General features: G+C 63.9%; 50 protein-coding genes (2 of these 50 cut by a window edge). 30 read left to right on the top strand and 20 right to left on the bottom strand.

The window, feature by feature from the left end; all coding sequences use genetic code 11:
- Together ACMAUO_RS09310 and ACMAUO_RS09305 are read left to right on the top strand one after the other, a co-directional pair.
- A protein-coding gene (locus ACMAUO_RS09310; RefSeq protein ID WP_420356634.1) for an RNA polymerase sigma factor crosses the window boundary here: on the top strand, positions 1–448 show its 3' portion. The gene continues 74 nt to the left of window position 1, outside the view; the window shows 448 of its 522 coding nt (coding positions 75–522); its start codon lies off the left edge, out of view; its stop codon occupies positions 446–448.
- A 118-nt stretch (positions 449–566) separates the two neighbouring features.
- On the top strand, positions 567–1,544 hold the full coding sequence (locus tag ACMAUO_RS09305) for a FecR family protein (protein ID WP_420356633.1): 978 nt from the start codon (positions 567–569) through the stop codon (positions 1,542–1,544).
- Positions 1,545–1,602: 58 nt separating this feature from the next.
- Here ACMAUO_RS09305 and ACMAUO_RS09300 read toward each other — a convergent pair whose 3' ends face one another.
- The 5 genes from ACMAUO_RS09300 to ACMAUO_RS09280 all read right to left on the bottom strand — a co-directional run bounded on the left by ACMAUO_RS09300 (position 1,603) and on the right by ACMAUO_RS09280 (position 9,131).
- Complete coding sequence (locus ACMAUO_RS09300) at positions 1,603–4,017, bottom strand: TonB-dependent siderophore receptor (RefSeq protein ID WP_420356632.1); 2,415 nt, start codon at positions 4,015–4,017, stop codon at positions 1,603–1,605.
- Between the two features lie 252 nt (positions 4,018–4,269).
- Positions 4,270–5,229 carry a FecR family protein gene (locus tag ACMAUO_RS09295; protein WP_420356631.1) on the bottom strand — a complete coding sequence of 320 codons (960 nt, stop codon included), beginning with the start codon at positions 5,227–5,229 and terminating at the stop codon, positions 4,270–4,272.
- A 139-nt stretch (positions 5,230–5,368) separates the two neighbouring features.
- On the bottom strand, positions 5,369–5,881 hold the full coding sequence (locus ACMAUO_RS09290; protein WP_420356630.1) for a sigma-70 family RNA polymerase sigma factor: 513 nt from the start codon (positions 5,879–5,881) through the stop codon (positions 5,369–5,371).
- 166 nt (positions 5,882–6,047) lie between these two features.
- Complete coding sequence (locus ACMAUO_RS09285) at positions 6,048–8,642, bottom strand: TonB-dependent siderophore receptor (RefSeq protein WP_420356629.1); 2,595 nt, start codon at positions 8,640–8,642, stop codon at positions 6,048–6,050.
- Positions 8,643–8,753: 111 nt separating this feature from the next.
- On the bottom strand, positions 8,754–9,131 hold the full coding sequence (locus tag ACMAUO_RS09280; protein ID WP_420356628.1) for a hypothetical protein: 378 nt from the start codon (positions 9,129–9,131) through the stop codon (positions 8,754–8,756).
- Between ACMAUO_RS09280 and ACMAUO_RS09275 the strand changes: the two genes are divergently transcribed.
- The 11 genes from ACMAUO_RS09275 (at position 9,093) to ACMAUO_RS09225 (ending at position 19,054) form a co-directional block, all read left to right on the top strand.
- Positions 9,093–10,319 carry a PepSY-associated TM helix domain-containing protein gene (locus tag ACMAUO_RS09275; protein WP_420356627.1) on the top strand — a complete coding sequence of 409 codons (1,227 nt, stop codon included), beginning with the start codon at positions 9,093–9,095 and terminating at the stop codon, positions 10,317–10,319. The genes ACMAUO_RS09280 and ACMAUO_RS09275 overlap by 39 nt on opposite strands.
- Complete coding sequence (locus ACMAUO_RS09270; protein ID WP_420356626.1) at positions 10,316–10,549, top strand: hypothetical protein; 234 nt, start codon at positions 10,316–10,318, stop codon at positions 10,547–10,549. The genes ACMAUO_RS09275 and ACMAUO_RS09270 overlap by 4 nt, the downstream gene beginning before the upstream one ends.
- The gene (exbB, locus tag ACMAUO_RS09265; protein WP_420356625.1) at positions 10,549–11,277 is read left to right on the top strand and encodes a tonB-system energizer ExbB; all 729 of its coding nucleotides are present in this window, start codon (positions 10,549–10,551) and stop codon (positions 11,275–11,277) included. Before ACMAUO_RS09270 ends, exbB begins: the two co-directional genes overlap by 1 nt.
- Positions 11,278–11,283: 6 nt before the next feature.
- Positions 11,284–11,778, top strand: a complete 495-nt coding sequence (gene exbD, locus ACMAUO_RS09260) for a TonB system transport protein ExbD (protein ID WP_182950372.1) — start codon at positions 11,284–11,286, stop codon at positions 11,776–11,778.
- A complete protein-coding gene (locus tag ACMAUO_RS09255; protein WP_420356624.1) occupies positions 11,775–12,647 on the top strand; it encodes a TonB family protein in 873 nt (290 codons plus the stop codon). Before exbD ends, ACMAUO_RS09255 begins: the two co-directional genes overlap by 4 nt.
- Before the next feature lie 37 nt (positions 12,648–12,684).
- Positions 12,685–13,206 (top strand): Fur family transcriptional regulator, encoded by a 522-nt coding sequence (locus ACMAUO_RS09250; RefSeq protein WP_420356623.1) that lies wholly within the window; start codon positions 12,685–12,687, stop codon positions 13,204–13,206.
- Between the two features lie 91 nt (positions 13,207–13,297).
- Entirely contained in the window at positions 13,298–13,483 is a 186-nt protein-coding gene (locus ACMAUO_RS09245; RefSeq protein ID WP_420356622.1) for a hypothetical protein, read from the top strand.
- A 349-nt stretch (positions 13,484–13,832) separates the two neighbouring features.
- The gene (locus tag ACMAUO_RS09240; RefSeq protein WP_420356621.1) at positions 13,833–14,336 is read left to right on the top strand and encodes an RNA polymerase sigma factor; all 504 of its coding nucleotides are present in this window, start codon (positions 13,833–13,835) and stop codon (positions 14,334–14,336) included.
- An 85-nt stretch (positions 14,337–14,421) separates the two neighbouring features.
- On the top strand, positions 14,422–15,393 hold the full coding sequence (locus ACMAUO_RS09235; RefSeq protein ID WP_420356620.1) for a FecR family protein: 972 nt from the start codon (positions 14,422–14,424) through the stop codon (positions 15,391–15,393).
- A 155-nt stretch (positions 15,394–15,548) separates the two neighbouring features.
- Positions 15,549–17,891, top strand: a complete 2,343-nt coding sequence (locus ACMAUO_RS09230; RefSeq protein ID WP_420356619.1) for a TonB-dependent siderophore receptor — start codon at positions 15,549–15,551, stop codon at positions 17,889–17,891.
- A 41-nt stretch (positions 17,892–17,932) separates the two neighbouring features.
- On the top strand, positions 17,933–19,054 hold the full coding sequence (locus ACMAUO_RS09225; RefSeq protein ID WP_420356618.1) for a PepSY-associated TM helix domain-containing protein: 1,122 nt from the start codon (positions 17,933–17,935) through the stop codon (positions 19,052–19,054).
- Between the two features lie 316 nt (positions 19,055–19,370).
- On the opposite strand, the gene ACMAUO_RS09220 is transcribed toward ACMAUO_RS09225, so the two are convergent.
- From ACMAUO_RS09220 to pdxA, 8 genes are all read right to left on the bottom strand, one after another.
- Positions 19,371–20,630 (bottom strand): tyrosine-type recombinase/integrase, encoded by a 1,260-nt coding sequence (locus ACMAUO_RS09220; protein ID WP_420356617.1) that lies wholly within the window; start codon positions 20,628–20,630, stop codon positions 19,371–19,373.
- 344 nt (positions 20,631–20,974) lie between these two features.
- The gene (locus ACMAUO_RS09215) at positions 20,975–21,175 is read right to left on the bottom strand and encodes a DUF2905 domain-containing protein (protein WP_420356616.1); all 201 of its coding nucleotides are present in this window, start codon (positions 21,173–21,175) and stop codon (positions 20,975–20,977) included.
- Between the two features lie 9 nt (positions 21,176–21,184).
- Positions 21,185–21,340, bottom strand: coding sequence for a hypothetical protein (locus tag ACMAUO_RS09210; RefSeq protein WP_420356615.1), 156 nt, complete (start codon positions 21,338–21,340; stop codon positions 21,185–21,187).
- Positions 21,341–21,350: 10 nt separating this feature from the next.
- The gene (locus tag ACMAUO_RS09205) at positions 21,351–21,590 is read right to left on the bottom strand and encodes a hypothetical protein (RefSeq protein ID WP_420356614.1); all 240 of its coding nucleotides are present in this window, start codon (positions 21,588–21,590) and stop codon (positions 21,351–21,353) included.
- A gap of 168 nt (positions 21,591–21,758) precedes the next feature.
- The gene (locus ACMAUO_RS09200) at positions 21,759–23,879 is read right to left on the bottom strand and encodes a prolyl oligopeptidase family serine peptidase (protein ID WP_420356613.1); all 2,121 of its coding nucleotides are present in this window, start codon (positions 23,877–23,879) and stop codon (positions 21,759–21,761) included.
- Positions 23,880–24,089: 210 nt separating this feature from the next.
- Positions 24,090–24,452: a cupin domain-containing protein gene (locus ACMAUO_RS09195; protein ID WP_420356612.1), complete on the bottom strand. Its 363-nt coding sequence runs from the start codon at positions 24,450–24,452 to the stop codon at positions 24,090–24,092.
- A gap of 14 nt (positions 24,453–24,466) precedes the next feature.
- Positions 24,467–25,147, bottom strand: a complete 681-nt coding sequence (locus ACMAUO_RS09190) for a 4-hydroxythreonine-4-phosphate dehydrogenase (RefSeq protein WP_420356611.1) — start codon at positions 25,145–25,147, stop codon at positions 24,467–24,469.
- Between the two features lie 172 nt (positions 25,148–25,319).
- Positions 25,320–26,315 carry a 4-hydroxythreonine-4-phosphate dehydrogenase PdxA gene (gene pdxA / locus ACMAUO_RS09185; RefSeq protein WP_420356610.1) on the bottom strand — a complete coding sequence of 332 codons (996 nt, stop codon included), beginning with the start codon at positions 26,313–26,315 and terminating at the stop codon, positions 25,320–25,322.
- A 75-nt stretch (positions 26,316–26,390) separates the two neighbouring features.
- On the opposite strand from pdxA, the gene ACMAUO_RS09180 reads away from it, so the two are divergent.
- Positions 26,391–27,275 (top strand): LysR family transcriptional regulator, encoded by an 885-nt coding sequence (locus ACMAUO_RS09180; RefSeq protein WP_420356609.1) that lies wholly within the window; start codon positions 26,391–26,393, stop codon positions 27,273–27,275.
- A gap of 10 nt (positions 27,276–27,285) precedes the next feature.
- Here the strand turns inward: ACMAUO_RS09180 and ACMAUO_RS09175 are convergent, their stop codons facing one another.
- Positions 27,286–28,584, bottom strand: a complete 1,299-nt coding sequence (locus ACMAUO_RS09175) for a DEAD/DEAH box helicase (RefSeq protein ID WP_420356608.1) — start codon at positions 28,582–28,584, stop codon at positions 27,286–27,288.
- Between the two features lie 232 nt (positions 28,585–28,816).
- Here ACMAUO_RS09175 and ACMAUO_RS09170 point away from each other — a divergent pair, with 232 nt between their 5' ends.
- Both ACMAUO_RS09170 and ACMAUO_RS09165 read left to right on the top strand, forming a co-directional pair.
- The gene (locus tag ACMAUO_RS09170) at positions 28,817–29,881 is read left to right on the top strand and encodes an alkene reductase (RefSeq protein WP_420356607.1); all 1,065 of its coding nucleotides are present in this window, start codon (positions 28,817–28,819) and stop codon (positions 29,879–29,881) included.
- A 102-nt stretch (positions 29,882–29,983) separates the two neighbouring features.
- Positions 29,984–32,500, top strand: a complete 2,517-nt coding sequence (locus ACMAUO_RS09165; protein ID WP_420356606.1) for an excinuclease ABC subunit UvrA — start codon at positions 29,984–29,986, stop codon at positions 32,498–32,500.
- A gap of 276 nt (positions 32,501–32,776) precedes the next feature.
- Here ACMAUO_RS09165 and gabT read toward each other — a convergent pair whose 3' ends face one another.
- Positions 32,777–34,048 (bottom strand): 4-aminobutyrate--2-oxoglutarate transaminase, encoded by a 1,272-nt coding sequence (gene gabT / locus ACMAUO_RS09160; RefSeq protein ID WP_420356605.1) that lies wholly within the window; start codon positions 34,046–34,048, stop codon positions 32,777–32,779.
- A gap of 261 nt (positions 34,049–34,309) precedes the next feature.
- Between gabT and ACMAUO_RS09155 the strand changes: the two genes are divergently transcribed.
- The gene (locus ACMAUO_RS09155; RefSeq protein ID WP_420356604.1) at positions 34,310–35,992 is read left to right on the top strand and encodes a Na+/H+ antiporter; all 1,683 of its coding nucleotides are present in this window, start codon (positions 34,310–34,312) and stop codon (positions 35,990–35,992) included.
- Positions 35,993–36,382: 390 nt separating this feature from the next.
- On the opposite strand, the gene ACMAUO_RS09150 is transcribed toward ACMAUO_RS09155, so the two are convergent.
- The 4 genes from ACMAUO_RS09150 to ACMAUO_RS09135 all read right to left on the bottom strand — a co-directional run bounded on the left by ACMAUO_RS09150 (position 36,383) and on the right by ACMAUO_RS09135 (position 39,666).
- Positions 36,383–36,667, bottom strand: a complete 285-nt coding sequence (locus tag ACMAUO_RS09150; RefSeq protein WP_420356603.1) for a hypothetical protein — start codon at positions 36,665–36,667, stop codon at positions 36,383–36,385.
- A 166-nt stretch (positions 36,668–36,833) separates the two neighbouring features.
- Positions 36,834–37,904, bottom strand: coding sequence for a histidinol-phosphate transaminase (gene hisC, locus ACMAUO_RS09145; protein ID WP_420356602.1), 1,071 nt, complete (start codon positions 37,902–37,904; stop codon positions 36,834–36,836).
- 106 nt (positions 37,905–38,010) lie between these two features.
- Positions 38,011–38,562: an ankyrin repeat domain-containing protein gene (locus ACMAUO_RS09140; protein ID WP_420357244.1), complete on the bottom strand. Its 552-nt coding sequence runs from the start codon at positions 38,560–38,562 to the stop codon at positions 38,011–38,013.
- A 33-nt stretch (positions 38,563–38,595) separates the two neighbouring features.
- Positions 38,596–39,666, bottom strand: a complete 1,071-nt coding sequence (locus tag ACMAUO_RS09135) for an MBL fold metallo-hydrolase (protein WP_420356601.1) — start codon at positions 39,664–39,666, stop codon at positions 38,596–38,598.
- Between the two features lie 400 nt (positions 39,667–40,066).
- Here ACMAUO_RS09135 and tkt point away from each other — a divergent pair, with 400 nt between their 5' ends.
- The 13 genes from tkt (at position 40,067) to ACMAUO_RS09070 (ending at position 55,222) form a co-directional block, all read left to right on the top strand.
- Entirely contained in the window at positions 40,067–42,175 is a 2,109-nt protein-coding gene (gene tkt / locus ACMAUO_RS09130; protein WP_420356600.1) for a transketolase, read from the top strand.
- Between the two features lie 115 nt (positions 42,176–42,290).
- Positions 42,291–45,158, top strand: coding sequence for a bifunctional transaldolase/phosoglucose isomerase (locus tag ACMAUO_RS09125; RefSeq protein WP_420356599.1), 2,868 nt, complete (start codon positions 42,291–42,293; stop codon positions 45,156–45,158).
- A gap of 107 nt (positions 45,159–45,265) precedes the next feature.
- Positions 45,266–46,261 (top strand): phosphogluconate dehydrogenase (NAD(+)-dependent, decarboxylating), encoded by a 996-nt coding sequence (gene gnd / locus ACMAUO_RS09120; protein WP_420356598.1) that lies wholly within the window; start codon positions 45,266–45,268, stop codon positions 46,259–46,261.
- A gap of 259 nt (positions 46,262–46,520) precedes the next feature.
- Complete coding sequence (zwf, locus tag ACMAUO_RS09115; protein WP_420356597.1) at positions 46,521–48,053, top strand: glucose-6-phosphate dehydrogenase; 1,533 nt, start codon at positions 46,521–46,523, stop codon at positions 48,051–48,053.
- Positions 48,050–48,892: an HAD family hydrolase gene (locus tag ACMAUO_RS09110; RefSeq protein WP_420356596.1), complete on the top strand. Its 843-nt coding sequence runs from the start codon at positions 48,050–48,052 to the stop codon at positions 48,890–48,892. Before zwf ends, ACMAUO_RS09110 begins: the two co-directional genes overlap by 4 nt.
- Before the next feature lie 116 nt (positions 48,893–49,008).
- On the top strand, positions 49,009–49,845 hold the full coding sequence (locus ACMAUO_RS09105) for a Cof-type HAD-IIB family hydrolase (RefSeq protein WP_420356595.1): 837 nt from the start codon (positions 49,009–49,011) through the stop codon (positions 49,843–49,845).
- Entirely contained in the window at positions 49,845–50,579 is a 735-nt protein-coding gene (gene pgl / locus ACMAUO_RS09100; protein ID WP_420356594.1) for a 6-phosphogluconolactonase, read from the top strand. The genes ACMAUO_RS09105 and pgl overlap by 1 nt, the downstream gene beginning before the upstream one ends.
- 65 nt (positions 50,580–50,644) lie before the next feature.
- Positions 50,645–51,349 (top strand): ribose-5-phosphate isomerase RpiA, encoded by a 705-nt coding sequence (gene rpiA / locus ACMAUO_RS09095; RefSeq protein WP_420356593.1) that lies wholly within the window; start codon positions 50,645–50,647, stop codon positions 51,347–51,349.
- On the top strand, positions 51,346–51,915 hold the full coding sequence (locus tag ACMAUO_RS09090; RefSeq protein WP_420356592.1) for a gluconokinase: 570 nt from the start codon (positions 51,346–51,348) through the stop codon (positions 51,913–51,915). The genes rpiA and ACMAUO_RS09090 overlap by 4 nt, the downstream gene beginning before the upstream one ends.
- Before the next feature lie 188 nt (positions 51,916–52,103).
- Positions 52,104–53,261, top strand: coding sequence for a retropepsin-like aspartic protease (locus tag ACMAUO_RS09085; RefSeq protein WP_420356591.1), 1,158 nt, complete (start codon positions 52,104–52,106; stop codon positions 53,259–53,261).
- A gap of 62 nt (positions 53,262–53,323) precedes the next feature.
- Positions 53,324–53,512 (top strand): hypothetical protein, encoded by a 189-nt coding sequence (locus ACMAUO_RS09080; RefSeq protein ID WP_420356590.1) that lies wholly within the window; start codon positions 53,324–53,326, stop codon positions 53,510–53,512.
- Between the two features lie 84 nt (positions 53,513–53,596).
- On the top strand, positions 53,597–54,229 hold the full coding sequence (locus ACMAUO_RS09075) for a YitT family protein (protein WP_420356589.1): 633 nt from the start codon (positions 53,597–53,599) through the stop codon (positions 54,227–54,229).
- A gap of 231 nt (positions 54,230–54,460) precedes the next feature.
- Complete coding sequence (locus ACMAUO_RS09070) at positions 54,461–55,222, top strand: hypothetical protein (protein ID WP_420356588.1); 762 nt, start codon at positions 54,461–54,463, stop codon at positions 55,220–55,222.
- Between the two features lie 257 nt (positions 55,223–55,479).
- Here the strand turns inward: ACMAUO_RS09070 and ACMAUO_RS09065 are convergent, their stop codons facing one another.
- Positions 55,480–57,671, bottom strand: the 3' portion of a protein-coding gene (locus tag ACMAUO_RS09065) for a TonB-dependent receptor (protein WP_420356587.1). 205 nt of this gene lie beyond the right edge of the window; only the last 2,192 of its 2,397 coding nucleotides appear in the window; its start codon lies beyond the right edge, outside the window — the gene reads right to left on this strand; its stop codon occupies positions 55,480–55,482.

Here is a 57,671-nt window from a genome sequence, read left to right as displayed (position 1 = left end):
CAACAGTCTGGTCAGCGACCGATCGGAGGCGGAGGACATTGTACAAGAGGCGTGGCTACGCTTCGCGCGGATCGTCACCGATGTCTGGCCAGCCGATCCTTTACGCTATCTCTATCGTATCGTGCGCAACCTTGCCATCGACTACCGTCGCCAGAAGGCACGTGAAGGCGTTGTTCTCGAGAGTAGCCTTCCTGAAACAGCGGCTTCGACCATAACAGATGGCGAGGCGCCGCTCGACCAGGCCATGCGCGACAGGGATGCCGTCGAAGCGGTGAGGGCGGTAGTGGCCGAGATGCCGGAGCAGATGCGGATCGCTTTCGAGATGCACCGTTTCGGCGGCAGCAAGCTGCGCGAGATCGCTGCGTTCCTCAATATCTCGGTATCAATGGCACATGTCCTGGTATCGGAGGCCGTCGAGCGGTGTCGCCGGCATGTCGATTGGCCATGAGAGAAAATTATCAGATCAGCCTGGAAAAAGCATCCCGATCTCCGTCAAAGATTTATAGGGGAATACGATGCGCCTTACGGCGAATGCCTGTTCCGTGTCGTGATCCTGAAGGACTGTAATGGCGACGCAACCCGATCCGATCCGCGAGCGTGCCCTGAAGGAAGCGACGGACTGGCTGATCCTGCTTCAGGAGGAGCCTGACGATCCGGCGACCTGGCACCGTTTCCAGGCCTGGCGTGTGACGTCCGATGCCAACGATGAAGCATGGCGGCGTACGGAAAAGACCACGGAGATTGTGGCACGACTTCCCGTCGGCAATACAGGGAACTGGCAGCGTCGGCCGCGCGCCGTCGGGCCGGCAGAGCCTGCGTTGCCTGCTACCCGCCATTGGCCGCGCCGTCGGTGGGTAATGGCCGGTGTGACGGGGCTGGCGGCCGGCATCGCCCTGATGCTGGGGGCTCCGGACATCGCGCTGCGCCTGCGCGCCGACCAGATCACGGGAACGGGCAGGATTGCCACCATCCATCTTCCCGATGGCGGGTCCATCACGCTTGGCCCGGCGAGTGCGTTGGCCTTCGATGGCGACAAGCGCCATGTTATCCTGCTGGCAGGCGAGGCGCTGTTCTCCGTTACGCATGATGAACGCCACCCGTTTCTCGTGACGGCCGGCGCCTACCAGACCGAGGATGTCGGCACCGTATTCGATGTCCGGCGTGATGGACAAAATGTCGCCGTCGCTGTCAAATCCGGTCGCGTTCACGTGCGTGGCGGTAGCCTGCCGGCGGCCGGGCAGGATCTGAGCGAGGGGCAGGCGCTCGGCGCCGGCGCGGCGACCTTCCGCACGTCTGTTCCCCCCGATCAGATCGGGGCCTGGGCTGATGGCCTACTGGTGGCGAATGATGAACCACTTGGGGAGGTCGTGGCGCGGCTGCGTCCCTGGCTGCGGGGAAAAATTGTCGTGTCGTCACAACTGGCGCAGCCGCCCGTCTCCGGCGTCTACAACATGGGCGATCCTGCTGCCGCACTGGATGCCATCGCCCATGCACGGCAGGCGCGCGTTCGGTGGATCGGGCCGTGGCTCGCCCTGGTCTTGTGAACCGGGGCGCCCGCCAGCACCGGAGCCTGCCCAAGCGCTTCGTTAATATGAATATGGGCTACCAGCGATAGCCGATCTGCCCGGTCACGCGCCGCAGTTGCCCCCACGCACAGCTATCGCTTGAGGTGCAGTTGACGACATATTCCTTGTTGAAGGCATTCACGAGGCTGAGGCGGACATTCAGTCCCTTGAGCACAGGACGGAGCGCACCGAAATCATAGGTCGCCCCGCCGTCGAAAAGCGTATAGGCAGGAACATGGAAGGAATTCGCCTGATCCCCCACGGTGAATCCCACATAGCGTAGCCCAGCATTGATCGAGAATCCGGGTGCAATCTCCCTGGGCAGCCTGTAATCGACCATCAGGCTGACCGTATTGCGCGGAATCTGCGTTGGAGACTTTCCTTTCAAAGAAACAATGTTACCGTTTATGTCCGTGTCCGTCAGGTTGGTTCGGCTGTTTTCGGGGTCCATATAGGTATAGCTCGCGCTGAGATCGAGGCCCTGGGCAAGATTTGCGTTCGCAGCCAGTTCCACACCCCGGACCCGAACCTGACCGACCTGAAGACTGAAATTCTGATGATAGGGGTCAGTGACGAGAACATTGTTCTCCCGCAGGTCATAGGCCGCGGCCGAGAAGAACATCCTGCTATGCGGCGGCTGGTATTTCAGCCCCACTTCCCACTGCTTGCCCGACAAGGGTTGGGGCTGGGCGCCGCTGTAGATATTTCCAACCTGCGGATTGAACGATGTCGCGTAGCTGAAATACGGTGCCAATCCGAAATCGAATACGTAATTCACGCCGCCGCGCCAGGTGAAGGCCCGGGCGAACGTGCCACCATAATTGTTCCAATCCTCTCGTCCGCCAAGGGTCACGTTCAACCCTTTCCAGGCGAACTGATCCTGGAAATAGATCCCCTCCTGCTCGTAGTCGCTCACGTCACCGGAAAAGCTGTTTCCGATGTTTGATAAAAAGGTTTTCGTGGAATAGATATAATATTGTGGTTTAAGAAGGTTCAGCGACGGGGCGTTGAAATCCATTCCCCAGATATCGCTTTCCTGCTGAACGCGAAAATCGACGCCGACCAGAACCTTATGCTGCATGGGCCCGGTGGAGAAATCCATCTGCGCATGGCTGTCCATCAGGACCGCGTGTTCGTCGTCCCCGAGCATCATCGCATAGCGGCTCAGTTCCGAGGTCTTGGGATCGAGCCCGAGCGAGAAGAGGTCGCTGAACCAGCCATTATTATGCTCGTAGCGGAAATTCTGATAGAATTGGATAAATTTGTTGAAGCGATGATAGAATATATATTCGAAAAGATGTGATTCACCGTGGGAGTTGCTGAACGCTGGGTCCCCGGTGAACGTATGGGGCGAGTATCGGGGATAGGAACCTGGAAAGATCGCCGACATCGCCGGTCCGGCGGAATTCGCGCTCAGTTCCGGAATCGCGTTGTATTGTCCGATCAGTGTCAGATACGTATCGTCGTCTATGTTCCAGGTCAGCTCCGGCATGATCGCCAGCCGCTTGTAATGGCTGTATGCGGTCTGGTCCCCTTGCGTGTCGCCGATGGCCACGACACGGTAAAGAAGCGTCCGATCCTTCGTCAGGGGGCCGCTCATGTCCAGTTGTCCTTCGTAGCGCCCATAGCTGCCGAAGCCGACATTGAACTCGTGGCGCACCTTTTCCGTCGGCCGCTTGAGGGAGACGTTGATGGCGCCGCCTGGCAGTGCCTGTCCATACATCACCGATGGCGGACCGCTGAGCGCCTCGATCCTGTCCATGAAGAAAGGCTCGACCGTCGAAGGCGATGTGTCGGCGATCAGGCCGTCCATAAACGTGTCGGATTGGAAGCCACGTTGGTAGATATCATGCGAGTTGACCCACGGCAGTCCCCCGCCAGGCGGATTGGGGGCGGAAATCCCGGGCGTGTAGCGCAATGCCTCGATGATCGTCAGCGGCTGGAGATCGTCCATCTGCTGACGCGTGACGACATAGATCGATTGCGGCACCTTGATGATCGGCGTGTCGGTCTTGGTCGCGGTGTTCGTGCGGGTCGCGACGAAACCCTGGCCTGGGCCGTATGGTGCCTGCGGGTCGGATGCGGGATGCGTCTGGCCGCCCACGCGAACAGGACCCAGCGTGATGGTGGAAGACATTTTCGTCAGCACCACGGTTCTGCCGCCAGCCGGGAGAGCGGCCAGGCCGGTGCCCGCAAGCAGTTGTCCGAGCGCTTGCCTGGGCGTGAGGCGACCATGGACGCCAGACGTGTTCACCCCACGCAGAAGTGCCGAATCCGCCGTGACCTGTAGTCCGGCCTGCTGGACGAACCGCATCAGGGCGGCCGATAGTGGCTGCGCGGGGATATCGAAATTCCGGAGTGACAGTGTCGGGTCTTCCCGTTCCTGCGTGGTGGCGGCTCCAGCCGGTGTCACCTCGGTCGCCAGGGGATGAAGTGCGGCGAGAGCGGCCATGGCTGTTGTCACCTGAAGCAGGTGTGCCCTTTTTCTTCCGCCGTTTCGGTTGTTCTCTGTCCCTGGCGTCACCCGTTCGACTCCTCATGCGCGTTGCGGAGGGAGCGCCATGTGGATCTCGACCTTGTGGTTAAGAATTCCTTGCATTCGCATCTCCCTATCCGGAGACGTTCGGGCGAAAGCGTTTTCCAAAAAAAGTTCCGGAGAGAACGACGGAAAGGTTTTTCCCGGCGCGGTCCGGCAACCGGCGGATTAGCGGACCACGACGATCCAGGGCGAGAGATGGTGGATTTCGGCTCCATGCGCCTTGGCGACGGCGCGCAGGGCCTCCTCTGGGGCAGTCAGGTCGTAAACGCCGGTTACATGCCGCCCGGCCTGAGGCGAGGCCATCACCACGCGCGCTCCCAGCCAGGGGCGCAGGCGATCCACCACTTCGCCCATCGGCTCTTCGTCGGCCGCGAGCAGCCCCTGGCCCCAGGCGCCGATATGGTCTGGCGCAATGGCGGCGCGGCGGGCGGTCTCCGGCCCAATAGTCAGGATCTCGCCCGCGCCGAGTTCCACACCGCCTGCCCGCACCGTTCCGCCTTCGACGCGCACCAGGCCTTCGCGAACCGCGACTGCGACATCGTTTGCGCCGCGCCGGATATCGAACGCGGTGCCGATATCGGTGGTGCGCACTGCGCCTGCTGTCACGGTAAAGGGATGGGCAGGATCGTGCCGCACGGTGAAGAACGCCTCGCCGGCCAGCAGCCGGACATGGCGTTGACCGGCTACATAGTCGATCGCGATGGCGCTTTTCGGTGCCAGGCGGGCGGAATCACCATCGCCCAGGGCGATCTCACGCGTCTCGGCGGTGCCGGTGATGTCATCGGCCTGGAGTCGGAGGAGGGCGGTCGGGGCCAGAAGAAGCGCCACGCAGGCGGCCACGGCGAGGGCAGTGGCGGCACGGGCCGCCGGCCGTCGATACCAGCGCAGTGCCTGATAGCGCGGCACGTTGCGCCAGTTGCCGGTATTGGCCGGCGGCAGGCGGGCGATCAGGCCCGCAGTGTGCTGCATCGTGTCCCAGGCTTCTCTGTTCAGGCCAGAGGCGGATCGCCATGCCGTGAACCGCGCGAGCATGTCCGGATCATCCGGCTCTTCCTGCATGAGCACGAACCATGCCGTGGCCTCCTTCGAGGCACGCCGCTTTTCCGGATCTGAGTGTGTCGCCATGCCTACCCTTCGGCGCGAGACGCCACGTCGCTCCGCGCGGTTGATCCGTATAGCCGATCCCTCATCCATAAGACGACCTGGACCGGGTCTTTTCCAAAATAATCCTCCACGCTGGAAGACGCGGGCTGTGTGACGCCTGTCATGAACGGTTCAACCGCGCCTTGCAGTGCTCCAGGGCATCGGTGACGAGCAGGCCGGCGCCGGACACGGAAATGCCGAGGAAGGAAGCGATCTCGCGCAGTTTGCGGTCGCCGAAGCGGTGCATTTCGAAGGCGATGCGCGTGCGCTCGGGCAGTTCGGCGATTGCGGTGCGCAGCCGGTCCATTTCCTCATGATCCGCGAGCACCTGCTCGGCACCGGGCGGATCGGCGGCAACGGTGTCGGCGACGATATCGATCGGGTCGGGCGCGAGGTGCAGGCCCTCCCGCCGACCCCGGCGGCGCTCATCCAGGGCGAGATTGCGCACGATGCTGTAGAGATAGCTGCGTGGCGCGTGGAAGCTGCTCCGCCGGGATGCATCCACGAACCGCAGCCATGCTTCCTGCACGATATCCTCGGCGCGGAACAGGTCGCCGGTAAAACTGTTGGCGTAGTTCACGAGATCGCGGCGGTTTGCGAGGTACAGCGCCAGTAATGCACCCTCCTGCGTCACGCCCTGCCACCTTCCTCCGCGCCCGCGCATGGCGGCGGCATGATCTCATGCCGCCTCGTAGTGCGAATAAATCTTAACTTCGGTTAGGCGAACGCGCGCGGGAAAGCAAGAGCCAACGAGAATATCCGGCCTGCGTTCACGGCGCAGAGATCCAGGGGCTGCCCCGTTACCAGCTATAGGAGAGATTGCCGTAAACGCGGCGCCCCTGTCCGATATAGCAGGAATAGGTGCCGCCGCAGGACGCGATGTAATATTTGTTGGTCAGGTTGGAAATGGCAAGTTGCGCGCGCAGTCCTTTGAGCGTGTGGAGCGCCTGACCGAAATCATAATGCGCGCCGATATCGAACAGAACACGGGCGGGCACCTTGAAACTGTTGACCGCATCGGAATAGGTAAATCCGGTGTAGCGAACGCCCCCGTTGATTCCAAAACCCTTCAGGAACTGTACCGGCGGCGTATAGTCCAGAAATCCTGACACCATATTGCGCGGAATGCTTTCCACGAATTTCCCTTTTTCGGACACCACGTTGCCGGTGCTGCCATCGGGAAATTTCTGCGTGCTGGAAAGGTTGCTGTCGAGATAGGTCACGTCCTCATAGGTGTAGGACGCGTTGAAGCGCAGGTCTCGGGTGAAATTCGCATTGGCGGCAAGCTCGAACCCCTGCGAACGGGCCTTTCCGGCATCGCTCGAAAAGGAATCATGAAGCGGATCGTTGACCAGGAAATGATTTTCCTCGATGCGGAATGCCGCGGCTGACAGAAAGATATTGTGATCGGGGGATTCGTATTTCATCCCCGCTTCCAATTGCTTGCCGGTCAGGGGAGGAAACAGTTTTCCCTCCCAGTTTCTCTGGCCGAAGCTCTGCGGGACGAAGGAGGTCGAATAGCTGAAATAAGGGGCGAGGCCGAAATTGAATTTGTAGACCAGCCCTGCCCGCCATGTGAACGCGCTCTGCGGCCGCGGCAGGTTGTGGTTTTTCGTCAGGATGTAGGTACTGGTCGCATTTTCGTTCGATCCTGACTCGGTATATCCGTGATAATTGATCCAGTCCTGACGGCCGCCGAGAATCACGGAAAGCCCTTTATATTTGATCTGATCCTGAAAATAGACACCTTCCTGAAAATAGGAGGCGTTGCTTCCATAGACGTAATTGAGACAGGTCGATGAGTGAATGTTGATGCACGGAACATAGTTGCTGTGCGGATCATAGACGTTCACGAACGAGTAGCCATCTGATCCGGGATATCCGTTATATCCCGGCGTGTCGTCGGACGTGGTACCGTTCTTGTCATCATATTCACGGAAATCGGTGCCGACGATCCAATTGTTATGCACCGGACCAATGGAGAATTTCCCGCCGACTCTCGTGTCGAGGCCAACGGTCGAGGCCCGCCCTCCGCCTTCGTAGGCGCCGCGTCCGTAAAGGTCTGGAAGGATGATAACCCCACGCGTGAGTCTCTTTTCGAAGTCTTCGGATCGTTCCCATCGCAGGTTCTGGCTGAAATCGATCCAGCGATTAAAGCTATGCCGAAACTGGTATTCGATCAGCGCATCCTTCTGGCCGGACACGTTCCAGTTCGGGTCGCCGAGAAAGCGGCTGCGGGGGATGCGCCCATAGTGATTGACGTTCAGAAGGATGGCGGGCGGAAGCTGTGTCCAGTTCGTGCCGTCTCCCGGTGTGTACATATAGGAGCCGACCAGCGTGAGGCTGGTTTTCGGGTCGATATCCCAAGTGATGGACGGCAGCACGCCGACTCGGTGATAATCCACATGATCCGTCTGCGAGCCCTGTGTCACGCCGATTGCCGCGATGCGGTAACGCACGCTGCCGGAGCGGTTGACCTTGTCGCTGACATCGAAGGTCGCTTCGTATCGTCCCCAGTTGCCAAAACCGAGCGTGGCGTTATGGAGCGGCGTATCGGTCGGCTTTTTCAGGGTCATGTCGATGATGCCGCCGGGCGTGCTTTGGCCGTACAGCACCGAGGCCGGGCCGTTCATGACCTCGATCCGCTCCAGAAAGGAGGTTTCCCCGGCGCTGGCGGAATAGGAGCGCAGGCCATCGACGAATTGCGCGGTATTGAACCCGCGCTGCTGGATCGCGCCGGGATTCTGTCCGCTGGCCGGGCCGTTGCCGAAGGCACCGAACGCCTCGACGCTGACACCCGGCATGTAGCGCAGGGCCTCCATGACGTTCTGGGGTTGCTGATCGATCATCTGCTGCTTGGTGATGACGTGAATCGAATTCGGGATTTCGATGATCGGGGTATCGGTTTTTGAACCAGCCATGGTGCGGGTGGCGACATAACCCACCCCCGGGCCGCCTGGGTCCTGACGGGAGGACAGATTGCCCCCGATACGAACCGGGCCAAGGGTGATCGCCGCGGCCGAGGCCCTGGTCAGCACGATGGTTCCGCTTCCGGCGGGCGTGTATGTCAGGCCGGTGCCCGAGAGAAGCTGCCCCAGCGCCTGCCGGGACGTGAGGCGGCCATGGACGCCAAGTGTATTCACCCCGCGCAGAAGCTCTCCGCCCGCCGTCACCTGCAAGCCGGATTGCTTTCCGAAGCCCATCAGCGCGGAGGCGAGGGGCTGTGCGCCGATATCATAGGTGCGCGTCTCCTGGCTGGCTGCTGCGACCGTGCCGGTCATCTGGGCGAAGGCCGGCCCCGCAAGCGCCAGCGTGGCGGCCGCCGTGGTCGCCAGCAGCAATCGGTTGCGTGTCGTCTTCCGGTCATCCCGCCGGGTCTCGGTCGATCGCGTCACCCTTTACGCTCCTCATCTGCGCCTGCTCGCGCGTGTATTCCGGGTGCGCTTGCCACGTATTCCCACAGGTCATATTGAGAATACCTTTCATTCGCACCTTCCTATTAGGCATCACGATGGGGTGGAAGATTTTTCCAATGAAATTCGGTCGGAAGCGGGTTTTTTTCCGAACGTGGCGCGGTTGTGGCTTTCGAAGCGCGGCGTAAAACGGACGTATCTGCCTTCGCCGGACGATTTTTCTCCGTTAGCTGCTGGAAAACGCGCCCTCTCTATCGTCTTGGACAATAGAGGCCTGTTCTGGCGGATCCGGCGATCACTAGGACCGGCCTGGGTTAAAGGCCCAAGGGTCAACGCACCCGTGGAGGCAGGGATGGAAAGGTGGATTTTGGTGATGTGCGGATCGTTCAGTTGCGAACGAGACTTACCCACATCCGTCGGATGCGCGGCGCAATGACCACGGCCACGCTTCGCCGCTGGTTCGTCGTCCATAAATGGACGAGCCTGGCCTGCACGCTGTTCCTGCTGGTCGTCTGCGCGACGGGCTTGCCGATGCTGTTCTCCGAACAGATCTGGGACACCTTCGTCGGCGACGACGATCCACCTTACGCGGTGCTGCCGCCCGGTACGCCGAATGCCAGCCTCGATATCATCGTGGAAAACGCCCGGGCACTGTATCCCAGCCATATCGTCACCCAGGTTTCGCCGGACGACGATGAACCAGCGGTGCTGGTTTCCATGGCGCCAAGCTGGCAGGCCCTGAAGGACGACGAGAAATTTCCCAATCGCCATTCCGGCCACTGGATCAAGTTCGATGCCCGCACGGCAAAGGTGGTCGAACAGTCGCCCCCTGCCGACAAGCCCGCCCCCCGGACCTGGACAGGGATCATCCTGGGCACATGCACGCGCCTGCACATGAATCTGTTCGCGGGCCTGCCGGGTGCGCTGTTCATGGGGGCGATGGGGGGGCTGTTCGTGGCGTCCCTGGTTTCGGGCACGGTCCTTTACGGCCGCTTCATGAAGCGGCTGCCATTCGGCGCGGTGCGGCGGGACCGGGCGGCGCGCCTGACCTGGCTGGATCTGCACAATCTGCTGGGTGCCGCCACGCTGGTCTGGGCGCTGGTGGTCGGCTTCACCGGTTTCATCAACGAACTCCAGACCCCGCTTTTCGGCCTCTGGCGCGTCACCGATGTTCGCCAGATTCTCAAACCCTATGCAAACCTGCCGGTCGCCGCGCAGGACCACCTGTCCTCTGTCCAGGCAGCCTTTGACGTGGCGGCCAAGGCGTTCCCCGGCAACGAGGTGACGGGCCTGGCCTTTCCCGGCGCCCCCTTTGGCAGCCCTGTCCATTACGTGCTGTGGACGCGGGGGGCGACGCCGCTGCGGGCGCGACTGTTCACGCCAATCCTGGTCGATGCGCGTACGGGCGAACTGACGGGGGCCTATCCGATGCCCTGGTATCTGCGCTTTCTCGAAATTTCCCGGCCTCTGCATTTTGGTGACTATGGCGGAATGCCGCTCAAGATCCTCTGGGCGTGGCTGGATCTGGTGGTGATCGCCGTCCTGATCAGCGGCATCGTGCTTTGGGCGGCCAAGCGGAAGGTGGCGACCGACACCCGCCTTCGTGCCCTCGGGTTCGATCTGGACAGCGAAACGGTGGTCATGGAGGCGCTTCCATGAGCCTGCTTCCCCCTGAATCGCTTGCGCCTCAGCCCGCTCGCCGCGCCATTGCCGTCTGGCCATGGCCGATCATGCTGGGTGTGCTCACGCTCTTCGGCCTGCTGTCGGCGCTGCTCGGACAGCGCGGCATCTGGCTTCCCGTGTCCTGGGCGGCGCTGTCCATCCCTCTCATCGTGGCCTTCACGTGTCTTGCACGGGCCTTTCTCGCGCCGTCCTCTGGAGGTGGCTGATGACTCCGATTTCGTTTTCTCCGTGGGAGATGTTCCTCAATGCCGGGCCGGTGGTCCGGTGCGTGATGACCCTGCTGGCCGTGGCCTCGCTGCTGACCTGGACGATCCTGATCGCCAAGTCGGTCGAACTGCTCCGTATCCGGCTGCAACTGAACAAGGCGGAACGTGCTCTGGCGAATGCAGGCACGCTCGATCTGGGCGAAGAATGGACCCGCGAGCATGGCGGCATCGCCCATCGTCTGGTCATGGCGGCCGAAGCGGAGCGCAGGCAGTCGCACGATATTCCCGACGACCGGGAAGGACTCAAGGAGCGTATCGTCCTGCATCTGGAGCGGTTGGAGGCCGCCGAGGGCCGCAAGCTGATGCGCGGCACCGGCCTGCTGGCCACTATCGGCGCTACCTCGCCCTTCATCGGCCTGTTCGGCACCGTCTGGGGTATCATGACCTCCTTCACCGGCATCGCGGCGAGCAAGGCCACCAGCCTCGCCGTCGTCGCCCCCGGCATCGCCGAGGCCCTGCTGGCCACCGCGCTGGGTCTGGTCGCCGCCATCCCGGCGGTGGTGATCTACAACCACCTTGCCCGTCAGTCCGCCGCCTGCCGCGCGCAGGTGGCCGACCTGACGGCGCTGGTGATGCGGCTGGTCTCGCGCGATCTGGGACGGATGCAGGCGCTGACCGCCAGCGGGCAGGTGGTCCGGCTCGGCGCGTCCCGCATGGCCGGGGAGTGAGCATCAATGATCCGCATCCGCCACGCCGATGAAAGCCCGCACGAGGCGAGCGAGATCAATGTCACGCCGTTTATCGACGTGATGCTGGTCCTGCTGGTGATCTTCATGGTCACCGCCCCGCTGACCACGGTGAACGTGCCGGTGGACCTGCCGTCCTCGACCGAAAAACCGGCGCCACGGCCGGACGATCCGGTGTTCCTGACCGTCAAGGCCGATCATAACCTGGCTCTGGGTGAGGACGATATCACGGCCGACGCGCTGCCGTCGGCACTGGCCACCGCGACCAAGGACAACAAAGACGAGCGGATCTTTCTGCGCGCCGACAAGAGTGTCGATTACGGCACGCTGATGGGCGTGATGGATAAGCTTCGCTCCGCCGGATACCTCAAAGTGGCGCTGGTCAATCTACAGGGCCAGGAAGAGGGCAGTGAGGCCGGCATGTCGTCTGTTCCCGCCGCAGGTTCTCTCGCAGCGTCCCCCGCGCCGGGCGCCACGCCGTGAATGGCATGGCGGACATTGCGGAGACGGGAGACGAAGCGATGGCCGGGGCTCCGTTTTCCTATGCCGACTGGCAGAGGGCACAATTGAGCCGGACACAGCGCGAGGACGCGATCCGCTGGGGGCTCTCGTTTTTGACGGTTCTCGCGGTGACTGCCGGCGCGGTCTGGTGGATCATGCGCTTGCCGCCGCCGGTCATGCCCACGCCGGAATCCCCCCCGGCCGCGATTGCGGTCGATCTGGCGCCCGAGCCGATCTCCACTCCGACCCCGCCGACCGATGCCGCTATCGGCCCACAGCAAACGCTCTCGCAGGTGATCCCGCAGCCCGATCCGCCGCCCAAGCTGACGGCCCCGCCGTCGCCCGCGCCCAATCCCCCAATTCCGGTGCCCAAACCCGAAAAGCCTAAGTTGCTGAAGAAGAGGGTCAAGCCCGTCCCGAACCAGAAGGTGAAGGCGCCGGACAAGCTGCCGCCGGCGACCGAAACCACGGCCCCGCCATCCTCCGATGTCCCTCCGGCACCCACGCAGGCGGCCCCGGCGCCGGGTGCGTCCTCTACCCATGCCTCGCATGATCCCGTGACCTGGCAGGGTGCGCTGCTGGCGCGGTTGGAGCAGTTCAAACGGTATCCGGCGGAGGCGCAGGAAGACCATCAGGAAGGCGTGCCCACCATCACCTTCTCCATGGACCGCAAAGGTCATGTGCTGTCGGTGCGGCTGGAAAGCAGTTCCGGCCACGAACTGCTGGACCAGGAAGCTGTGGCGCTACCGAAACGCGCCGATCCCCTTCCGTCCCCCCCCGATGACGTAAAGGGCGACCCCGTTACCCTCACCGTGCCCGTCGAGTTCTACCTCAACAAGGACCGGACCTGACATCGGTTGCCGGTCATGCCGTCCGAGGAGAGTTGCCATGAATGTCCTGTCCGAACGCCGCCGGTCTCCGCCGACGCTTCACGCGATTCCCGCCCACTATCGTGCGGATCGCCAGGCAGTCCACGGCCTGCGTGCCCGTTGTGCCCAGGCGAGGATCAAGATGACGGATCTGCGTGATGTCCTTCTGCATGGCCTTCTGCGTGCGGGGGACGAGGCGTCGGCGATCGAGATCTGGAAGACGATAACTGAAATGACCGGCGGCAACGCGCCCAGTTGCGGTTCGCTTCAACGCAATCTCAACATCATGACCGATCGCGGCGTCCTGGTCCGCAAAGGTGGTCTCGACCGGGTGTGGCGCTACAGTATCGCATCGGACAGGCGGGGCATGGCAGACGACGAGCCGCCGCTGGTGATGTTCCTGGAAGCGGGGACGGGACGCAAAACCCGTTGTGATCTGCCCGAGGTCGCTGTCTTCTTGCGCCAGCTCTCGATGGAGCGGGGCCTGACGATCCGCAGCGCCGCCATCACGCTACTGCCGTCCGGCGAACAGTGCGCCTGAAACGGTGACAGTCCTTCGCCGGGCTGGAAAGCCGTCATCCCGAGCGTGTTGCTGAATAAGGCCCGCGTGATGGGCCCGAGCTGATTTCGGGGTGAAGCTGGTCGCTCTTTTTGTGCGCCGGCCCGTCACGGCCATGTTGCCGCCGGTCTCCGACCTGCCCGATGTCAGCCTGCCGGTGATCTCGGTCTTCGCTTCCAGCGCCGGGGCATCGCCCGAAACGATGGCCCGAATGGTGGCGCCCCGCCGGAGCGCCATCTTGGCACTATCGCCGGGATGACGCGGATGGAATCGATGTCCACGCGGCTAGATGGAAATCTCGCCAGGTTTCGCGGTCGGGCGCGATCTCAATGGGCGGCCCGCGATGTCGAGGCCGCCATTCGCGCGGGACGGACTGACCTGCCGAAGACACCGGGTTCGGTCCCAGCTAGGCGTTCGATGGTGGAAACGGGTGATCGACGTCGATTATTTTTGCGGCGAAGAGGCCTGTTGGTCCGGTTCCATTCTCCTTGCCAGAAAGGACGTTGTCCGCTACCAAAAATGATAATGGCTCGCAATTGAGTCTTGCGGATCAATGATCGGGTCGCGACCGAACCTGTTAACCTGGCGGTCGGGGAAACAAGCGTGGCATGTCGAGCAACGTATCCATACTGAACAAAATCTTTGCTTCGGAACGGAGTGCGCTGGCCCGTTTCTTCCAGAAAATCGGCACGACTGCCTCGTCGGATGACCTGCTTCAAACGCTCTGGCTTCGTATCCAGCGGGTTGCCGAGACCCCTCCGATTCACAACGGTAAGGCGTATCTCTTTCGCCTTGCGTCCAATCTCGCAATCGATCAGGGGCGTGTCGATGTCCGGATCCAGCGTTTGCAAGGTGAGGCACGGTCGATCCTTTACGGAGATGACACGACCATACTGGATGCTGAACAGACGTTTCTGGCGCGCGAGGAGCTTGAGCGCGTCATCGCTGCCGCCAGGAGCCTGCCCGAGCCGACCCGCACGGTTTTCTGGCTCAATCGTATCAAGGACATGCCGATGGGTGATGTCGCCAGGACGATGGGTGTTTCGCGCACGACCGTCGAAAAGCACATCAAGCGCGCGTTGGCACAGCTTGGCGATGCGCGGGACGGCTGATCTTTTAGCGTCATGGGTGAGGAATACGGGTTTGCGACACGTCTCGTGCTTGCCGGGCAGGTAATCAACGGCTTTGAAAGCAGGCATGATCGATTCCAACTTATCCCATGACCGTGCGGCTACAGAGGCGGCCCGCCATTGGATTGCCCGTCTCTCTTCCGGCGACATCACCGAGGAGGAGATGGCTGCGTACAAGCTGTGGGTGGCGGACGAGGGACATCATGCGGTCTTTCGGCACGAACTCCAGCTATGGCGTAGCCTTGATCTGATCGGGGATAGCCTGGCTCCGCACAGTCCTGTTGCCGTTCAAGCAGCGAGAACGAGGCGTGGGCGGCAGCGGGCTGTTTTCGCTTCCTTGTCCGCTATCGCCGCCTGTCTTGCCCTTCTGTTCGCGACTCCCGATGTCGTAACACGCCTGCGCGCCGATCATTGGACAGCGAACCGTATCGAGGCGCTGGTTTTGCCCGATGGGTCGCACGCGGTTCTGGATGCGGATACCGCGCTGGCGGTGCATTATGATCATGGAATGCGCACCATCGCACTGTTGCGTGGCCGAGCTTGGTTCGATGTCCGGCATGACGCCGCGCGGCCGTTCAGGGTCGAAGCGGCGGGGAGCGTGACCGAGGATATTGGAACAGCTTTTGAAACCGATCGGCGCATGACGGACGGCAGTGTCGGAACCGCCGTGGAACGTGGGGTGGTGCGCGTCTCCTCGGGCGGCGGTGGCCCTTTCGTCACCTTGACTGCCGGTCAGCGCGCCTTGTGGCATGGGGATCGCGTTTCACGAGAACCAGATATCGTACCGGATACCGTTGCCCCTTGGCGAGACGGTCAGCTTATGCTGACGTCCGTGTCCGTCCGGTCGGCAATCCAGGCCATTGCCCGGTATCGTGACGGCAGGACATTCATTCTCGGCAACATCGACGATCTTCCTCCGGTCACGGCGCTGGTGGACGCCCGTAAGCCCGATGAGGCGCTAACCGTTCTCGCGGAGGGAACGCGCATCCGCATCTATCGCCTGCCGGGCGGCATCGTGATCGTGCGTCGGAACAGCTAAAAAAGCGGAGCAGGGGGTTGGGATAAGGCCCGTGAGAAGCGTCTTAGGAGTGCAAGAGGTAAGAACGCCTCGCAATTGCAATCTTGAGAGCCGCATTCTTGGAGGGTTTTTCGTTGTCGCATGTTCTTCCGGCCAGGCGTCGTCTTGGCATCTCGATGATGCTCGCGCTGGGAACGTCGCTCTCCGCATTGGGCGGTTCGTCCGCTCTGGCCCAGCAGGGACAGTCCGCCGCACCCCTGATCCACTTGGACATCCCACGCCAGCCGCTTTCATCCGCGCTGCAAAGTTTCTCCAGCCGGGCGGGCGTGCAAGTGGTCTATACGGCTTCGATTGATGCCGGAGTCATATCGCCGGGTATTAGCGGCGATTTTGATGCAATGTCAGCATTGTCGCGGCTTCTCTTAGGAACGGGCGTGATATTCCGTCAGACTGGCAAGAGTGCGGTTGTTTTATCCAAGGCTTCTGCTCCAATTGCTCTGGGGCCCGTGCGCGTGCAAGGGCAGGCAGATGACTCCAGACAGGCGGATTACGGCCCAAATCAGGGCTTTGTCGATACGTCCAGCAATGCGGGAACCAAGACATCTACGCCTCTGATCGAAACACCTCAGTCGATCAGCGTTATCACCCGCGCTCAGATGGAGGCGCAGGCCTATCCCACAGCGGCGCAACTGCTGCAGTATGTTCCGGGTGTCGCCACAGGTACCCGTGGCGGATACGACGGGCGCTTTGACTACGTGATGATGAGGGGCTTCAACGAAAGCATTCAGGGCGATTATCGTGATGGTCTTCGGCAGAATGTCGGATTAGGGAGCTATTTCAGTTATTTCGGCACGGAACCCTACGGTCTTGACCGTATCGACGTTGTGCGAGGTCCAAGCTCGGTAGCGTACGGCCAAAATGCGCCTGGTGGTATTATCGATCGTGTATCGAAAACGCCGACCGACAAACCTTTCAGCGAAGTCGAATTTAACGCAGGTAGCGATAATTGGTATCAGGGAAAATTCGATTTTAGCGGACCGATTTCGGACGGGAGCCCTTTTTCCTACCGCTTAACTGGTCTGGTGCGTGATGGTGACTTGCCATTCCCGCGTACCAAAAACAATCGCATTTATATAGCACCCGCATTCAAGATAAAAATCGACAAGGACACTACACTTACGATTTTGACAAACTATGAGAAAGATCAGACAGGTGTGGGAACGGTCGCCCGTGCGGCGAGTGGCAATCTTACACGCGTCTATCTGGACGATCCTTCCTTTAGTCACTTCAATCGGCAGCAGGCTCAGGTTGGTTATCGTCTGGAGCACCGGTTTAACGACTATCTGACCGCCCGCCAAAACTTTCGCTGGGGATTTGTTGATACTAATTACAGTGTAATAAATCAGCTTTCTGCCACAGGTGAGACGATCAATCGTTACTCCATGAACGTGCAGGAGGGTTTGGACACTTACGCACTGGATAATCAGCTTGAGGGGCGTGTTTCAACAGGTCCGGTCAAACATACGGCTGTTTTGGGCTTTGATTATTTTCGTTCGACCCTGGCGCAGGGGGAGTATTGGGACCCCAATGCGCCCTCTCTCAATCTTCTTAATCCACAATATAACGTATATATTCCGACACCGAGCACGCAGCTTACAAGCGCTTATCAGCAAATGGATCAGTATGGCTTGTATCTTCAGGACCAGATGAAGTGGAAGCGGCTGGTCCTTGTATTGAGCGGCCGACAGGACTGGGCCGTCAGCACGTTGAGTAACCGGCTCAAGGATACACGAACGCATCTGAATAACAGTGCGGAGACGGGGCGTGCAGCGATTCTCTATGAATCGAGTATCGGACTATCTCCCTATGCGTCGGTTTCGTCTTCATTTGTTCCGAATCTGGGTGTTGGACGATCCGGGGACGTATTCACACCCACGACGGGTCTTCAGGAAGAGGTTGGTGTTAAATATAAGCCTCGTAACATCAACAGTTTTACAACTTTGTCTCTCTACAATATCGATGAAAAGCATGTGCTTGTAACCGATCCGGTGAACACAGCCTATCAGACCGAGACAGGTAAAATTCGTTCACGCGGTGTAGAGGTGGAGGAACGTGCGGATCTCGGGTGGGGATTATCTTTTATTGGAACATTCACGTACGATGATGTAAAAAATATCAGGAGCAATCCTTCGAATACGGTCAACAAAGTTCCAATCGCCGTTCCAAGTGTGGTTGGATCGGCCTGGCTCGATTACACACGTAAATTTGGCGTTGATCAGGCTATCGGAGTTGGCGGAGGATTCCGTTACACGGGGCCAACATTTTCAGATGCTGCAAATACCATTCGAAATCCCACGCAAACTTACTTTGACCTGCGTGCCCACTATGATATCGGGCGCTGGCGCGTGCAAATTAATGCCAACAATATAGCAGGCCGACGCCTCGCTACCTGTTACAGTACTGTTTGCACAATGAACGAGGACAGATTTGTCCTGTCCAGCATTCGTTATCGTTTTTGAACGGTTATGGCATGCAATCCTAACCAAGATGTTGGACAGAAATGAAAGCCGTAACAGTTGGAGCAATTGCGTCCGTTCATAAGTGGACAAGTCTTTTCTGTACTGTATTCGTGCTGATTATATGCTTAACTGGTCTTCCACTGATCTTCCATGACGGAATTGATGCCTGGCTGGATAATGGTCTTCCCTATGCTCGGGTGGCTCCAAACGCACCCGTCGCAGACATGGGTGATATCATCAGGAAAGCACGCGGACGCTATCCGCGCGAACTGATCGCGTCAGTTTTTATTGATGATGACGAGCCTCAGATACTCGTCACGATGGCGTCGTCCTGGAAAGAATTTAACGGCAATCCACTTTTGGGCCATCGGCTCAAATTCGACGCGCACACTGGTGTATTGCTTTGGGACGAAAATACGGGATCATCCGCTAAAATGGTGGTTTTGTCCGGAATTCTTCATCTGCATACCGATCTTTTTTCGGATCTTACGGGAGAATTATTTCTTGCTCTTGTCGCTGCCACTTTTCTTTCTGCCTTGGTTTCGGGCGTTCTTCTTTATGGACCGTTCATGAAACGCCTTCCTTTTGGCAGCGTGCGCGTCGTGCGTGCGGCTCGGGTGCGTTGGCTCGATCTGCACAATCTGCTGGGAATTGTTTTCACGGTCTGGATGGGGATTGTTGGAGCTACCGGGCTGATGAATGAGTTATCACGGCCGTTGTTCGCGATCTGGCGCGGTACGGAAGTGAACCGTGTTCTAACCGTTTCTGGACAAAGACGTGGTCCGATCTCGGCAGAATTGTTGCCGGTTGCCAAAGCCTTTCAGGCAGCTCAGTTGGCGGAACCAGACATGCGTATTGTCAGCGCAATTTTTCCGGGTTCCCGGTTTGGAACGCCATTTCATTATTTTATCTGGACGAAAGGAAAGACGCCGCTGACGGCGAGGTTATTCACGCCGGTTCTAGTCGACGCACAGAGCGGCAAAGTTACCGATATCGTTCGAATGCCCTGGTATCTGCGGGCGCTTGAGGTTTCCCGCCCCCTGCACTTCGGGGATTATGGCGGAGCACCTCTGAAGTTCATTTGGCTCTTGCTGGACATCGGTACGATAGCTGTGCTGGTTACTGGCTTGGTTCTTTGGTTTGGCAAGAAATATGGGCTCTGAATCACGAACAGTTCGAAGGTAGCGGGCCTTTTCCCCGTAATAAGCATATAATGGGTACCCGATTCGCAAGAATGATCGTGGGAGTCGTCCGTTTGTTGATCACGCCGACTGAAAAGGTCGCTACTCGGCTTTGGAATATATCCGAACGATTTGCCCATGTGCAGTTCGGGTAGCCGGCAACTGTCGCCTCGGCAACGCGACGTTCATGGGCCGCTTCGTAGCTGCCAAGCGTTCGGCTGGAAGGTACAACTGCAATAACTGCAATAGGTTGACGAGGCATTTCGGCTGCAAGTGGTCTTTGTTCCCGCCGATACCGTCACGCAGCCAGCCCCTCAGCTCGGCCCGCCTTGTCCTTTTCATTCAGTAGAAACGCGATCTTGCCGCAGGTGCGGCTGACGGCGAGCTTCAAGGCTTCGTCGATATGAACATAACCTTGGGTTACACTCTGTGCGGCGTGGCCGAGAAGCGCCCTGATCGTCAGTTCGGAGAAACCAAGATCACCCGCGACGCTGCCGAAGGTGTGCCGTAGCGTATGTGGTGTGACACCTTCGATGCCCACCGAAGCGCAGAGTCTCTCAAGGCAGGCTTTCGCCGCTGTATAATGTCCTTCACTGATATCGGACGGAAAGACATATGGAGACTCCTCGCGGATCGGCTGGTTCTGAAGAACCTGCATTGCGGCCGGTCCGATGGCTCGAATCTGGGCGCCGCTCTTGGTGTCGGCGAAATCGATATAGCCGCCCTCGGGACGAACCCATGCGCGCCGCATCCCTTGCGCTTCGGAAATTCGGAAGCCGGTCAGCAGCAGGAAGCGTACGATTGCCAGCGCAATCGGGCTTTCCCCACCATGCTGCGCGTAAGCCATGGCGCTGCCGAGCTTCTCGATCTCAGCAATGCTCAGCCTCCGCTGCTTCTTATTTCCCGCGAGCCTGCGTGCGCCCTGGCAGGGATGAGCGGCGATCTTATCAAGGCGCGCAGCGTGACCGAGGATGCTTTGGAGAGTGGAAAGTGCTCGGGAGGCGACACCTGGCCCGCCGGTCGTGGCGCCGCCTCGCTTGGTGCTGCGGGGTTGGACCGTTTTTCCGGCCACGATGTCTGCCTGCATTCCCTCTATATCGACCACTTTAAGCGAGTGTACTAGCCGCTTGCCAAGGAGCGGTTTGATGTGTGTCTCGATTCGGCTCTTGTCCATCGCGAGCGTCGATGCTTTGATCGGTCGATGTCGGCGACCGATGATCCGCCCGATTGTGGCTTCTTGTAGATACCAATCGCAAAGGGCGGCGACCGTGATTTGCTTGCGCGCCTCGACCTCCTCTGCCGGGTCTTTTCCGTGAGCGAGCAGGCCCAGCTTGATCTTCGCGAGATCGCGGGCTTCTTCGACGGTGATGGCTCCGAATCGACCGAGCCCAATGCGTCGGCTGCGATCGTCGGCATTGCGACATTGCAAGATGAAGGTCTTCAGGCCAGAGGGAATGATTCTGACACCGAATCCTCGCAATTCGCTGTCCCAAAGGAACGCTTGCCCTTTCTTTGGAGCCTTCAGGGCGTCGACAGCCCGTTTCGTCAATTTCGCCATGGCGCTTCCCCGTCACCGCGCTTCCTGCTTACATTATCGAGGGCAGCGACAGAATGTAAGCATTTTGTAAGCGGATGGTCGAAAACCGGAGCAAATCCGGGCGCGCCACAGAGTGGGATATTTCGTATAACATATTGTTTTATAGTAAAATATGGTAGTCAGGCGAACCCCGGTGTAGAGTTCCGCCAATTTTGCCAAGGTTGGGGTCGTGGGTTCGAATCCCATCGCCCGCTCCAGATTTTTCCAAGAAATCAGTCGGATACGTGAAAGCCGCCGCGAGGCGGTTTTCGTCGTTTTAGGGCTCGATACCCAACGGCATGCCGTGCAATGCCCGCCCGTCCCGCTTACCGTCGCACGAGCCAGACGATCAGCGAAAGGACCACGCTGATCACGACGCAGGTCGCGATCGGCGCGTAGAAGGTAAAATTCGGCCTCTGGATCACGATGTCTCCCGGTAACCGTCCAAGCGGCAGCCGGGCCAGCAAGGGCCACAGCATGCCGGCGAGCACCAGGACGATGCCAAGGGCGATCAGGGTTCTGGACATGCGACTCTGTCAGCGCCGGGCGAGTTGGCCTTCGAGCTTCTTCTTCTCTTCGGTCAGCGCGTGAACGTGCTCCGGCCTGTCCTTCTCCGCCCGCGCCAGTTCGCGCTCCACCTCCTTCAGCCGATGGGCGAGAGCGGCGGCGGAGGGTTCATGATGGCTGGTCATGATCGCGTTCCTATTTCCGGTCCAGAATCTGGCGGGCGAGGGCCACGATGTCGGATTTTTCCATGCCCTCGGGGTTATGCCGCGCCTTCTTCGCAATCTCGCGTTCCGGTTCCGAGGCATGCTCGCCGCCCTTGAGCACGAAATCGGCCAGTTCCGTCACCTCGGTTTTCGTCAGCAGCTTGGGCTCCCTGATCGCCCGCTCGGCGAGGGCATGCAAACTGCTCGTTTCATGAGGAAGTCTGTCGGTCATGTCGATTCCGTCCTGTTCTGGGCGTGTGTTTCCACTCCGGAATGTGGGGATGCGAAAGGACGAATGACAGGGACGCCAACGCGGGGCAGCGATGCGCGGGGACCGGACATAAAAAAACGGGGCCCCGTCGGGAGCCCCGCTTTCATGCCCTGTTCCGACGTCCGACGGTCAGTGCGTCTTGCCAAGCTGTGACCACAGATAGGCATAGGTCAGCGCCTGCGTCTGGGCGACTTCCTTCTGGCTGGCACCAAAACCGTGACCGCCCGCCACCTGCTCCCAGTAATAGTAAGGCAGTTTCATCTCGCTCATCCGCCAGGCAAACCGCCGGGCATGGACCGGGCCGACGCGGTCGTCCTTGGTGGTCGTTTCGATAAAGGGCACCGGATAGTTCACCCCCTCCTTCAGGTTCTGAAGCGGGGAAATGCCGCGCAGGAACGCCTTCTGCTCGGGAATGGAGACGGTGCCGTATTCACCGACCCACGATGCCCCGGCCGACATGTGCTCGTAATTCATCATGTCCAGAAGCGGCACTTCGATATCCACGGCCTTCCAGTAATCGGGATGCTGCGTGAACTCCACACCCATCAGCAGGCCGCCATTGGAACCGCCCTGGATGGCAAGATGCTGGGGCGACGTCACCTTGCGGTCCATCAGGTCCTTCGCCACGGCGGCAAAATCGTCATAGATGCGCTGGCGGTTCGTCTTCAGGCCCGCGTCATGCCAGGCCGGCCCGAATTCGCCACCGCCGCGAATATTGGCCAGAACATAGACACCCCCACGGGCAAGCCAGTTGTTGCCAATGCCCGCCGAGTAGGACGGGAACATCGGAACCTCGAAGCCACCATAGGCATAAAGCAGCGTCGGGTTCGTCCCATCCAGCGCCATGGTCTTGCGATGGACAATGAAATACGGAATCTCCGTCCCGTCCTTCGAGCGCGCTTCCTGCTGCTCGACCGTCATGTCCGAGGCATCGAACTGGCTTGGCAGCGTGCGGATTTTCTGAACCGAGGCCATGTCGCTGTTGATCTCCCACAGCGTCGTGGGCGTCAGGAATCCGGACGACGTGGCGTAAGCGAAAGGCGATTCCTCATCCGTGCTGATCAGGTCGACCGACATATTCTGCGGCAGCGGAAGGTCCTGATGCGTAAAATCCGTGCCATTGGCGGCAGGCGTGTAGATGGAGATCTTGCCACGCACATTGTCATAGAGCGTGACGATCAGATGACCATGGCTCGTGGACGCGCCCTCGATCACCTGGCCGGCCGTCGGGGCCAGCAGAAGCTGCGGCGCCATAACCTTCGCCTCGGGATCGACCAGCACGAGCGACCCCTTGGTGAAGGTCCGGCCGCCGGCCGTCCAGTCCTCATCGAGAAGAACCACGAGCCGCGCATTGAACAGCGCCGAAACACTGGATTTCGACGGCAGGGCGAGCGCCGTGGTCTGTCCGTCACGATAGAGGAACGTCCGCGAGGAGAAAGCATCCAGCCCCTCACGGATCAGCACGACCTGATGGCCCGCGCCGTCATGCAGCACTTCGGGACCGGCCTCGACATCTTTCCTGCTTCCCGTAAAGACGGTCTGCGCCTGGTCGAGAGACTGGCCGCGCTTCAGGATCTTGACGATATAAGGGTAGGAAGATTCCGTCAGGTCGTCCGCGCTCCACGGATAGCTGACCAGCAAGGTATCCCGGTCGAGCCAGGACGAATCCTGTTTGGCATGCGGCAGGGAAAACCCGCCTTCGACAAACTGGCCGGTCCGCAGGTCGAACTCCCGGACGGTGCGGGCATCCTCGCCGCCATCGGAGAGGTGCAGAAGGCACAGGTTCTGCTGGGAATGCAGGCAATCAACGCCTTTATAGACCCAGTTGCGCTTTTCTTTCGCAGCCAGCGCATCGAGGTCGAGGGCGACCGTCCATTCCGGATGATCGGTCGCAAACGAGTCCGCCGTCGTGCGGCGCAGAATGCCCCGCAGATGATGCTCGTCGCGCCAGAAATTATAAACCATCCCGTCCATCTGCATCGGCATGGCCAGACGGTCATGTGTCTGAAGCAGCTTCAGCGAGGTGTCGTACAGCCCCTTGTACAGCGGGCCATGACCCAGCAGGTCCAGCGTACGCGTATTCTGGGCTTTCACCCAGTCCATGGCCTGCGTACCATTGATGTCGTTCAGCCATGCCGGAATCGTGTCGGGCATATCGGCGGCATGCACGGGCATGGCCGAAGGCGTCAGCAGGCTTGCGCCCAGGAGTGCGACCATTGTGCCGCGACCGAGGTTCCTGAATGGTTTCACCACAAAGCGTCCCTGAATGTTACAGTGTAACTGTTCCATTGCAGTGGAGAAACCGCAAGGGGCGCTGAACGCGGAGAAGAAATGGCGGTATTCCGGCCGTCGACTGTTCGCCTGACGATGGGCCCCACTATTTTTTCCCGGAAAATCGCGCCCCATCCCCCGCTGACGTCATGACGGCGGCATGCCTCCGCCATGGCAGGTCGGTCGCGGCTATATCCGGGACGGCGCCTGCACGGTGCGGTCGCTGGTCACATTGCCCGTATTGAGGGTCGTATTCGGCTCCAGCAGGACGACATGGCATTCGTCGCCCAGGGCTTCGGGACAATGCTCCACGCCATGCGGCACGATGATGAATTCGCCAGCCGCGATGTCGACGTCGCGATCGCGGAAATGCATGCGCAACATCCCTGATACTACCAGGAACAGTTCGTCCTCATGCTCGTGATGATGCCAGTCGAACGCCCCCTTGAATTTCGCCAGCTTGATCTGGGAGGTGTTGATGTCGCCGGCCACGCGCGGGCTCCAGTAATCGGAAAATGTCGCGAAGGCCTGCGCCAGGTTTATCTTTTCCATCGGTCGGTTCTCCCTCAGTTCTGCAACAGGATCGTCTGGATACAGCCGATCTGCCCCGCCAGATCGGCCGATGCCGGAAACGCGCCGTCGAACGCCGCCGTGCCGACCGTAAAACCGGCAGCACCCGCCGAGGCAGCCGCCCGGATCCGTTCCGCCCGGTCGAGCGACCCGGCGACAATCACGGGCTTGTTCGCCACCGCGTCACAGACCCGCCGCATCAGGGCCGGCACGTCTCCCGCGAACCGATAGGCCAGCAGATCCAGCCCATGCACACCCGGACGCGATGCCAGGGCGACGGTACTGCGCACGATCTCGGCTTCGCTCCCTTCGAGGACGCTCGGATGTCCGCTGACCCTGCCGGGAAACGGATAGTAGCGGATCGCCGAGCCGTCCAGCAGCCGCAGCGCGTCATCGACATGCGTGCCGCCCAGCAGATAATCGACGCCCAGATCGATCCCGGCCCGCACCGAGCGAAGCTCGCTCTCGCGATCGAGCGAGACCACTTCAAGATAAATCTTCGCCCCCGCCCGCCGGATCGCCCGTGCAAGGACCTGGAGCGCCGCAAAGGGCAACCCGATATCCTTGAACCCGATATGCGTGACACCGGCGGCCCGGACGGTCTCCACCAACGCGGTCGCATGCGCCACCGTCCGGTCATGGCGGGTCAGCATGAAAATGAAATCGGGTCGATTCACGCTGCAACTCCCGTAAGAGCCTGACCTAAAATGTGGGCTGGCGAGCGAGAGCGGTCCGGAACGGGCCGCGCCCAGCGTGTGTTTCCGAGCATCGGAGCGGAGCGGCCTTGATGGCCGTGAGCACCGAAGCACAGGAAACGCGCGCTGGATCGCCGCCAGCGCGCATTTTTGGTCAGGCTCTAAGATGAAGGGCGTAATCAAATGCCGTCTCCAGACTGGACGGATCGGCGATACCGCGGCCCGCAATATCGAAGGCGGTGCCGTGGTCGGGGCTGGTGCGCACGAAGGGCAGGCCGAGCGTGATGTTCACACCATGCGCGAGGCCCATATATTTCACCGGAATTAGCCCCTGGTCGTGATATTGCGCCACCACGACATCGAAACGCCCCTCGCGCGCCTGCATGAACACGGTGTCGCCCGGCCAGGGACCGGACGCATCGATGCCCTCGCCGCGCGCCTGCGCAATGGCGGGCACGATGATGCCGGCTTCCTCGTCGCCGAACAGGCCGCTTTCCCCGGCATGCGGATTAAGGCCCGCCACCGCGATGCGCGGACACGCGATGCCCAATGCCCGCGCCCCCGCATGGGCAAGCCGGATCGCCGCCATCTGTGCCGGAAAATCGGCGCGCCGGATCGCCTCCCTCAGCGCACAATGGATCGTCACCAGCACGACGCGGATATCCTCGTTCGCCAGCATCATGGCGACATCCACGCCGCCGGCCTGCTCGGCAAGGATTTCCGTATGGCCCGGATAAGGCAGCCCGGCTGCGGCGAGGGCTTCCTTGTGGATCGGCGCGGTGACGATGCCGCCGACCGCGCCCGCCCGCGCCAGCCGGATCGCGGACAGGATTGCCGCATAGGCGGCCCGGCCGCTTTCGGCACTGACCCGGCCCACGGGCGGCAGGGCCACACAGTCCGACGACGCCAGCACGTTCAGCACCCCGTCCTCGAACCGCGCCTCGGCCGGTGTCGCCACCCGGCGTACTCGCGCCGCCGGGTCCAGCGCGGCCAGCGCATGGCCCATCACCAGCGAGTCCCCAACGGCGATCCAGCGCCGCTGCGCCGGTCGCCGCAGAAACATCCGGGCCACGATCTCCGGCCCGATCCCGGCGGGATCGCCCATCGTGACGGCCAGCGGCCGGGTATCGGGGGAGGCGCTTTTGCTCATGATGGTGAGCATAACGGAACGGTCAGAAGGGAATATCGATATGAACTGACCCATTCCGGTGATAAAAACTGACCAATGAATCGCTCCGACATCCCGTCGCTCGACGATCTGCGCGCGTTCGAGGCCGTCACGCGCCTCGGCTCGGTGCGGGCGGCGGCCACGGAACTGGCCCTGACCCACGGCGCGGTCAGCCGCCGGGTCTCCAAGCTGGCGGCTGAACTGAAAGTGCGCCTGCTGGAACCCGACGGGCGCGGCGTGCGACCGACCAGGGACGGCGCGCGCCTCGCCCAGGCCACGCGCGACGCGCTGAAAGGGGTCGCGGCGGCGCTGGCCGAGATCCGGTCGTCATCCGGCGCGCAGCCGATCGTGCTGTCCTGCGAGCGGTCATTGGCAATGCGCTGGCTGATCCCGCGCCTGTCCGATTTCCAGGATCGCCATCCCGGCATCGACGTGCATCTTGCAACCGGCGGCGGCGCGCTGGATTTCGCGCGCGAGCGCATCACGCTGGCAATCCGGCGCCTCGACTTCCCGCTCGCGCCCGACTGGGCCGTAACGACGCTCGTGCCGGAAGCGGTCGGGCCGGTCATGCGCCCCGACATGGCGCAGCGGTTCGCGGGCGGAGACTATCTGGCGCTCGGATCGCGCACCCGGCCCGAGGCATGGAAGCATTGGCTGGCCTCCCGGCCGGGCAGTCCCACGCCGCGCGAAATCCGCCTGTACGACCATCATTTCATGATGCTGGAAGCCGCCGCCAGCGGCCTGGGCGTCGCCCTGTCCCCCCGCATCATCGCGGCGGACGACGTCGCAACCGGGCGCCTGCTGGCCCCGGCCGGCTTCGCCGCCGACGGAACGGAGTACGGACTGATCCGCCCCCGGACCACACGGATGACGGAAAGCCTGAAAATGCTCGAAAAATGGCTCATGCAACAGGCCGGACAACCGCACCGGCCGGTCGCCTGATCCAACGTGATCAGGCGTCCTCGCGAACCGTCTTGGCCATTGCCGCCGCCCGCGCGGCGTTCTTCTCTTCCTCGGTCCAGACCTTGCGCTCGCGCTTCTGCTGCGGCTTGACCTGCTTGACCGGCCCACCGCCCAGCACGGGCGGGCGCATGGTCGAATTGCGTGCTTCTTCCGAATGCCAAGGATGATCGTCCCGCACGATCAACGTGCGCCCGATCTCCCGCTCCACATCGCGCAGCCACGCCCGCTGCTCGGCATCGCACAGCGTAATGGCAAAGCCGTTGCGGCCGGCGCGTCCGGTGCGGCCAATCCGGTGGACATAGCTTTCCGGCAGGCTCGGCAGGTCGTGGTTGAAAACATGCGTGACCGTATCGACGTCGATGCCGCGCGCCGCGATATCCGTCGCCACCAGGACCTGCGCGGTACCGGCGCGGAAGGCATCCAGTGCCCGTTCCCGCTGGCCCTGCGACTTGTTGCCGTGCAGGGCCTCGGCCGAGATGCCCGCCTCGGTGATGAAGGCGCAGACTTCGTTGGCGATGTTCTTCTGCAAGGTAAAGACCACGGCCTGGCCCATCCCCGGCGTCTGCAACAGCGCCAGTAGCGCCGCCTTCTTGTCGGCCGCGTCGACGAACATCACCGACTGCTCGATCCGCTCGACGGTGGTCGAGGGCGGGGCGATCTCGACCTTCGCCGGATCGCGCAGCAGGCTCTCGGCCAGCGCGGCGATGGATTTCGGCATCGTTGCCGAAAACAGCACGGTATGCCGGTCCTGCGGCAGCGTCGCGACGATCCGCTCGATCGGCTTGGCAAAGCCCATGTCGAGCATCTGGTCGGCCTCATCCAGCACCAGCGCCTCCAGTTGCGACAGGTCGCAGAGGCCCTGCGTGATCAGGTCCAGCAACCGCCCCGGCGTGGCCACGATGATATCCACGCCGGCCGCGAGCGCATTGATCTGATGAAACTGGCTGACACCGCCGAAAATCGTCGTCACGCTGGGCTGCTGGTGGCGGCCGAAGTTCCCGAACCCATCGGCGATCTGCGACACCAGTTCGCGCGTGGGCGCGAGCACCAGAACACGCGCGCCACCCTTGGGCGCCGGGCGCGGATCAGCGGCCAGCCGGTGCAGCAGCGGCAGCGCGAAAGAGGCGGTCTTGCCCGTGCCGGTCTGGGCCATGCCCAGCAGGTCGCGCCCTTCCAGCAGCAGCGGAATCGACTGCGCCTGGATCGGGGTCGGGGCGACATACCCTTCCTCGGCCAGCGCGCTGAGCAGGGTCGGCGCCAGGGAAAGATCGGCAAACGTCATGGACATGGTCGAGCGGCGCCTCCGGCGCTGAAGTAAGGCTGCGCCTGTTCGGGCATCGCTGGTTCGGGAAGCCGGACTTCTACGGGTGAAGCCACACCGCGTCAACGCGCGGGCGAAGGGCGATCCATCCGCATGATCGGCGCCGGTTACCGCCCGCCTGTCCGGCCGCTTTCTTGCAGGGCGCCCATCGGGGGCGCATCCTCCCCCAAGAACTCCACACCTGTTCAGGAGATGGATATTGGCTTCCCTGTTTACGCCCCTCCAGGTCGGTGACCTCACCCTGCCCAACCGGGTCATCATGGCGCCGCTCACGCGCCAGCGCGCGGGCGAGACCCACATCCCCAACGACCTGATGGCGACCTACTACGTCCAGCGATCGCTCGCGGGCCTGATCCTCTCGGAAGCAACCCCGGTCTCCCCCCAGGGCATCGGCTATGAAGGGGTACCCGGCATCTGGCTGCCCGAGCATGTCGCGGGCTGGAAGAAGGTCACATCGGCCGTGCACGCCGTCGGCGGCCGCATCTTCCTCCAGCTCTGGCATGTCGGCCGGATTTCCGACCCCGTCTTCCTCAACGGCGATCTGCCGGTCGCACCCAGCGCCATCGCGGCCAGGGGCCATGTCAGCCAGCTTCGCCCCCAGCGCCCCTACGTCACGCCAAGGGCGCTGGAAACCGACGAGATCCCCGGCATCGTCGCCGCCTTCCGGCGCGGCGCCGAACTGGCGAAGCAGGCCGATTTCGACGGCGTCGAGATCCACGGCGCGAACGGCTACCTGCTCGACCAGTTTTTGCAGGATTCCACCAACCACCGGACAGACCAGTATGGCGGCCCGATCGAGAACCGCGCCCGTCTGATGCTGGAGGTCACCGACGCCGCAATCGCCGTCTGGGGCGCCGGCCGGGTGGGCATGCACCTGGCCCCGCGATGCGACGCGCACGACATGGGCGACAGCAATCCGGCGGCCACCTTCGGCTACGTCGCCACCGAACTCGGGCGGCGCAAGATCGCCTTCCTCTGCGCGCGCGAGGCCGAGCGCTCCGACAGTCTCGGCCCGCACCTGAAAAAGGCATTCGGCGGCGTCTATATCGCCAACGAGGCCTTCACCGGCGCTTCCGCCGAACAGGCCATCGAGGAGGGCCGGGCCGACGCGGTCGCCTTCGGCAAGGCCTTTATCGCCAACCCCGACCTGCCCGAGCGGCTGAAGGCCGGCGCGGAGCTGACACCTCCCGACCTGTCCACATTCTACGGCGGCGATGCGCGCGGCTATGTCGACTATCCCACGCTCGGCGAATCCGGAGATTGAGCGCGAAGACGCCGCCATGGAGCATGGCGGCGTCACGCCCGGCCATTTAGCCAGCACGCCCCCGATGGGCTAAAATGTCCTCTCCACCACCCGGAGAGCCGCATGTCCCAGACGCCATCGCCCCACGAGATGATTCGCGTCCGCGGCGCCCGGGAACATAACCTCGAAAATGTGGATGTAGACCTGCCGCGCGACAGGCTGGTCGTCGTCACGGGCGTCTCGGGCTCGGGCAAGTCCTCGCTCGCCTTCGGGACGATCTATGCCGAGGCCCAGCGGCGCTACCTGGAATCCGTCTCTCCCTACGCGCGGCGGCTGTTCGACCAGATGCCGGTGCCGGTCGTCGCCTCCATCGACGGCCTGCCCCCGGCGGTCGCCCTCCAGCAGCAGCGGGGCGGCAGCAGCAGCCGGTCCAGCGTCGGCAGCCTGACCACGCTCTCCAACCTGCTGCGCATGCTCTATTCCCGCGCCGGCACCTACCCGCCCGGCTTGTCGCGGCTGGAGGCGGAATCCTTCTCTCCCAACACGCCCATGGGCGCCTGCCCGACATGCCACGGGCTGGGCCGCATCTATGACGTAACGGAAAAAACCCTCGTCCCCGACGACAGCCTGAGCATCCGCGACCGCGCGGTGGCTGCATGGCCCACGGCCTGGCAGGGGCAGAATTTCCGCGACATCCTGATCACGCGCGGCGTGGACGTCGACCGTCCCTGGCGCGACCTGCCGAAAAAGACCCGCGACTGGATCCTGTTCACCGAAGACACCCCGACCGAGCCCGTCTATCCGGGCCGCACGCACGCGCAGGTCCTGGACGCCATCGAGCGCGGCATCCCTGCGGACTATAACGGCACGTTCAGCGGGGCGCGGCGCTACGTGCTGCACACCTTCACGCAATCGCAGAGCGAAAAGATGCGCAGGCGGGCAGCCTCTTTCATGGTGTCCTCCCCCTGTCCCGCCTGTCACGGCCAGCGCCTGAACCCCGACGCCCTGCGCGTGACCTTCGACGGGCTGAACATCGCCGCCTTCGCGAACCGCCCGCTGGAAGACATCGCATCCGCCCTGCGCATATCGGCCCAGACTCTGGCAGGCGGTCAGGATGCCACGTCCGTCGCCGCACGCGGCATGGTCGACGCCATGATCGAGCGCATCGGCATCCTGCTCGATCTCGGGCTGGGCTATCTCCAGCTCGACCGGAGTGTGCAGACCCTCTCCCCCGGCGAATACCAGCGCCTCCGCCTGGGTACGCAGATCCGCTCCAACCTGTTCGGCGTGGTCTATGTGCTCGACGAGCCGAGTTCCGGCCTGCATCCCGCCGACACGCAGGCCCTCCTGCGCGCCCTGGACGGCCTGCGCGATGCCGGCAATTCGCTGATCGTGGTGGAACATAATCCCGATGTGATCCGCCGGGCGGAATGGCTGGTCGATGTCGGCCCCGATGCGGGCGAGCGGGGCGGGCGCATCCTCTATAGCGGCCTCCCCGACGGCCTGCGGAACGTGGAGGCCTCGCGCACCCGCCCTTACCTGTTCGATGCGGTACAACCGCGCACGACGCCGGTGCGCCAGCCGGCCGGACAGTTGAAACTGGCTGACATCTGCTGGAACAATCTGGATCACCTGTCCCTCACGCTTCCCCTCGGGGTCCTGGTGTCGGTCACGGGCGTCTCGGGCTCGGGCAAATCCAGCCTCGTCGGGCAGGCGCTGGTGTCGATCATGGCCCGCGCCCTGGGCCAGAATGTGGAGATCGACCCCGAGGACGACAGCACGGACGACACGCCTCCACCGGAGCATCGCGAACCGACCGGCACGGTCCTGGGCGGAGCCGGTCCGGTCAAACGCATGGTCATGATCGACCAGAAGCCGATCGGCCGCACCCCGCGCTCCAACCCGGCCACCTATACCGGCCTGTTCGACACGATCCGCCGCCTGTTCGCCGAAACGCCCGAGGCGAAAAAGCGCCGTTTCGACGCGGGATGGTTCTCTTTCAACGTCGCCAAGGGGCGCTGCCCGCGCTGCGAGGGCGTGGGCACGGTCGACGTGGAACTGCTGTTCCTGCCCACGGTGCAGACACCCTGTCCGGTCTGCCACGGCAGCCGGTACAAGGCCGAGGTACTGGAAATCCCGTGGAACGGACACAGCATTGCGGACGTGCTGGGCCTGAGCATCGACGATGCGTGCGATGTTTTCGCCGACGTACCCGTTCTGGCCAGGGGGTTCGACACGCTGCGCCGGGGCGGCCTGGGCTATCTGCGGCTGGGCCAGTCGGCGACCACGCTGTCAGGCGGCGAGGCCCAGCGCATCAAGCTGGCGACCGAGCTTCAGAAGCAGCGCGGCGGCCACGTCCTTTATGTTCTCGACGAGCCGACCACCGGCCTGCACCCGGCGGATGTGGACCGGCTGATGCATCAGCTCCAGGCGCTGGTCGACCAGGGCAACACGGTGGTGCTGGCCGAGCACGACATGCGGGTGGCGGCGGCCAGCGACTGGATCATCGATCTCGGCCCCGGAGCCGGCCGCAAAGGCGGCACCATCGTCGCCGCCGGCACCCCCACGCAGGTCGCGGCATCGGAACACAGCGTCACCGCCCCATTCCTGCGCCGCTACACCCACCCCGCCGCCCCGTAAACTCAAGGCCCAATAAGCGGTTTCCAAAGGCAAAGCCTTTGGCGGGTCCAGGGCAGAGCCCTGGCCTGCGAGGCCGTTTGCAAAGTCACCCTGCCGGCGATCCGACGGGCATTTTCTGCGCTTCGGTGCTCACGGGCATCAAGCCGGCTCCGCTCTGATGCTCAAAAATACCCGCCGGCCGTGCCGCTACGCGGCACTCTCGCTCGGCAGGCCGACTTTTCAAACGGCCTCTCTGCCCCACGCAGGCCAATGTTCCATCCGTCCTGAACGGCTCTGTCAGCCCGCCAGGGCCTGTTCGATAATCGCCAGCCCCTCGTCGATCACGCTGTCCGGCGCGGTCAGGGGCACGAGGATGCGCACCGTCTCGCCCAGCACGCCGCAGGAGAGCAGGATCAGCCCGCGTTCGGCCGCGCGGGCGCAGATCGTACCGGCACCACCCTTGCGGGGCGTCCTGCCGTCCGCTTCCAGAATATCGAAGCCGACCATGGCGCCGGGGCCGCGCGGGGCGCTGAACGGCACCAGCCCCGGCTTGCCGCGCAGGGCATCCAGCCGGTCGCGGATGCGCGCGCCGATGACATTGGCGCGGTCCACCAATCCTTCCTCGGCGATCACGTCCAGCACCGCCAGCCCGGCGGCGCAGGCCAGCGGCGCGCCGGCATAGGTGCCGCCCAGTCCGCCGGGGCCGACGGCGTCCATCAGTTCGGCACGGCCGATCACGCCCGAGAGCGGCATGCCGCCACCCAGCGACTTGGCCACGCACACCAGGTCGGGCGCCACGCCGGAGAGTTCGATGCCGAACAGTTTGCCGGTGCGGGCGAAGCCGGTCTGCACCTCGTCGGCAATCAGCTTGATCCCGTGCGTGTCGCAGACGGCGCGCAGGGCTTGCAGCAATTGGGTGGGGGCGGGGCGGAAGCCGCCTTCGCCCTGCACGGGCTCGATGATGATGGCGGCGACCTGCGTGGGGTCGATATCCGCCGCGAACAGCAGGTTCAGCGCGCGCAGGCTGTCGGCCACCGAAATCTCGCCGGCCGGGAAGGGCAGGTGATAGACGCCGCCGGGCATGGTGCCGAAGGGCGCCTTGTAGGGCTGCACCTTGCCCGTCAGGGCCGAGGCCAGCAGCGTGCGGCCATGAAAGCCGCCGGTAAAGGCCACCACGCCGCTGCGTCCGGTGGCGGCGCGGGCGATCTTCACCGCGTTCTCGGTGGCTTCGGCCCCAGTCGTGAACAGGATGGTCTTGGCCGGGCCGGGGAAGGGGGCCAGCGCATTCAGCCGCTCGGCCAGCGCGATATAGGATTCGTAGGGCGCGACCTGGAACGCCGTATGGGTGAACAGGTCGAGCTGCCGCCGCACCGCTTCCATCACCTTCGGGTGACGGTGGCCGACATTCAGCACCGCGATGCCGCCGGCAAAATCGATGTAGCGCCGGCCCTCGACATCCCACAATTCGGCATTTTCCGCGCGGGCGGCGTGGATGGTGGTGGCCGAGCCGACGCCGCGCGGCACAGCCGCCTCGCGCCGCGCCTGAAGGGCGGAATTGGTGGATGACATGGTCGCCTGTCCTCGCTGTCTGAAGGGCCTGGTCCGCACGGGAAGGGGTACCTGCCGACGCCGTACCGTGGGCGCTTGTACCGCCCGCGTCCCCGGCGCGGGAGACGCCTTGTCGGTCATCGGTGGTGCCTTTCTGTCACCATCCTGTCATGGCGCCTCCGGTGGCCAGCATGGGGGGGCATGTGTATGGTGCGCCCACTTCGGACCGGGGGTGGTGCCTGCCTCGCGCGCCGAAAGGGGGGAACGAGTCGAAGACCGCCCATGCATGACGTTATCCTCAGCCTGATCCTGCTGTTCGTCGCCGCTTTCAGCAGCCTGGCCGTCCGCCTGCTCCCGGTAGCTATCCCCTTGCCATTATTGCAGATCGCCCTGGGCGTGCTGGGGTCGATCGCCGGGCTGCATGTCACGCTCGACCCGGACATGTTCATGCTGCTGTTCATCCCGCCGCTGCTGTTCCGCGATGCGTTCCATATGCCGATGCGCGAATTCGGCCAGTTGCGCGGTATCATCTTCGCCCTGGCGGGGCCGATGGTGCTGGCGACGACCATCCTGTGCGGGTACGCCATTCACTTCATGTTGCCCCCCATGCCGCTGCCGGTCTGCTTTGCGCTGGCCGCAGTGCTGTCGCCGACCGACGCGGTGGCCGTGGGCGGCATGCTGGGCACCTCGGTGCCGCGCACCATCGTCCATATGCTCGAAGGCGAATCCCTGCTGAACGACGCCTCGGGCCTCGTCTGCTTCCGCTTCGCCACCGTCGCCGCCATGACCGGCGCGTTCTCGCTGCGCGGCGCGCTCACCACCTTCAGCCTGCTGTCGCTGGGCGGGATTGCGATCGGCATCGCGGTCTGCCTGGCGGCGGCGCGGCTCGACAAGATCCTGCTCGCCCGCGGCTATGACGACCCGCCGACGCAGATCACCTTCATGCTGCTGCTGCCCTTCGCCGCCTATATGTCGGCCGAGGCGGTGGGCTGCTCGGGCATCCTGGCGGCGGTGGCGGGCGGCATGACCATCAAGCTGACGGGCGTGCTGCAGGAAACCCAGATCACCACCCGTCTCCAGGCCCGCACGATGTGGGACATGGTCGGGTTCATCTTCAATTCGGTCATCTTCCTGCTGCTGGGCCTGCAACTGCCGGCGCTGGCCACCAACGGCATGGCGCTGGTCCGCGCGGCCGACCGCTCGCCGTGGATGCTGCTGCTGCTGATCGTCGCCATCCATGTGGCGATGTGCATCCTGCGCGTGGCCGGGCTGGCGCTGATCCTGGGCATCGCGGCCTGGCGCGCGCGGCACGATCACGGCGTGTTCCACTGGCCCGGCTGGCGCGGCCTGCTGGTCACCACCGTCGCGGGCGTGCGCGGTGCCGTCACGCTGGCGGCGGTGCTGTCGCTGCCGCAGGCGGCCGAGGGCGTGGCGGGCTTTCCGGCGCGCGACGTGTTGGTCACCGTGTCGGTGGGGGTCATCCTGGTCTCGCTGCTCACGGCCAGCTTCTCGCTGCCATGGCTGACGAAGGGCCTGATGGACGGCATGGTCGACCCCCAGGCGCGCGAGATCAGCTGGGCGCGGCTGGTGCTGGTGCGCACGATGCTGCGCGCCATGCGCGAGGAGCAGCAGGGCCTGGCCACCCGTGGCAAGGGCCGCGACGAGACTGCCGAAATGCGGATCGAGATCATCGCCCGGCTGATGCAGGAATATGAAAACCGGCTGAACCAGCTCCGCCGCAACACCAGCGGCGAGGCCAGCGCGGCCCAGATCACCTCGATCCGCCGCATGCGCCTGGAACTGGCCCTGCGGCTGAACAACCTGCGCACCTCACGGATCGAACTGCGCAACCTGCGCGACGCGCAATACATCAACGACGAGACCGAAGCTTCTCTGATGCAGGAGATGGATTACGAGGAGCAGGTGCTCAGGAACCGCGCCCGAAGCCTCCCCCGCGTCAACTAGGAGGCTGTTCCAAAAGCCCCGCTGGCGGCGGCCTGACGGCAGTTTCCTGCGCTTCGGTGCTCACGGCCCACAAGGCCGCTCCGCTCCGATGCTCGAAAACCACCGCCAGACGCATGGCTTGCGCCATGCTTCCACGCACCATCGGAACTTTTGAAACAGCCTCCAAAATCCTGCCCGTCACCGCGCGCTGGTGGCGGTCCGACGCGCGTTTCCTGCGCTTCGCTGCTCACGGCCCATAAGGCCGCTCCGCTGCGATGCTCGGAAACACACGCCGGGCGCGGCCCTTCGGGCCGCTCCCACTCACCAGCCCACGGTGCCGGGCAGGATTTTCCTTGTTTCAAACTGGTCTGGGTACCCGGAACCGGCACCCAATGGTCTCCGACCCGACCCTCAGATCGAACGCGGGCGGCGGGGCGGGCCGCCGGCGGGGTGGGGGCCGCGGCCTTCGGGGCGCGGGTTGCGCGGGCTTGTGCCGGATTCTTTCAGAACCGGGGCGGCGGCCAGTTCGGCTTCAAGCTGGCGGATACGCTTCTGCACGCTCTCGCGCAGCGTGGGGGCGGTGTGCGACTTCATGGTCGCGAGCGTCTCGCGCAGGTCGCGCAACTGCTTCTGCTTTTCCGCGTGCGTGCGCCGGATCGGCTGGTTGTCGGACATCTGGCCGTGAAATGCGCGCATGATGGTGGTCCATGTCAAAAATGAAAAAAGGCCGGGCAGGCCCGGGCAGAGGTGAAGAAACGCGCCAGACGCGCGAACGGCCATAAGCGGGTACAAGAAGTCCCTGGCCGCACGGCGCCCCCACCGGGGGGGGCCATGGGGCCCGTATCCGGTGGCGGATCGGCGGTCAGTCCGCGTTTCGGTTCAGGATGGCTTTCAACGCATCGGCCAGGCTCCGACATTCCTCGTCGGTACCCACCGTAATGCGCAGCCATTCCGCGATCCGGGGCGTCCTGAAATGACGCACGATGATCGACCGCTCCCGCAGGGCGGCGGCCAGAGCGGCGGCGTCACGATCAGGGTGGCGGGCGAACACGAAATTCGCCTGCGAGGGCAATACCTCGAACCCCAGACTGTTCAGGCTGGAAACCAGCCCGCTTCGGGTATCTATGATCTTTCCCGTGGTTCGCGCAAGCCATTCCCGATCGGCGATCGCCGCTTCCGCGCCCGCCTGGGCCAGACGGTCCAGCGGGTAGGAATTGAAGCTGTCCTTCACCCGGTTCAGCGCCTCGATCAGGTCCGGCTGGCCGATCGCATAGCCCACGCGCAGCCCCGCCAGCCCGTGCGATTTCGACAGGGTACGCACCACCAGCAGGTTCGCATGCTGGCGCACCAGCCCGATCGCGGTATCGGCGCCGAAATCGACATACGCCTCGTCGATCACCACCACCCGCTCGGGGTGCGCGCGCAGCAGGGTTGCGATCTCGTCCAGCCCCAGCGCAATGCCGGTCGGCGCGTTGGGGTTGGGCAGCACGATCCCGCCGCAGGGCCGGCGATAGGCCTCCACATCCACCCGCATCGCCTCGTCCAGCGGCACCGGCTCATGCGCAATGCCGTACAGGCCGCAATAGACGGGGTAGAAGCTGTAGGTGATGTCGGGCGTCAGCAGCGGCGCGTCATGTTGCAGCAGGGCCTGGAACGTATGGGCCAGCACCTCGTCCGAGCCGTTGCCGATGAAGACCTGCTCCATCTCCACCCCATGCGCCCTGGCGATGGCGGCGCGCAGCCGGTCCGAGCCCGGATCGGGATACAGGCGCAGCGTATCGTCGGCGGCGGCGCGAATCGCGGCCAGCGCGGCGGGCGAGGGGCCGTAGGGGGATTCGTTGGTATTGAGCTTGATCAGGTTCGCCAGCTTCGGCTGCTCGCCGGGAACATAGGGCGTCAGGCTGTGGACGATCGGGCTCCAGAAACGGCTCATGACGGGTTCCGCTGACGCGAGAATAGGGAATGGCCCGGCAAGGCGCCGGGCCACGTTCGTTCTAATCCAACCCGCGCCGGACGGAAACGCCCGTCCGGCATAGGCCTCAAGTGGCCGGCATCAACGCCGTGACCTCGGCCAGACCCAACTGCGCCGCCAGCATGCGCGCGCTGTTGCCCTCGCCGTCGCGCAGGTCGGGGTCCGCCCCGCTTTCCAGCAGGAAGGCGGCCATGGCGCCCCGGTTGAACATCACCGCGAAGATCAGCGGCGTGCGCCCCGCATGGTTCGGCGCATCCAGCGCCGCCCCGGCTGCGATCAACTGCCGCGCCACCGCCAGATTGCCCTTGAAGGCCACGCCGGCCAGAGCGGTCGCCCCCTTGTCGTCGCGCAGATCCACGCTGGCGCCGCCGGCCAGCAGGGCGGCCACGGTGTCGGCATGGCTGTTATAGGCCGCCAGAATCAGCGCCGAATGCCCGCGCTCGTTGCGCGTGTCGGGGTCCATCCCGGCAGCGAGGAAGCCGGTCACCAGATCGGTCTGGCCATCGCGTGCGGCATCCAGGAACAGGCGGCTGATCTGCTCGGGGGTGAAGGACGCGGCGTCTTCATCCACCGGAGCATCCACGGGGGCGGTCGGGGTATCGGGATCGGTGCTGGTCATCGCGGCCTCGCTGTCGGTCATCTGGAACGGGTTCTAGCCGCTGGCGCCCTGCCGCGCGAGGTCGTGCCGCGCGTGGGCCGGCCGCCTGGGGGTCATGGCACGGCATTCGCCATGGCCCAGCCCGACGAAACGCTCGTCCGCCAGCCCGGCGGCGGCGCGGGCGGCGGCCAGCCGGCGCAGCGGCTCGTCATAGGGCTCGTCGGTCAGGCGAAAGGTGCCGTAATGCATGCCCACCGCCTGCCCGGCATCCAGGTCGATCATGGCCGAAACCGCTTCCTCCGGGGTCACATGCACCGGCTCCATCAGAAAGCGCGGGTCATAGGCCCCCACCGGCAGCAGCGCGATATCCGGCGCCCCCAGCCGTGCGCCGATCTGCGCCCAGTGGCGCCCATGCCCGCTATCCCCGGCAAAGAACACCGAGGGCGAAGGCCCGTCGCCGACGGGGCGGATATCGAACCCGCACCAAAGCGCGCGGTTGGCATCGAAGGGCGTGCGGGCCGACCCATGCCGCGCCGGGGTGCTGGTGATGCGCATCCCGCCCACATCATGGTGCTGCCACCAGTCGCATTCCACGATCGCGCGCACGCCCGCCTTGCGCACATGCCGCGCATTGCCCGGCGGGGTAATCACCAGCGGCGCATCGCGCCGCCCCAGCGCGGCCAGGCTCGGCAGGTCCAGATGGTCGTAATGACAGTGCGACACCAGCACCACATCCACCCGGGGCAGCGTATCGAGGCTGCGCCCCGGCGGCAGCGCCCGCCGCGGCCCGGCCCAACTGACGGGCGAGCAGCGGTCGGAGAAGATCGGGTCGGTCAGCACCGTCAGCGCCGTGCCGTCGGCACGCGGCAGCCGCAGCAGGAAGGTGCTGTGCCCGATGAAGGTGACAAGGGCGGTGCCGGGGGCGGGCAGGGCGTGCGGGTCGCCCACCGGCGGCGGCACCGGCGGGGCTGGCCACGCGGGCAGCCGCCGCCGACGCCACTGCCAGCGCAGGATCTCCCCCAGCCCCACACGCCGGCGCTGGAGCTGCTGGGGCAGGATGGAGAGCGGGTTGAAGAATCGGCGCCCGTCGCAATGATCCGACACCGGCAGGGGGGATGGCGACATGGGCGGGGTCTCCTTGTGCATTCTTCTTATGGCGCGTCCGGCACCCCGTGGAAAAGCCGCGTTTCGGAAAACCGGTCGAGGATTCGTGAATATCCGGGACTGGAAACCTGCGGCTACGAGGCGTTCTAATGGCGACAGCCGGCCCAGCGCGGCGTGGCGACTTGCCGAGGGAGGGGAGACCGTGAGAAGGTCGCTCCCGGTTCTTCATCCGGCCCGACCATCGGACCATAACCGGATGACAAAAATATGAAGAACAGGATCCCAGTGGGCGGGCCTTCCTCCGCCCATCTGTGACGAATCTTGCCTGCTGTCATGCGCCCCGCCGCATGGGCGGTTGTCGGGCGCCAGGCCCGGTCAGATGAGCGAGACACGGTCACCCTCATACGGAGAAGATGGTTTAATGCGTTCTATGATCACCCAGCCCGTGCGGGCGTTCGAGGGTGGGGCGGCCGGGCCGTCCGCCGAGGACCTGCTGTGCATCGACACCATTCGCACCCTGTCGATGGATGCCGTCCAGAAGGCGAATTCCGGGCACCCGGGCACGCCGATGGCGATGGCCGCGCCCGCGTTTGCGCTGTGGCAGAACGTGCTGAGCTACGACCCCGCCGACCCGCTGTGGCCGAATCGCGACCGTTTCGTGCTCTCGATCGGCCATGCGTCGATGCTGATCTACTCGCTGATCTACCTGGCCGGCGTGCGCGACGTGAAGAACGGCAAGGTGCTGGACGCCCCGGCGCTGACGCTGGAAGACCTCAAGCAGTTCCGCCAGCTCGATTCCCGCACCCCCGGCCACCCGGAATACCACCACACGGCGGGCGTCGAGACCACGACCGGTCCGCTGGGCCAGGGCTGCGGCAATTCGGTCGGCATGGCGATCGCCGAGAAATGGCTGGCCACGCGCTTCAACAAGCCGGGCTTCGACCTGTTCGACTATCACACCTACACCTTTTGCGGTGACGGCGACATGATGGAGGGCGTGGCCAGCGAGGCCGCCTCCACCGCCGGCCATCTCAAGCTGGGCAACCTGACCTGGATCTACGACAGCAACCAGATCTCGATCGAAGGCTCGACCAACCTCGCCTTCACCGAGAATGTCGGCAAGCGCTTCGAGGCCTATGGCTGGCACGTGCTGGAGGTCCGCAACGCCAACGACCAGGCGGCCTTCCTGGCCGCGCTGGCCGAGGCGAAGGCCGAGACCACCCGCCCGACCCTGATCATCGTCCATTCCGTCATCGGCTTCGGTGCCCCCAAGAAGGCCGGCACCGCCGCCGCCCATGGCGAGCCCCTGGGCGACGAGGAAATCCTGGGCGCCAAGAAGGCCTATGGCTGGACCAACGACACCCCCTTCTACGTCCCCGACGGCGTGCAGGCGATTTTCCAGAAGGGCCTGGGCGCCCGTGGCGCCGAAGCCAGCGCGAAGTGGAAGGCGCTGTACACCGCCTACGCCAGGGAATATCCCGACCAGGCGAAGGAACTGGACGCCATCCTGTCCGGCAGCCTGCCCGAAGGCTGGGACAAGGACATCCCGACCTACGACGCCAACCCCAAGGGCGTGGCCTCCCGCGCCAGCTCGGGCGAGGTGCTCAACGCCATCGCGCCCAACCTGCCGTGGCTGATCGGCGGCTCGGCCGACCTCTCGCCGTCGACCAAGACCAACCTCACCTTCCAGGGCGCCGGCGCATTCCAGCCGCCGGAATGGAACGGCACCTATGGCGGGCGCAACCTGCATTTCGGCGTGCGCGAGCATGCCATGGGCTCGATCTGCAACGGCATCTCGCTGTCGGGCATCCGCGCCTATTGCTCGGGCTTCCTGATCTTCTCGGATTACATGAAGCCGCCGATCCGTCTCTCGGCGCTGATGCACCAGCCGGTGGTCTATATCTTCACCCATGATTCGATCGGCGTGGGCGAAGACGGCCCGACCCACCAGCCGATCGAGCAGCTCGTGCAGCTTCGCGCGACGCCGGGCGTCACCACCATCCGCCCCGCCGACGCCAACGAGGTCGCCGAGGCGTGGCGCACGCTGATCCCGCTGACCGACCGCCCCTCGGTGCTGATCCTCAGCCGCCAGAACCTGCCGACGCTCGACCGCACGGTCTACGCCCCGGCCTCCGGCCTCGCCAAGGGCGCCTACGTGCTGGCCGACAGCGACGGCACGCCCGATGTCATCCTGATGGCGACCGGCAGCGAGGTCGGCCTGGTGGTCTCGGCCTACGAGACGCTGAAGGCCGAGGGCGTGAAGGCCCGCGTGGTCTCCATGCCGTCGTGGGACCTGTTCGAGGCCCAGCCGCAGGCATACCGCGACAGCGTGCTGCCGCCCTCCGTCACCGCCCGCGTGGCGGTCGAGATGGCCTCGCCCATCGGGTGGGACCGCTATGTCGGCCTCCAGGGCGCGATCATCGCGATGCACGGCTTCGGCGCCTCCGCCCCGGCCGGCGCGCTGCTGAAGAAGTTCGGCTTCACGGTCGACGCCGTGCTGGCACAGGCCCGCGCGCTGCTGGCCAAATGACCACCCGCGGCCGCGCCCGGCAAGGGAGCGGCCCGGCCCGGATTGACCGGAAAAAGACGGGGAGGGCCGGCCATATGCCCGCTCTCTCCGCCATGAAATCTGAAGGAGCAACACCATGAACGTCGTACAGAAGGCGGGTGTGCAGGGCAGCGCCAATCCGCTCAAGGCGCTCGAATCATTCGGCCAGTCCCCGTGGCTGGACTTCATCCAGCGGTCGTACACCGACAATGGCAGCCTCAAGAAGCTGGTGGACGAGGACGGCCTGAAAGGCGTCACCTCCAACCCCGCCATCTTCCAGAAGGCGATGGGCCAGGGCACGGATTACGACCCGCAATACAAGGACATCCTGTCCCACCACATCGTCGATGCCGGCACGCTGTACGAGACCATGGCCATCGACGACATCAAGGCGGCAGCGAAGGTCCTGTATCCGGTCTATGAGGCCACCAAGGGCCTGGACGGCTATGTCAGCCTCGAAGTCTCGCCCTACCTGGCCCGCGACACGCACGGCACGATCGACGAGGCCCGCCGCCTGTGGAAGGCGGTCGATGCCCGCAACCTGATGATCAAGATCCCCGGCACCGACGAGGGCGCGCCCGCCGTGCGCACCGTCATCGCCGACGGGCTGAACATCAACGTCACGCTGCTCTTCTCGCTCGACGCCTACAAGGCGGTGCTGGAAGCCTATATCGCGGGTCTGGAAGACCGCCACGCCAAGGGCCTGCCGGTCTCGGGCATCGCCAGCGTCGCCTCCTTCTTCGTCAGCCGCATCGACGGCAAGATCGACAAGAAGATCGACCAGCGCATCGCCGCCGGTGACAAGGACGCCGAGGCGCTGAAGGCCCTGCGCGGCAAGGTCGCCATCGCCAACGCCAAGATGGCCTACCTGCACTGGCAGGAGGTGACGAAGTCCGAGCGCTGGCAGAAGCTGGCGGCCCTGGGCGCGCAGACGCAGCGCCTGCTGTGGGCCAGCACCGGCACCAAGGACAAGGCGTACAGCGACGTGCTGTATGTCGAGGAGCTGATCGGCCCCGACACGGTCAACACCATCCCGCCAGCGACGTTCGACGCCTTCCGCGACCACGGCAAGGTCCGCCCCTCGCTGACCGAGGATGTCGAGGGCGCGCGCCACGTCATGAAAGAGGCCGAGCGCCTGGGCCTGGACCTGGCCGGCGTCACCGTCACGCTGGTCGATGAGGGCGTGGCCTCCTTCGCCGATGCGTTCGACGACCTGCTGGGCTCGGTCGCCCGCAAGCAGAACGTGCTGCTGGGCGAGCATCTGACGGAAACGAAGCTGGACCTCCCCGCCGAGATCGACGCGGCGGTCAAGGCCAGCCTCGAAGACTGGCGCAAGGACGGCACCGTCCGCCGCCTCTGGGCGCGCGACGCCACGGTCTGGACCGGCAAGGACGAGGCCAAATGGCTGAAATGGCTCGGCATCGTCGATGACCGCCTGGCCGACCTGCCGGCGCTGGACGCCTTCCAGGCCGAAGTGAAAGCCAAGGGCTTCAAGGACATCCTGCTGCTGGGCATGGGCGGATCGAGCCTGGGTCCGGAAGTGCTGGCCGAGACCTTCGGCAAGCATGAAGGCTTCCCGCATCTCTACGTGCTCGACAGCACCGATCCGCAGCAGATCAGCGCCTTCGAGAAGAAAGTTGATCTGGCGAAGACCCTGTTCATCGTCTCGTCCAAGTCGGGCGGCACGCTGGAGCCCAACATCCTCAAGGCCTATTTCTTCGAGGCCGCGAAGAAGGTGCTGGGTGACAAGGTCGGCAGCCATTTCGTGGCGGTGACCGATCCCGGCTCGCACATGGAAGAGGTCGCGAAGAAGGACGGCTTCTGGAAGATCTTCTACGGCGAGAAGGAAATTGGCGGCCGCTATTCGGTGCTGTCCAATTTCGGCATCGTCCCGGCCGCCGCTTCCGGCGTGGCGCTCAAGCCCTTCCTCGACAGCGCGCTGTATGGCGCCCGTGCCTCTGCCGCCTCGGTCCCGCCCGCGCTCAATCCGGGCGTGCAGCTCGGTACCGTGCTGGGCGTGGCCGCCACCCGGTTCGGCCGCGACAAGGTGACGATCGTCGCCTCGCCCGGCATCCACGACCTGGGCGCGTGGCTGGAACAGCTCATCGCGGAATCGACCGGCAAGATCGGCCGCGGCCTCGTCCCCATCGATCAGGAAACGCTGGGCGCCCCCGCGCTGTACGGCAAGGACCGCGTCTTCGCCTATCTGCGCCTGGCCTCGAAGCCCGACGCCGAGCAGGACGAAGCGATCAAGGCCCTGATCGCGGCCGGCGAACCGGTGGTCACGATCACGCTGCACCACCCGCGCCAGATCGCGCAGGAATTCTTCCATTGGGAATTCGCCACCGCCGTCGCCGGTTCGATCCTCGGCATCGACCCGTTCGACCAGCCGGATGTCGAAGCCTCCAAGATCGAAACCAAGAAGCTGACGACGGCCTATAACGAGACCGGCAAGCTGCCGCCGGAAACCCCGTTCGCGACCGACGGCGCCTTCGCCTTCTTCGCCGACCCGGCCAACGCGGCGGTGCTCAAGGGCGCATCCACGGCCGAGATCCTCAAGGCCCATTTCGGCCGCGTGGGCGCGGGCGATTATGTCGGCCTGCTGGCCTATGTGCAGCGCGACGCGGCGACGATCGCATGGATCCAGGCCACCCGCCTGACCATCCGCGACGCGCTGAAGGTGGCGACGGCGGCCGAATTCGGGCCGCGCTTCCTGCACTCCACCGGGCAGGCCTACAAGGGCGGGCCCAACAGCGGCGTGTTCCTGCAGATCACGGCCGACGACGTGGCCGACCTGCCGGTACCGGGCGAGAAATACACGTTCGGCGTGGTCAAGGCCGCGCAGGCGCGGGGCGATTTCGACGTGCTGGCCGAACGCGGCCGGCGCGCGCTGCGGGTGCATATCTCGGGCGATCTGGCCTCGGGCCTGCGGGCCCTGGCCCAGGCGATCGGCGCCGCCCTCTGATCTGGACGGCCCCGCCCATACGGGGCGGGGCACCCCCCGGCATCAAGCCAATCCGCCGGGGGCTGGCTTATGCGCGGCGCGATGCCGCGTGATGGAGACATGACATTATGCAAATCGGCATCATCGGTCTGGGCCGCATGGGTGGCAACATCGCCGTCCGCCTCTCCCGCCACGGGCACGACGTGGTCCTGTTCGACCGCGACCCCGCCACGGTGGGCAAGGTCCGCGACCGGACCGAGGGCGGGCGCGGCGTCGCCGCCGACAGCGTCCCCGACCTGGTGAGCAAGCTGACGGCCGCGCGCAAGATCGTATGGGTCATGCTCCCCGCCGGCGAGATCACCGAGGCAGCGGTGCAGGAACTGTCTGGCCTGCTCGGCCGCGACGACATCCTGATCGACGGCGGCAATACCTATTACAAGGACGACATCCGCCGCGCCGCCCAGCTTGCGGAAAAGGGCATCCACTATATCGACGTCGGCACCTCCGGCGGCGTGTGGGGCCTGGAGCGCGGCTACTGCATGATGTACGGCGGCACCAAGGATTCGGCCGACCATATCGACCCGATCCTCGAAGCCCTCGCGCCGGGCAAGGGCGACGTTCCCCCCACGCCCGACCGCGACAAGCCGGGCCTCGATCCCCGCGCCGAGAAGGGCTACCTGCATTGCGGCCCCGCCGGTTCCGGCCATTTCGTGAAAATGGTCCATAACGGCATCGAATACGGCATGATGCAGGCCTTCGCCGAAGGCTTCGACATCATGAAGACCAAGAACTCGCCGGCCCTTCCCGAAGACCAGCGCTTCGACCTGAACATGGCCGACATCGCCGAAGTCTGGCGCCGGGGCAGCGTGGTGTCCTCCTGGCTGCTGGACCTGACGGCGGAAGCCCTGGCCAAGAACGCCTCGCTCTCCGAATTCACCGGCGAGGTCGCGGATTCCGGCGAAGGCCGCTGGACGCTCGAAGCCGCGATCGAGGAATCGGTGCCGGCCCCGGTCATCACCGCCTCGCTGTTCACGCGCTTCCGCTCGCGCACCGGCAACAACTACGCCGAGAAGATCCTCTCCGCCATGCGCTTCGGCTTCGGCGGGCATGTCGAGAAAAAGTAAGGGTATTGCGCCGGAAACGGTAAGGTCTTGCCTGTGGAATGCGTTCCACAGGCAAGTATCGAAAGCGTGATCGTGTCGCGGCAGGTCTTCGTTCTTTTTTGAAAAAAAGAACCAAAAAACTTTGATTCGGTCAGGAGCCTTGTGCTGGGGACATACGATGTCCCTGAACGATTAAAAGTCTTTTTGCTTCTTTTTCTTCAGAAAAAGAAGAGACCTTGAGAGCGCCCACGGCACCCAACAGTACAGGGAAACGTCCGACATGGATGGAATCATCGCGTCCGCGTCCTCCGAGGTCGAAGGGAGCAGCCATCCGCCACGGCGTGCACCATCGTGCGTCTTCGTCATTTTCGGCGGCGGCGGCGACCTGACCAAGCGGCTGCTGGTGCCCGCCATCTATAATCTGGCCTGTGCCGGCCTGCTGGACGACGATTTCTCGATCGTCGCGGTCGACTGGGCCGACCTGTCCGACGACGTGCTGCGCGCGCAGTTCAATGAGGCGTTGCAGGAATTCGTGGCACGGCGCGGCACGGCCGCCACGGCCCTGCGCGAGGATATGTGGCACTGGCTGAGCAGCCGCATCACCTACCTGCGCGGCTCGTTCGAGGAAGCTTCGACCTATGCCAGCCTCGGCGAGCGGATCGGTTCGGGCAATGCGGTGTTCTACCTGGCCGTCGCCGCCCGCTTCTTCGGCTCCATCGGTGATCGGCTGGGGGAATCCGGCCTGGTTACCGAAACCAACGGCACCTACCGCCGCGTGATCGTCGAAAAGCCCTTCGGCCACGACCTGGCCTCGGCGAAGGAACTCAACCGCCGCCTGCTGGGCGTGCTGCGCGAGCGGCAGATCTATCGGATCGACCATTACCTGGGCAAGGAAACGGTCCAGAACATCCTGGCCCTGCGCTTCTCCAACGGCTTCTTCGAGCCCCTGTGGAACCGGCAGAACATCGACCACGTCCAGATCACGGCGGCCGAGACTGTGGGCGTGGAACGGCGCGGCCGCTTCTACGAAGGCACGGGCGCCCTGCGCGACATGGTGCCCAACCACCTGATGCAGCTTCTGGCGATGACGGCGATGGAGGCCCCGGTCTCCTTCGACGCCGACGCGGTGCGCGACGAGAAATCCAAGGTGCTGAAGGCCGCCCATTGCATGGGCTCCGACGACGTGGTGCGCGGCCAGTATGTCGCCGGCATGCTGAATGGCGAGGACGTTCCCGCCTATCGCGACGAGCCCGATGTGGCGCACGATTCCCAGACCGAAACCTATGTCGCGATGAAGCTGGCGGTCGATAACTGGCGCTGGGCGGGGGTGCCGTTCTACCTGCGCACGGGCAAGCGCCTGGCCGAGCGCCGGACCGAAATCGCGATCCATTTCCGCCACGCGCCCTACGCGCTGTTCCGCGACACGCCGGTCGAGCGGCTCACGCCCAACATCATGACCATGCACATCCAGCCCACCGAGGGCGTGACGTTGCAGTTCGGCGCCAAGGTACCCGGCCCGACGGTGCGTCTGGGCGGGGTGCGGATGAAGTTCGATTACTCCGAATGGTTCAGCGACGGCCCCAGCACCGGCTACGAAACGCTGATCTACGATTGCCTGATCGGCGACGCCACCCTGTTCCAGCGCGCCGACAATATCGAGGCCGGATGGCAGGTCGTGCAGCCGGTGCTGGACTGGAGCGCCCGCCCCGGTGCCGCCCCCCTCTGCGCCTATGCCGCCGGCTCGTCCGGCCCGGTCGAGGCCGACGCCCTGCTGGCCCGCGACGGCCGCCACTGGCTGGCGCTGGGCGCATGAGCGTGCCGCAAGCGCAAACCCGTCCCGGCCCCTCGGGGCGCGTGCGGATGGTCGTCTCCGACATCGACGGCACGCTGGTCACGCCCGACAAGCGCCTGACGCACGGCGCGCTGGACGCGGCAAAGGCCCTGCGCGCGGCGGGCATCACGCTGTGCCTGGTCAGCAGCCGCGCCCCGCGCGGCATGGAGATGTTCCTGGGCCCGCTGGGCATCGACACGCCCTATGCGGGGCTGAATGGCGGGCTGGTGGCGCGGCCCGATGGCACCATCCTCTCCCGCCTGTCGCTTGCCCCGGAGACAACGCGCGAAGCGGTCGCCACGCTGCACGAGGACGATGTCAGCGCGTGGCTGTTCATCGGCCGCGACTGGCTGATCACCGACCTCCACGGCCCCTATGTGGCGCGCGAGCGCGAGACGGTGCGGACCGATCCGGTGGTGGTGCCCGATTTCACCGGCCATTATCATGATGTCGGCAAGATCATGGGCGCCTCGACCGACTTCCCCCGACTGGCCCAGGTCGAATCCCGGCTGGCCGCCCTGCTGGCCGGCCACGCCAGCGTCCACCGCTCGTCGGAATATTATCTCGATATCACTCACCCCCAGGCCAACAAGGGCTATGCGGCGATGGAACTGGCCCGCCTGATGGGGGTCGATATCGGCGAGGTGGCGTGCATCGGCGATATGAACAACGACGTGCCGATGCTCGACGAAGCCGGCGTTGCCATCGCCATGGGCAATGCCCCCGACGCGGTCAAAACCCACGCCCATTTCGTCACCGCCGCCAACACGGCCGACGGCTGGGCAAAGGCGATGCAGGATTATGTATTGCCGCGCGCTTGAAACGCGGGGCGTTGCCCCGCACCCCACCAAAGGCAGTCGCCTTTGGAAACCAGTCGAACGAACAGGGGTGAAGGGGACGACTGTCCCCTTCCGGGTTCGGGCAGAGCCCGACCGTCATGGAGGGCAAGGCAATGGGCACTGAAGCGAACCAGATCCGGCTGGTGCTGGCCGATGTCGACGGCACCCTGGTCACGCGGGAAAAGATCCTCACCCCCCGCGCCATCCGCGCCGTGGAGCGCCTGCGCGAACGCGGCATCCTGTTCACCATCACCAGCGGCCGCCCGCCCCTGGGCATGAAGATGGTCATCGACCCGTTGCATATCGACCAGCCGATCGCCGGCTTCAACGGCGGCATGATCGTGCGGCCGGACTATTCGGTGATCGAATCCCACACCCTCACGCCCGAGGTGGCGCGCCGCACGCTGGCGATCCTGCGCGACCACAAGGTCGATCCCTGGGTCTATAACGGCAATGACTGGATCGTCTCCAACGCCGACGCCCCGCATGTGGCGCGCGAGCAATGGACGGTGAAATTCCCGCCCAAGGTCGCGGCCGATGTGGGTGCCGCGCTGGACCAGGTGGTCAAGATCACCGGCGTCTCCGACGATCTGGAATTGATGAAGCGGGTCGAGCACGACCTGCAACAGGCGCTCGGCGATGCGGCCTCCGCCGCGCGGTCGCAGCCTTATTATGTCGATGTCACGCACCACGATGCCAACAAGGGCGGCGTGGTGGCGGCGCTGGAGCGGCTGCTGGGCATTCCGGCGGCGCAGATGGCCACACTGGGCGACCAGCCCAACGATGTGCTGATGTTCCGCCCCAGCGGCCTGTCCATTGCCATGGGGCAGGCGTCGGACGAAGTAAAGGCGCAGGCCACCCATGTCAGCACCTCGTCCGAGGAGGAAGGATTCGCGGTGGGGGTCGAGCGTTATATTCTGGGGGAGAGTGCCTGATGGGCCATGACGTAACGAGCGGCCGGCTGGTCGTGCTGGCCGATGGCGAGGCGATCGCCCGCCACATGGCCGAATGGCTGACCGAACTGGCGCTGGCCAAGACCGACGGCCCGTTCGTGGTCGCGCTCTCCGGCGGTTCCACACCCAAGCGGCTGTACGAGATCTTGGGCTCGGCCGAGTACGCCACCCGCTTTCCATGGGCGCGCACCCACCTGTTCTTCGGCGATGAGCGGTTCGTGCCGCCCTCCGACCCGGCCAGCAATTACGCCATGACACAGGCGGCCCTGCTGTCGCATGTCGCCATCCCCCCGGCGCAGGTGCATCCCATGCCCACCGACGGCGACCCGACGCAGGCCGCCGCGCGCTACCAGGCGGAACTGCAGGCGCTCTATGGCGCTACGGAACTGCAGCCCGGCCGGCCGCTGTTCGATGTCGTGCTGCTGGGGCTGGGCGATAACGGCCACACCGCGTCGCTGTTTCCCCGCCAGCCGGTGCTGCGGGAGCGCAAGCTGTGGGTTTCGACCTGCGTGCCCGACGACGCGCCCCACACCCGCCTGACGCTGACCTACCCGGCGATTCATTCCAGCCGCCATGTGGTGTTCATGCTGGCCGGCGCGGCCAAGCGCGAAGTCTTCGCCCGCGTCCGCGCCGGCGATCCGGCCGAGCCCGCCAGCCACATCACCACCGAGGGCGGCCTGACCTGGCTGGTCGACAAGGCGGCTGCTGGCGTATGACGATCGGTGGATAAAAACGAGTGGACCGCCGGGCACGACCCGGCAGGCCCCGGAGAGGGAAGACGATGAGCGGCCAGAATTCCGACCCGATGGTCGAACTGAAACGCAGGGCGGCCGAGGAAGCCGCGGCGATGGTGCAGGACGGCATGGCGGTGGGCCTGGGCACGGGCAGCACGGCGGCGCTGATGATCGACGCGCTGGGCCGGCGCTGGGCGGAAGGCCTGCGCTTCGTCGGCATCCCGACCTCCGAGCGCTCGGCGGAACAGGCCCGCGCGCTGGGCATCGAACTGGTCGATTTCGGCAGCCACCCCCAGCTCGACCTCGCCATCGACGGCGCGGACGAGGTCGAGCGCGGCTCGCTGGACCTGATCAAGGGCCTGGGCGGCGCCCTGCTGCGCGAGAAGATCGTGGCGGCGGCGGCCCGGCGCTTCGTCGTCATCGTCGATGAGGGCAAGCTGGTCGATCACCTGGGCAGCCGCTCGCCGGTCCCTGTCGAGGTCACGCCCTTCGGCTGGGAAAGCACGGCGCGCCAACTGGGCGAACTCGGCGCGCGGGTGGCGCTGCGCATCAAGCGCGACGGCGAACTGTTCGTCACCGACGGCGGCAACCTGATTCTGGACTGCACCTTCGGCCCCATCGCCCACCCCAAGGCGCTGGAGGCGTCGATCGGCGGTATCGTCGGCGTCATCGAAAGCGGCCTGTTCGTCAGCCGCACGTCCGAAGTCATCGTGGCCGGCCGCCAGGGCCTGACCCGCCTGGTGGCGGCATGAGCGCGCCGGAGCTGGAGCGGCACGCGCCGCTGCCGGTGGCGGCGGGGATTCCCCCGCATGTCATCGTGCTGATGGGCGTCTCGGGCAGCGGCAAGACCTCGGTGGCCGAGGGCCTGCACAATCTGCTGGGCTGGCCGTTCCAGGAAGGCGATTCCCTGCACCCCAGGGCCAATGTCGAGAAGATGGCCGCCGGCATCCCGCTGACCGACGAGGACCGCCTGCCGTGGCTGGAACTGTGCCACGCCTGGATCGCGGAGCGCCTGGCCGATGGCGGCGGCGGCATCCTCACCTGTTCGGCGCTCAAGCGGTCCTATCGCGACATCCTGCGCGGCAGGTCGCACCGGGTGACGTTCATCTATCTGGACGTGCCGAAGACGGTGCTGGAAACCCGGCTGGCCCGCCGCCAGGGCCATTACATGCCGCCCAGCCTGCTTCCCAGCCAGCTTGCGACCCTGGAAGTCCCGACGCCCGACGAGCACGCGCTGATCGTGGAATGCGAGGGCCCGCCCGCCGAGGTCATCGCCCGCGTTCTCAGCGAGATCCGCTATCACATCGGCCACCTCTGAGAGCCTGAGCGAAAATGCGCGCTGGCGGCGATCCGACGCGCGTTTCCTGCGCTCCGCTCCGATGCTCAGAAACACACGCCGGGCGCGCCGCTTACGCGGCGCTCTCGCTCACCAGCCCACATTTTCGCTCAGGCTCTGAGGCGCTGAAATCGCCGCGCCGGCGGATGTCGGGGGATCATGTCGGGACGATGATGTCGGGTGCTGTGACGTCGGTATGGCGGAATGCGGTGCGTTCCGTCCTCATGCTGCTGCCGGCCGTGCCGCTGGTGCTTCCGTCGCCGCTAATGGCCAGGGCGCGCGCGCAGCACGCAGCACCGGCCGCTCCGCCACCGGCCACGCCACCGGCCGCGCCGGCGGCTGGCGTGGCGGACGACACGCCGCCGTTCCCGCAGGCGAACGCCTGCATCGCCCATGTCCTGTCGCTGCCGCTGCTGACGGGCGAGGGCAGCCCCGGCGTGGCGATCACGCTCAATGCCGCCAAGGGCATGGCCTTCCTCAGCACGTCGCAGGAAGCGCTGGGCGTCTTCGAACGGCCGGGCCTGGAATACGAGCATAGCCGGACGTTGCAGATGAAAACGATCACCGGCCCGGCCGAGGCGTTCGAAACCACCGTCGACCGGCTGGCACTCGGTCGCGGCACGGCCCAGCATGTCCCGGCCGTCACCCTGGGCCAGATGGACGACAAGGTGGCGGGCCTCCCGATCCTGGGCGTGGTGGGCTACGACATCCTGGGCAATTACGACGTGCTGATGGATTTCCCCCGCCACGTCGTCACCCTGTTCAAGGAGACCGGCGCCGCCGCATGCCCGCCCTTGCCGGCGCTGGTCGGCGCACATTCCTATGCCGCGCTGCTGATGCCCAATCCGCAGGGCATGGACGTCATGGTGCAGGTCGCGCTCAATGGCGCGCTGCTGGGCATGCAGGTCGAACCCGGCTCCAACGCCTCGATCGTGCGCACGGCCGATGCGGCCGATATCGGGGTCGGGAAGGCGGACCTGGCGGCCGACCCGCGCTCGCGCACCGATGCCGGCAACGCCATCATCGGCCGCCGCCACCGCTTCGCCCCGGTCGCGATCGGCACCTGGCACGGCGCGTCCCTGTCCGCCGATGTCACCAATGCGCAGTTCAACGTGCTGGGCATGGATTTCTTCCGGGGGCGGCGGGTGCTGTTCGCCTTCCCCACCCGCATGTTTTATTTCTCCGATGTCCAGCCCGACGCGGCCGGCGCGGCCTCGGCCAGCCTCAGCCTGGCACAGTCGCGCCTGGCCGATGTCCAGGTGCAGCAGGATGAGGGCGACACGCCGCCCCCACCTCCGTCCGCCTCGGCGCCACCCCCCGCGCACTGACCGGTCCGGAAACTTCACGGAGTGGAGACGTTGTATCCCCACGAAAAACAAGGGGATTATCCATGCGTCTGTTCGTCCACGCCGCCCTGGCCACCGCCCTGTGCTGCGTCGCCCTGACGGGGTGCAAGAAGAAACCCGAGACCCTGGGCCAGAAGATCGACAATTTCGGCAACAAGGTGCAGGACACCGTGGACCCGCCGAAGGGGCCGGCCGAAAAGCTGGGCCGCAAGATCGACCGCGCCACGCAGTAACGGCGGCGGGGGCGGCGGGGCCACGCCCTTTACAGGGTGTCGCGGCCTTTTTAGGAAGAGATATCAATCCCGCAGTCCCGACCCATGGCCGCCATGCCCAGCCCGTCTTCCGGCGACTCCGCCGCCCTTCGTCATACATTGTTCGAAGACGCCTACGCGCTGGTCATCGGCTGCTCGCTGATCGTGCTCGGGCTGGCCTGCCTGCATCACGCCGGGCTGGTCACGGGCGGCGTGGCCGGGGTGGCGCTGCTGCTCTCCTACGTCCTGCCGCTGTCGGCGGGCACGCTGTTCACGCTGATCAACATCCCCTTCCTCATTTTCGCCAGCCGTACCATGGGCTGGGCCTTCACGATTAAGACCTTCCTCGTCAGCAGCAGCATCACCCTGTTCGCGCTGCTCTTCCCCCACATCATGACCCTGGGCTTCGTCGCCCCCCTCTGGGCCGCCTTCTTCGGCGGCACCGTCATCGGCATGGGCATCCTCTCCCTCGCCCGCCACCAGGCCGGCGTCGGCGGCACCGGCGTGGTCACGCTATGGCTCTACAAGAACCGGGGCTGGAACGTCGGCAAGGTCCAGCTCGGCATCGACTGCTTCATCCTGGCCATGTCGACCCTCAGGATCGACCTGCCCCATGTCGGCCTGTCCGCCATCAGCGCCATCGCCATTAGCGGCGTCGTCGCCACCTTCCACCGCCCGGGCCGCTATACCGGCTATTGAAAGCATGGCCGGGCAGGCGGCCTTCCCGGGGCGTCGCCCCGAACCCCACCAAAGGCCGGGGGCCTTTGGAAACCATTTTGGGTTGGGTGTGCTGATTGCAAATGTGACCGCTTTGCGGGGGAGAACGGAATGTCGGCTTTTAGATTCGAAAAGTAAAGAAGTAGACAGTCGTGTGATATAGGGATCGATATAAAACAATTGATCGAATTTTAACCACCTTGAGGTATATTCATGAAAGTTCTTGCTCCGTGTTTTGAATGCACGTTTTCTTCTAACCCTCGCTTTGAATCCCAGTTGGTCGATTATTTCGACGACGGCGTTGCATTCGTAACATGTTCTGTAGGGCACAAATTTGCTGTCATAGTGCAAGCTCAAAAATTTGAAATACTTTTAAATTCAGGAGCTGCGGCGCTTCTAGAAGGGTTCACGCTTGAGGCGTGTGCCAGCTTTTCAGCGGCCCTCGAACGCTTCTATGAATTCTTTATCAGAAGTTCTGCAAGAAGCAGAAAAATTTCCACTGATCTATTCGATGAGATGTTCAAGACTATGGCGCAGCAATCAGAAAGACAGTTTGGAGCTTTTCTGATGCTATATCTCTTGGAGTTCAATGAGCCCTATAAAGAAAACCCAAAGATAAGAACGTTTAGAAATAAAGTTATACATAAGGGAGAGATACCAAAAAAAGATAAAGCTACTGAATTCTGCTCTTGGGTATACGACGAGATAAATAAAGTTTACCAAAGTATGTCAGATAAAGGCGATAATTTTTTCCTACAAGAAGCCACTATGGAAATGATCGTCAGTCGTCGAAAAAATATACCAAACGACATGCATGTCGCAACGGCTGGTGAGGCAGGTATTTTTCCTTTGTGTCATAAAGATCAAAAGGCCTCTTTTAGTGAAGCGTTAGAGGATTTCCGGAAATCGCGTGAAATGTTGCGGGGAACAGTTATTGACCCCTTTCCAATGGGCAGACATGGCCATTCAGAGTAAAATTAATATTGTATTTGTATGTCGACCGCCCTCAGGTTTCAGCATGACGCTGGCAGCCTACGTCCGGTTTTGTGAATCCATTAGTCCCGGTTAAATGTCCGAAATGTGGGCGAATGCTGACACACTCGCCAACCTCACAATCACCTGACGAATGGGGGTGAAGGGGGCCAGGCCCCCTTCCGGGTGCAGGGCAGCGCCCTGCGTACCATACCAGAACAGATAAATCCCGGCCCCCTGTGGGAGGGCCGGGCCAATCCTCAGAAAGCCGTAGAAACGGTACCCGTCATGGTAAAGCGCGGTTCGACCATGAAGGAGTTGCCGTAGCCCAGCGTGGGGGCATTGCTGCCGCTATAGACATAGTGCGAATTCAGGTCGCTGCCCCGATACACCACGCCCATCGGCCCGGTGCGAACGATCGAACCGGTCAGGTTGGTGAAGTTCAGGCGGAAAGTCGGCGATTTCGCGAACAGGAATGCCGGGAAGTGGTAGCCCAGCGACAGCGTGTCGGTCACGTAGCCCGGCATGCGCTGGTCGCCGGCAATGCTGACCGATTGCGGGCCGGTGTAATGCAGGCTGCCGTTGGCGAAGAAGCCCTTGTAGGTATAGGTCAGGCCGAAATTCGCCATGATGCGCGGCGCCATCACCGCCTGCGAGCCCTTCGAGTGGATCAGCGTGTTGGTGTAAGGGTCCATCACGTCGCTGTCCTGCGTCGCATGCAGATACTCGAACGACGCATAGGGGCTGAACCCGTGGATGGAGCGGCCCGAGATCATGGCGTCGAAGCCGCGCATCGTCTGGTTGCCGATCGACATCGGCGAGAAGCTGTTCATGCCGACATACTGGTTCACGATGCGGTTCGTGACGTTGTAGTTGAACAGCGACATATCGAAGATGATGTATTTGTCGTGGTAGCGATATCCCAGCTCTTCCTTGATGGAATACTGGTTTTTCAGGAAATTCGGCCCGGATGCCAGCCAGCCCATATCCACCGCGCTCGGCTGGCGATAGTCACCCTCGGCATTGATATAGATCTGATGATGCTCGTTGAACGTGTAGCCGATCGAGAGCTGCGGCAACGGCTCGGTGCGGTTGTTGCTGCAATGCTGGAAGTCGCCGCTGTTGTCGCAGACCGACCCCTTCACCTTGGTGCCGTCGATATTGGCAAAGCTGGATGTCCAGCTATTGATCATGGCGAACTTGAAGCCCGCGTGGATCACCAGCCGGTCCTGCAGATATTTCGCGGTATCCTGGATGAACAGCGAATGGATCTCGTAGCCGGCATTCTGGCCGAAGGTGAAACCGCCGGTCTTGTACAGGTTCCACGGGCTGGGCGGCGTGCCGTCGGCATTGGTGTTGCCCGAGGGGTAGGACTGGTTGGTATAGGTGTTTTCGTACCAGTAACCCAGCGAGAGCGTGTTGTGCGGGTCGATCTGGTAGCCCAGCTTGGCAACCGTGCCTACGCCGCGCGTGTCGTTCTGCAGGAAGAAACCGGTCTGGTTCGGGCCGCTATAGGGCGTGCCGTCGTCGTTGGAGATGGGGTTGTTCGGCGACGCATCCCAGCCCTGGCCGAAGGTGAAATAGGGTTGCAGGTCCAGGCTAAAGCGCGCGGGCAGCACGATATGCACCGGCGCGGTCAGGAAGACCTGGTTCCAGTGGTCCTTGCTGTTCATCCAGTAATTGTCGTTCTTGGGATTGGCCGAACGGCCCCAGCCCTGGCCGGTATGCTTGTAGAGGTAGAACTGGTCCTCGGTCGGGTAATTGTCGATGGTGAAGTTCTCGTTGTTCCATGACAGGAACAGCTTGGCGGTCGAGCCGTTCTGCCAGTCCTTCTGGAGGCCGAAATCCAGATGATGGCGCTCGTTGATGCCCGAACCCATCCACGACCGGCTATGGGTGTTCGAGAACGAGACATAGCCACGCACGCCGGTATTGCCGATCTCGCCCGATTCCAGGCGCAGGAATTCGCGCGACATATTGTTGGTGCCGTAGGAGAAATCCATCAGCCCGCCGAACTTGTGCGCCGCCGTGTGGCTGCGCTCGTCCATCACGCCGCCGGCGGCGGACATGACGGGCAGGTCGGTTCCCGAACTGCCGGGGGTGACGTTGACCTCTTCCAGGTTCTCGGAATCGATGTCCTCGGCCATGTATTTGGCCGCCGCCGCCGGGGCACCGTCGACCATCAGCCCCATGTCCAGGTCGGTCAGGCCGCGCACCTGGATCATGCCGCCCTGCATGCCGGCGGTATCGGGCGTCGAGACGCTCAGGCTGGGCAGGTTCTTGACCAGGTCCAGCGCCGTGCTGGTCGGCGCGCGCATGTCGATATATTCCTTGGCGACCGTCTGCACGGCATGCGGCGCCGTCTCCAGCCGCATCATGCCGCCGCCGCCGTTCAGCGCCTGGCGCGAAGAGGTGACCGAGATATCCTCCGCCGCAGCGGCACGCGGGGCGG

Origin of the sequence: Gluconacetobacter brunescens (genome assembly GCF_048695475.1) — a bacterium.
GTDB lineage: Bacteria > Pseudomonadota > Alphaproteobacteria > Acetobacterales > Acetobacteraceae > Gluconacetobacter.
Note: the sequence above shows the minus strand (reverse complement) of the source record. Positions and strands in the feature narration are given on the sequence as shown.

What these genes read in the sequence shown, in the direction of transcription:
- rpiA (WP_420356593.1), top strand. Translation starts at nt 50,645, where the DNA reads ATGAGCGGCCAGAATTCCGACCCGATGGTCGAACTGAAACGCAGGGCG.
- gabT (WP_420356605.1), bottom strand. Translation starts at nt 34,048, where the DNA reads ATGTCATCCACCAATTCCGCCCTTCAGGCGCGGCGCGAGGCGGCTGTG.
- ACMAUO_RS09105 (WP_420356595.1), top strand. Translation starts at nt 49,009, where the DNA reads ATGGAGGGCAAGGCAATGGGCACTGAAGCGAACCAGATCCGGCTGGTG.
- ACMAUO_RS09090 (WP_420356592.1), top strand. Translation starts at nt 51,346, where the DNA reads ATGAGCGCGCCGGAGCTGGAGCGGCACGCGCCGCTGCCGGTGGCGGCG.
- ACMAUO_RS09210 (WP_420356615.1), bottom strand. Translation starts at nt 21,340, where the DNA reads ATGACCAGCCATCATGAACCCTCCGCCGCCGCTCTCGCCCATCGGCTG.
- ACMAUO_RS09150 (WP_420356603.1), bottom strand. Translation starts at nt 36,667, where the DNA reads ATGCGCGCATTTCACGGCCAGATGTCCGACAACCAGCCGATCCGGCGC.
- ACMAUO_RS09110 (WP_420356596.1), top strand. Translation starts at nt 48,050, where the DNA reads ATGAGCGTGCCGCAAGCGCAAACCCGTCCCGGCCCCTCGGGGCGCGTG.
- ACMAUO_RS09215 (WP_420356616.1), bottom strand. Translation starts at nt 21,175, where the DNA reads ATGTCCAGAACCCTGATCGCCCTTGGCATCGTCCTGGTGCTCGCCGGC.
- ACMAUO_RS09070 (WP_420356588.1), top strand. Translation starts at nt 54,461, where the DNA reads ATGAAAGTTCTTGCTCCGTGTTTTGAATGCACGTTTTCTTCTAACCCT.
- ACMAUO_RS09275 (WP_420356627.1), top strand. Translation starts at nt 9,093, where the DNA reads ATGACCACGGCCACGCTTCGCCGCTGGTTCGTCGTCCATAAATGGACG.
- exbB (WP_420356625.1), top strand. Translation starts at nt 10,549, where the DNA reads ATGACTCCGATTTCGTTTTCTCCGTGGGAGATGTTCCTCAATGCCGGG.
- zwf (WP_420356597.1), top strand. Translation starts at nt 46,521, where the DNA reads ATGGATGGAATCATCGCGTCCGCGTCCTCCGAGGTCGAAGGGAGCAGC.
- ACMAUO_RS09220 (WP_420356617.1), bottom strand. Translation starts at nt 20,630, where the DNA reads ATGGCGAAATTGACGAAACGGGCTGTCGACGCCCTGAAGGCTCCAAAG.
- gnd (WP_420356598.1), top strand. Translation starts at nt 45,266, where the DNA reads ATGCAAATCGGCATCATCGGTCTGGGCCGCATGGGTGGCAACATCGCC.
- ACMAUO_RS09075 (WP_420356589.1), top strand. Translation starts at nt 53,597, where the DNA reads ATGGCCGCCATGCCCAGCCCGTCTTCCGGCGACTCCGCCGCCCTTCGT.
- ACMAUO_RS09240 (WP_420356621.1), top strand. Translation starts at nt 13,833, where the DNA reads ATGTCGAGCAACGTATCCATACTGAACAAAATCTTTGCTTCGGAACGG.
- ACMAUO_RS09080 (WP_420356590.1), top strand. Translation starts at nt 53,324, where the DNA reads ATGCGTCTGTTCGTCCACGCCGCCCTGGCCACCGCCCTGTGCTGCGTC.
- ACMAUO_RS09135 (WP_420356601.1), bottom strand. Translation starts at nt 39,666, where the DNA reads ATGTCGCCATCCCCCCTGCCGGTGTCGGATCATTGCGACGGGCGCCGA.
- ACMAUO_RS09225 (WP_420356618.1), top strand. Translation starts at nt 17,933, where the DNA reads ATGAAAGCCGTAACAGTTGGAGCAATTGCGTCCGTTCATAAGTGGACA.
- ACMAUO_RS09280 (WP_420356628.1), bottom strand. Translation starts at nt 9,131, where the DNA reads ATGGACGACGAACCAGCGGCGAAGCGTGGCCGTGGTCATTGCGCCGCG.
- ACMAUO_RS09300 (WP_420356632.1), bottom strand. Translation starts at nt 4,017, where the DNA reads ATGGCCGCTCTCGCCGCACTTCATCCCCTGGCGACCGAGGTGACACCG.
- ACMAUO_RS09175 (WP_420356608.1), bottom strand. Translation starts at nt 28,584, where the DNA reads ATGTCCATGACGTTTGCCGATCTTTCCCTGGCGCCGACCCTGCTCAGC.
- ACMAUO_RS09305 (WP_420356633.1), top strand. Translation starts at nt 567, where the DNA reads ATGGCGACGCAACCCGATCCGATCCGCGAGCGTGCCCTGAAGGAAGCG.
- ACMAUO_RS09165 (WP_420356606.1), top strand. Translation starts at nt 29,984, where the DNA reads ATGTCCCAGACGCCATCGCCCCACGAGATGATTCGCGTCCGCGGCGCC.
- ACMAUO_RS09125 (WP_420356599.1), top strand. Translation starts at nt 42,291, where the DNA reads ATGAACGTCGTACAGAAGGCGGGTGTGCAGGGCAGCGCCAATCCGCTC.
- ACMAUO_RS09155 (WP_420356604.1), top strand. Translation starts at nt 34,310, where the DNA reads ATGCATGACGTTATCCTCAGCCTGATCCTGCTGTTCGTCGCCGCTTTC.
- ACMAUO_RS09195 (WP_420356612.1), bottom strand. Translation starts at nt 24,452, where the DNA reads ATGGAAAAGATAAACCTGGCGCAGGCCTTCGCGACATTTTCCGATTAC.
- hisC (WP_420356602.1), bottom strand. Translation starts at nt 37,904, where the DNA reads ATGAGCCGTTTCTGGAGCCCGATCGTCCACAGCCTGACGCCCTATGTT.
- exbD (WP_182950372.1), top strand. Translation starts at nt 11,284, where the DNA reads ATGATCCGCATCCGCCACGCCGATGAAAGCCCGCACGAGGCGAGCGAG.
- ACMAUO_RS09085 (WP_420356591.1), top strand. Translation starts at nt 52,104, where the DNA reads ATGATGTCGGGTGCTGTGACGTCGGTATGGCGGAATGCGGTGCGTTCC.
- ACMAUO_RS09230 (WP_420356619.1), top strand. Translation starts at nt 15,549, where the DNA reads ATGATGCTCGCGCTGGGAACGTCGCTCTCCGCATTGGGCGGTTCGTCC.
- pdxA (WP_420356610.1), bottom strand. Translation starts at nt 26,315, where the DNA reads ATGAGCAAAAGCGCCTCCCCCGATACCCGGCCGCTGGCCGTCACGATG.
- ACMAUO_RS09205 (WP_420356614.1), bottom strand. Translation starts at nt 21,590, where the DNA reads ATGACCGACAGACTTCCTCATGAAACGAGCAGTTTGCATGCCCTCGCC.
- ACMAUO_RS09180 (WP_420356609.1), top strand. Translation starts at nt 26,391, where the DNA reads ATGAATCGCTCCGACATCCCGTCGCTCGACGATCTGCGCGCGTTCGAG.
- ACMAUO_RS09235 (WP_420356620.1), top strand. Translation starts at nt 14,422, where the DNA reads ATGATCGATTCCAACTTATCCCATGACCGTGCGGCTACAGAGGCGGCC.
- pgl (WP_420356594.1), top strand. Translation starts at nt 49,845, where the DNA reads ATGGGCCATGACGTAACGAGCGGCCGGCTGGTCGTGCTGGCCGATGGC.
- ACMAUO_RS09270 (WP_420356626.1), top strand. Translation starts at nt 10,316, where the DNA reads ATGAGCCTGCTTCCCCCTGAATCGCTTGCGCCTCAGCCCGCTCGCCGC.
- ACMAUO_RS09250 (WP_420356623.1), top strand. Translation starts at nt 12,685, where the DNA reads ATGAATGTCCTGTCCGAACGCCGCCGGTCTCCGCCGACGCTTCACGCG.
- ACMAUO_RS09295 (WP_420356631.1), bottom strand. Translation starts at nt 5,229, where the DNA reads ATGGCGACACACTCAGATCCGGAAAAGCGGCGTGCCTCGAAGGAGGCC.
- tkt (WP_420356600.1), top strand. Translation starts at nt 40,067, where the DNA reads ATGCGTTCTATGATCACCCAGCCCGTGCGGGCGTTCGAGGGTGGGGCG.
- ACMAUO_RS09140 (WP_420357244.1), bottom strand. Translation starts at nt 38,562, where the DNA reads ATGACCAGCACCGATCCCGATACCCCGACCGCCCCCGTGGATGCTCCG.